The organism is uncultured Roseibium sp., from assembly GCF_963675095.2.
Classification (GTDB): domain Bacteria; phylum Pseudomonadota; class Alphaproteobacteria; order Rhizobiales; family Stappiaceae; genus Roseibium.
The window spans coordinates 1-57671 of the sequence record NZ_CAXXSJ010000041.1 but is presented as its reverse complement, the minus strand read 5'-3'; the positions used below and the strand labels follow the sequence as shown (position 1 = coordinate 57671).

Below are 57671 nucleotides of genomic sequence, written 5' to 3'. Positions count from 1 at the left end.
TCGGTGCGGCGGTGGTTTGGACCATTTGGTCAGTTTCTGAGATTGCAACTGATCAACTTCCGCAGGAATATGCGGTCAAGGCGAAATACATCCGCCTGTTCCTGATCGGCCTGATGTTGCAGCTTGTGCTGCGCTTCCGGCCAGAGGGGCTGCTGCCGGAGCCGTTGCGCGGCGGCCAGCAATCGGATGATGCTTCGTCTAAGTCTTGAAGTCGTAAAGGACGCCGACATGGTGTGCGTTTACGACCTATGCGACAAACAGGGTTCACGCGGGCAATCGCCCGAAAACAAGTGGAGGTAGTACCCATGAAGTCCAAAGTTCTCGCAATTGCCGGCGGTCTGCTTGCAGCAACCGCTCTGGCCAGCGCTCCGGCCAAGGCCGCCGACGTCAAGATCGGCCTGATCGGCGGCGTTTCCGGCCCGATTGCGGCCATGGCCCCGGCCATGATCGACGCAGCCCAGCTCGCGTTCCAGCAGGTCAACGAACAAGGCGGCATCCTCGGCGGCGACAAGCTGGTCGGTGTTGTCGGCGACAGTGCCTGTAGTCCGCAAGGCGGCACCGATGCGGCCACCAAGGCCGTGAACATCGAAGGCGTTGTCGCCATTGTCGGCCCGCATTGCTCGGGCGCCGTACTGGCAGCCGCCGGTTCGGTGACCATTCCGGCCGGCATCACCATCGTCACCCCGTCGGGCACGTCTCCGGAAATCACCGGTCTGAAGGACAATGACACCGTGTTCCGCACCGTGCCGTCCGACGACTATCAGGGTCGTGCACTGGCCCGTACCCTGAAGGGCATGGACTACAACAAGGTCGCTGTTTCCTACATCAACAACGACTACGGCACCGGCCTTGCCAATGCGTTCAAGTCCGAGTTTGAAGCCCAGGGTGGCGAGATCGCCGGCTATGCGGCTCATGAAGACGGCAAGGCGTCCTACCGGTCCGACCTGGCCGAACTGGCCAAGGGCGGCGCTGACACGCTGGTCATCTTCGACTACGGCGACGGCACCGGCCTGACCATCCTGCGTCAGGCTCTGGAAAACGGCTTCTTCGAGAAGTTCGTCGGTGGTGACGGCATGAAGTCGGATGCTCCGATCAAGGAACTGGGCGCGGATAACCTTACCACCTTCGTAGCGTCTTCGCCGGTTGGCGAGAAGTCCAAGTCGCTCGACATGTTCAACGAAGCCTTCAAGGCATCCGGCGGTGATCCGAGCGCGATCTTTGTGACCACCTCCTACGACGCAGCCTTCCTTCTGGCCCTGGCCGTCGAAAAGGCCGGTGGCGACAAGGCCGGCGTTTCGGCCGCTCTTCGCGAAATCTCCAACGGCGAAGGCGAGCCGATCATGCCGGGCGAATGGAAGAAGGCCAAGGAGCTGATCGCAGCCGGCACGGCCATCGACTATAAGGGTGCTGCAGGCGACGAGAACTTCGACGCAAACGGCGACGTTCCGGGCACCTATGCCCTGTTCAAGGTCGCCGGCGACGGTTTCGAAACCATCACCGAAATGAAGTAAGCTTCGCGTTTTTCAATGACGTGAAACAAGGCTGGCGGCTCCCCTGGGAAGCCGCCGGTTTCTTTTTGCCGGGAATGTCAAAGAAATCGATTAGAATCGGCCGGTCACCTTGAACAGGAGACGCAGATTGTCCGTGCCAAGGTTCTTGAAGTTTAATTTGCGGTTTTGGCCTTCAGTTGCAATGTTGCGCTGCAAGCTCCTGCGCCCGGAGGAGGCCAATCGTAATTTTCCGGTGCCAGCGAGCCGTTCAGGAGGCAACAGATGTTTCGTTCCATTTTAAAAGCACTTTCGGCAACTACGGCGGCGGCCTGCCTCATGTTTTTGTCATTGACGCAGTCTTTCGCGGCGGAAGATGCGGACACGCCCTCTCAAACGACGGCGACCTTCGGTGACTGGACGGTTCAGTGCCAGGTCCTCGCCGACAAGGCGACGACACTCTGCGAGATGCTGCAGGCTGTCCAGGCTAAGGAGAACAAGGGCCTCCTTGCGAAGGTCGCCGTTGGACGGCTTCCGGGCCAGGAAGCTATGCGCGTGGTCGTGCAGCTGCCGTTGGCCGTGAACCTGAGCGGTCCGGTCGAATTGCGGGTCGGCGACAAGGTGGTCGTCAATGCGACATACGAAACCTGCTATCCCAATTTCTGTCTTGCCGGTGCTGCCTTCAACGACGACGCGGCGCAGATGTTCAAGAAGGCCGAGGCGATGACCATCGTCTTCAAGACCCGGACCGGCGCGGACAATGGGGTTCCGGTGTCTCTCAAGGGCTTTACCGCCGCTTTCAAGAAGACATTCGAAACGCCGTCGTGACGGCACTTTGACCCTGCCTGACGTGACGCCCGGCTGATAAGAACATCAGTCACGAAAGGCGGCGGCGAAGGGCTCGGGAAGGCCGAATTCCGCGAGGGCGCGGATACGGCCTTCCGCCGACATCTTTCGGGCGGTTCTGGTGACGATCCTCAGCAGGGCATCCGGGTCCTTGCCCTTTGCGAAGGGGGTGAAGTACCAGCGCAGGAAGACGAAGCAGATCACGTCTTCCAGGCGTTGGACATCCGGGTTCCGCTTCAGATCTTCCTTGCGCAGCATGCGTTCGGCATGGGCAATGTCATCGGCGCCATAGCCGGCATCTGCCATGATCGCGGCCACGCGGGCGGCGTGGCGTTTGCCCTGTTCTCGCCGCCAGGCGTAATAACCCTCCCGACCTTCCGGATAGTCGCTGCGCGGCAGAAGCCAGCGCTCCACATGCTGTCCCCGCGCTGCAATCTTCAGGGCGTCGCAGGCATCCGGGAACAGCCGGTCCAGCTCCTCGGACATCCGCTCGCCATAGAGGAGGGAAGCCGGGCGGCCGTCTTCGTGGGTCGGATCGGCCGTATTGGCCGCGTCGATAGCGGTGATGACGGCGTCCAGGCGATTGTCGTCAGAGGGCATGGGCGTTCGTTCCGGATCGGGCTTCTTTCGTACCCAGCATAGCAATATAGCCACATAGGCTAAAACCCGATGTTGCGGTCTAGCACCCTCCGGCGCTGATCAGGGCGGCGCTTTCGATGGTTTCGGCCGTTCGGCGGTCCACAACACCGGTCATCGGAATGTTGTACTGGGCCTGGAAGGACTTCACCGCCTTCGTGGTGGTCTCGTCGAACACCATGTTCGGAAACTCCAGAAAGTGTCCGAGGCTGTTAAGCTTGGTTTCCAGGATTTTCACCCGTGGTGACAGGTCGCCCGCCTGAAGCGCTACGAAGGTCTGCTGCGGGGAGACTTCGCACGCCTCTCCGGGCTTGCCGATGGGGGTCAACGCGAAAATGCTGCTGAGTGTCAGACCGTCGGCGTCCATGACCGGGGGCAGCAGCGAATCCGGTCCGTTTGTCAGGTCATTGCGCAGACCGACGGCCTCAGCGAAGAGACGGCCGTCCTCCGCCATCTGAATGCGGAGGCGGCCACCATCGCATTCGATGCCGCAGACGATCTCGCCGCCGGTAGCGGTACAATTGGCCGTAAAGCCGTAAGTGTCGTTCGGGACGTCCCATTGGCTGAAATGGAAATCGACGAAGCTGTTGGAGTTGTTGTCGTCGGCAACTGAGCGGCGGAAGGAAAGGCGTATGTCTTTGACCGTCCCATCCTTGCGGGCATAGGAGGCGCCGTAACATTGCCCGGCCCTGGACATGATATCGGATTCGTCGCCGGCAAGGGCCGTTGCGGAACAGGCAATACTGCCGGCGATGACCGCCGCGAAACAGGACGCCAGGGTGGATTTCATCTTGGATCTACGCGTCATCGCCAGTTTCCGGTCAATACGAAGGGTGCCCAGTAGGCGGGGTGGGAAAAGCCGGGGTCCAGGCCGTCAGGCGTCTCCCGGAAATTCTCATTGAACCGTTGCGCGGTCTCGTAGATCACGCTCCGTCTCGTGAGGTTTACCGGACTGCCGACGTCGCCATGGATGAATTCCCGCTGCACCATGGCAAGCGCCTGGGCCTTGGACATGTCGCCGAGCTCCCGCAATTCATAGAAACGCTGCATCAGGAGGGCCGTGGAGCTGTCGGCCACGGGCCAGAGACTTGCGATCGTCGATTTGGCGCCACGGTCTCCGGTGATCTTGGCAAGGCTTTCGATTTCGCGGCCGTCCCGGTCCGGGTTGGCCCGTCCGGTTTCGCAGGCGGAAAGCGTCAGCAGTTCAACATGGTCGAAATTGAAATCCTTCGGATCGTTCTTGATGTCGGCGAGGCTCAGGTGCTCGCCGGTTCCAAGAAGCAGAAAAGACTCCTTGTCGCTGTCGCCGAGACTGAAGTGCGATGAAATATGGACGACGCCCAATCCGGACCGGGCCTTCTCGCCGATCCGGAGCGACCGGACCAGCGCCGGCTTGTCGAAGGCCTTGTCCATGTAGACCTCGCCGTCGAACAGGCCGAAATTGTTGTCGCCCTTGATGATCCCGTCCAGCTCCACCGCAACGCCCGGCAAGGCGAGGAAGTTCTCCGTCTCCTGGGTCATGCCGAGGCCGGCGAAGGGGACATCGATGGTCTTCTGTCCGGATATCTCGCTTTCGCTGCTGGTCAGAAGCGAGACGGCGTAGCGTTCGATCAGGTATTCGCCGCCGTCGTAAAGGCTCTGGTAGGGCAGGTACCTTAGCCGCTTGTCCAGCGAGACCAGCAGCATGTCCGGGCCAGCTGCCTTCAGGTCCTGTTCCAGTGGCGCGACGAGCAGGTCATAGAGTTGCCGGCTGCGCTTCTTCGGATCGTAGCCGGGATCGCTGACCACAGCGTGGTATTCTTCCAGCTTCTCGTTCAGCGCGGCTTCGGTGAACGGGGCACCGTTCCAGGTCTTGACCGTGATGCTCTTGCGATCGGTGGGCGTGGTCAGGATGATGTTGAGGCGGTCCGGCATCACCAGGTAATGGATCGCGACGGCCTTTTCCGTCAGCTTGCCCAGCAGGGTTTTCTGGATCGATTCCCTTTCGGCGAGCTCCGCGACGGGATCGGAATTGCCTTTCAGGTTTGCGGCAGCCTCGAAGATCCGTTTCAGGCCGCTTTGATACGCAGTTTCGGCCGCCTGGAGGCGGGCCTGGATATCGGCAAGCTGGGCGGCTTCAGCCTGGGTGAGGCCCTGGAGCTGCTGCTTGGCAAGCAGCTCTTCCCTTTGGCGGACGTCCGTCACCGTCGGCACTTGCAGGGCGTCGAGGGCGTCCTTCAGTTCCTGCTCCGCTGCAGAGTAAGGCAATTGGCGGAACGAATCCCCGGTGAAGTCGTCGTCGCGGCCGGCGAACTGGAAGGCTTCGAAGTCCTTCAGAAGCGACAGCACGAGTTCGGCTTCGCTCAGCCGGTTCTGACGCACCAGAAGATCGGCGAGCCAGCGGTAGTTATCGGCGACGAGGTCGCGGAAACAACCCTGCAGGCGTTCCGGGATTGCCGAAAGGTCTCTGCGGATCTCCTGAAGTTCGTTGATCGCGTCCTTTGCGAGAACCAGCGCGATGGCATCGCTGCCGAGCCCGAAGGCACTCTCGCTGGCCCTGGACAGATGGCACATGGTGGTCAGCTTGCCCTGTAGCGGACCGGCTCCAAGGCCGACGATCTGATCGAGCTGCCGTTCGGCTGCCAGTGCGGTCAGTTCCAGTTCGAGGGATTGGTCCGTGTCGCCGGACGTCTGTAGTGCGGAAGAATAAACCCGGGCCGCGTTGACCAGCGACATGCTGAGGCCGCCGCGCGCCTTCACCGTTTCGAAGGTTGCTTTTGTGGCGGCAAGGTCCGGTTCAACGGCAACCGGCGCCGCGGGCGGTGCTGAAATGAGGCGCAGATAGTCGCGCGCCTGGGTGTCGCCGTTTCGCGCCAGCATGCTCAGGTATTCGATGAAGCCTTTCGGCAGGGTCGTCATGTCGGCCGGATCGCGCCGGGCGATGAGGCGGCGCAGCGTCGGTGCGCGCAGATCGTCCGGATTGAGACGCAAGCCTTCCTGTCCGGTCGATGCACGGGAAATGACGGTGGACGTTTGCAGCCGCAGGTTCCTCTCCGCCCGCAAGCCGCGTTCCAGCGCGCCCTTGAAGTCGCCATAGGCTGCCAGTGCATCGGTGAGCGCAACGGAATCCATGTCCTCCAGACGCTCCAGGCCGATCGCGACCAGGTTGGTTCCGAAGGCACCGGACGCCAGGAACTGCGCCGCTTCCTCGCAATAGGCCGGACCATTGTCCTGCGGTTGGCACAGGCGGCCGAGCACGGATTTCATGAATTCAGGCAGTTGCTCCGGCTGGAGCTTGGCCTTGCCGGTTTCCACCGCCAGGGCAAGATAGGCGGCGACATCTGCGTCCCATCCAAGGGTGACCTTGCCGTTCTCATCCGCATTGGCGCGGACAAGGCCGCCGATCGCTTCGTTCTTGCTTGTCGCCAGGTCCGGGAATTGATGCAGCAGGCGATAAAGCACGACGCTCGTCTGCTTCACCTTGGCGTCGCGCATCAGGCGCAGCCACTTTGCCGCCTCGGCATAGTCGATAGCGCCGCCGCAATCGGCACACAGGTAAAGGCTTGCCAGAAGTCCGGCGAAGTCTGACTTCCGTTTTGCCAGGCCTTCGATCAGCTTGTTGCCCTCGGGGGTCGCCAGCGCGAGGCTGCCGGCCATGATCCGGTTGGCAACCAGTTCGCTCCCTGCGAAGGGAACATAGTCTCCTGCGTCCTGGGCAAAGAGGCGTTCGTACCATTTCAACGCTTCGTCCGGTGCTTCCGGCCGGTCCCGTTCCGCCTGCCGGGCCAACTGGTAGAGCGCAAACGGATCTTTCCTGTCGGCGGCGGACAGGAGGAGATCCTGAACATGGGACGGATCGGCGGTCCCGCCGTTGCCGTAGCTTAGCATGAAGGCCAGATGCGAGGCGGCATAGGGCAGCTTTGGTGCGGCGGCTTCAAGCAGGACCTGGGCCTCGCTGGTTCCCTTGCCCAACACGCTTGCACCGTCGAGCAGGCGCTCCGCGAGCATGTATTGAACTTCGGCCGGGGCGGTTTCGGCCACGATCCGCAGGGCTTCCGGATATTTCATCACCAGATGGGCAAACCGCGCCAGGCCGGTTCTGCGATCCAGGGTCAGGGTAAGTGTGCTGTCGATGAGCATCGGACCGGAGACCGTTTTCGACTGGTAGGTTTCCGTCGATGTATGGGCCTGGATCAGATCCTCGGTCAGTTGTTCGACGCCGTCGCCGGTTTCGATCACCGTTGCATAACGCTGATACGGCGTCGGATCACCTGCCGCGACACCGGCCCAGAATTCGGCGGCCTGCCTGTTTTCGGCAACGCCGATCCCTTGGGCAAAGATCCGGGTTAGCTTGCCCGCGACCTCGCTGTCGGTCTGTCCGTAGCTCTTGCCGACGGCGTCCCGGGCAAGCTGTTGCTGGAATGGTGTCCACTGGCCGGCAACCGCCATTTCGTTCATTGCCGCTTCGAGCGAAGGGGTGCGTTTTGCCAGCCAACCGCCGTAATCGAAACCACCACTGAAGAGGAACGGCAGAACGGCAATTCGGCTTCCGGATGTCCCTGCGCCGCCGGATCCGCAGGCCGCGTCCGCAACCGGAACGGCGGCAGCGTTGATCAGGTCGCTCATGGTCGGGGTAAATGCCCCGCTCATCGGCGCCTTTCCGAGGGCTGTCAGCAATCTGTTCCAGTCGGACCGGCTGGACGGACCGAAGGCCCCATCCGGTTCGCCGTTCGCGCACTGGTTCATCACGACCAGTTTTTGCGCTGCCTTCAGATAACCGTGGTAGACGGAATTGAAAGATTTCTGCTGATCGTGAAGCGTGTCGACCCGGTCGTCGAGCGCGAAGGACAGGACCCCGCACAGGCTTGCCCCATGGGTCTCGATGTCGTTTTCCAGCCTGGTGACGGCTCTTTCGTTGGCCGAAAGCACGGCCTCGACCAGATCGATATTTCCCGGATCGCCGGACGGAAAATCATAATTGATGTGTGAGCTCAATTGCGGGATGCCTGCACCCTGAGCCAGGTCGTCGATTTTACGGCCGGTCCATGCCGACAGGAGCAGCAAGGCGCGGGAGGCCTCTTCGTTCGTGTCCTCGGCAACGGGCAGACAGGAGAGGGAGGACAGCGCCGACGTGATCCTGGCGATGCCGCCTCGTGTCGAATCCCGGAAGCCGTTCTGCTGGGAGACCGTCTTGGGCACCAGGTCTCCGGAGTTTGAGGCGCTCGCCGTCGCTGCAACCGCCGGCCCGGCCGGTCCGATGTTGTTCTGACGGACGCTTGCGACAATCGACGGCGCCGCGGCTGTAAAATCCGGCCGGTCGGTTTCCTGGAAGCGGAAATGCAGGGCCGAGTAACAATCACAGGAGTCGATGCGGATGTAGAAGGAACTGACCGTCTCGCCACTTGCCGGATTATGGATCGTAATCGAGCACTCGTTGGAGCTTACATACTGGTCGTAGGCGTCGCTGAAGCCGTATTTGACCCAGTTTCGCTGTCGCTCTTCAACGAGAGCCGCACAATTGCCGTAGCTGTCCTGGATCAGCCGGAGATTGCCGCTGACACCGCCAATCTCGAACTTCCGGTCAACGCCGTCCTCATTGAACGAGGCTCCGGCGGGCAGGCTTGCGGAAATGTCATAGGGGCGGCCATTGCGATAGATTTCAAGCGCCTCGGCGGAGAGGCCGAAATAAAACAATGCGCACGCGGCAAGGAGTGTTTTGATCAACACGGTCAGTTCTTTCTTCTGCCTGTCCGTTCTGACTAAAACCAGTAGGGCACAGTACCGTTCACCCTCAGATCCTGTTGAGCCGGGGCGGGTTTTGTTCAGAGTGGACCATTTGGTGGCGAAAAAGGCCAGCTATTTGAAAATGTTAAAATTTTGCAGGGCAACCCCTGCTCGAAAAGCGTCGCAATAAAACAGGTCTATAGGAGCAAAGCACCGGCCGGAGCGCAAGCGGAAAAATACCGCGGTATTTTCCGTTCTTTGGCTACCCCGGGCTGGCCGCATATTCAGAGTCACCCCCGACCTGATGTTTAAACCGGGGACATGGCTGACAGGTGTTCGGGGACATGGTTGACACATTTGGCATGACTTACGTCGAAGGAGGCGGGCATGCCGTGGCAGGAGATGTCGATCATGGAACAGCGAGAAGAGTTCGTCCGGCTCGCGAGGCTTGAAGGCGTGAACCGGCGTGAGCTTTGCCGCCGGTTCGGGATCAGCCCTCAGACCGGCTACAAGTGGCTGCGCCGGTTTGAAGCGGGAGATGTGCTTGAGGACCGCAGCCGCCGGCCGCGATCGAGTCCGCAGCAGCTTTGCCCCGCGTTGGAAGAAGCAATCCTTTCGGTGCGCACGGCCCATCCGGCTTGGGGTGCGCGCAAGATCGCGGCGGTGCTTTCACGCACCGACGACAACACTCCAGCGGTATCGACCATCCATGCGGTCTTGCGTCGCCATGATTGTATCCGGCCCCGGGACAGGAGCGGGACAGACTGGCAGCGTTTTGAAGAAGAGGAGGCCAACCGTATGTGGCAGATGGACTTCAAGGGTCGGGTCCGTCTGGGCAATGCACAGGAGTGCCATCCGCTAACGGTTGTCGACGACCATTCCCGCTTCGCGGTGTGCCTGGCGGCTTGTCCGGATCAGCGCACACATACCGTCCAGACCCATCTGGAGCGCAGCTTTAGCCTCTATGGCCTGCCGGATGCATTTCTGGTCGACAATGGCGCCCCCTGGGGTTCCAGTTATCGGGACAGTCATTGGACACCGTTACGGGTCTGGCTGGCCAGGTTGGGCGTGAATGTGATCTACGCCCGGCCATTCCATCCGCAAACCAAGGGCAAGAATGAACGCTTCAACCGAACCTTGAACGAAGAGGTGCTGGCCTTGCGCTGCTACCGTAGCCAGGAGCAGCTCCAGCAGGCCTTCGACCGCTGGCGGCTGGTTTACAACCATCATCGCCCGCATGAAGCCCTGTCTGACAAGGTTCCCGCGAGCCGCTACCGTCCGTCGCTGCGCAGTTGGTCAAAGACCTTGCCGGAGATGATCTATGAAAACAGCACCATCACCCGCAAGGTTCCCAGAACCAAGGCCCAAATCAGCTACAAAGGACGCCTCTGGTCTGTGCCGAAAGCATTCAGGGGACACAGCCTGGCTATTCGCCCAACTTCTCACCCGGGAAAATACGGCATCTATTTCGGCGCCAACAAGGTCGCACAAATCGACCTCAACGCGATATAAATGTGTCAACCATGTCCCCGAACACCTGTCAGCCATGTCCCCGGTCTGTACATCACGTCGGGGGTGACGGCAGAAAGTGTGGCGAAGCAGTGGATACCTGCCTGCTCTTGTCATCCCTAGACCGGGTGACCCGAAAGCCACCCGGTCTTGCGTTTCACTCATTCCACCGAAGCTTACTTCGCTGCGACGATAATGATTTCGACCTTGTAGTCCGGCGTTGCCAGTTTGGATTCGCCACAGGCGCGGGTCGGCGGGTTGGCCGGGTCAACCCAGGCGTCCCAGACCGCGTTCATTTCGGCGAAATCGGCCATGGAATCGAGCCAGATCGTGGTCTGGAGGATCTTGGACTTGTCGGTTCCGCAACGGGCGAGGAGATCCTCGATGCTCTTCAGGATGGCCTGCGTCTGGGCGGTTACGCTTTCGCCCGGCGCGCCGACCTGGCCGGCGAGGTAGACGGTATTGCCGTGAACGACGGCCTGGCTCATGCGCGGGCCGGAGTCGAGGCGGGTGATGTCGTACATAATGTGTTCCTTGTTGGGAATCGATGTCGGGAGAGGATCAGGCAAAGCGGTTCGGATCAAGGGCCTTGATGACGTCTTCTTCAAGAGGTGAGGAGCGGCCCAGGCACAGGTCCGCGGTGAGCTGCGACAGGGCTGGTGCGGTCTGCACTCCGTAGCCGCCCTGACCTGCCAGCCAGAAGAAGCCTTCAGTTCCCTGTGCAAAGCCCACGACCGGGGTCCGGTCGGCCACGAAACTGCGCAGGCCCGCCCAGCTTCGTTCCACTCGGGTGACCGGCATGGTGACGGCCTGTTCGAAACGGTAGAGGCCTTCCGCGAGCACCATGTCGTCCGGCCAGGCATCGTGCGGCTCGACCGGATCCTCGTCGGCGGGTGAGACCATCAGCTTTCCGGCATCCGGCTTGGCGTACCAGCTTTCAGAGGCACTCGCGACCAGCGGCCAACGGGTCACGTCGACGCCATCGGGCACAGGCAGGATCGCGGCGGAGCGGCGCATGGGCACAAGATCGACCTTTGGCACGCCGGCGAGCCCGGCGACCGCATCGGCCCAGGCGCCGGCGGCGTTGATGATGACGGGGGCCTCAAAAGATCCGGCCGGTGTCTCGGCGGTCCAGGTGGATTCGGAACGGGCGAGAGCGGTAACCTTTGCATCGGTCACGATCTTTGCGCCGTTGTGCCGGGCAATGCGGGCGAAGCCCTGCAGCAGCCGGTCGACATCGATGTCCTGCGCATCCCGTTCGATGGCGGCTGCCGCGATCGGTTCGGGGCGCAGCAGCGGGAAGAGGTCTACGGCTTCCTGCGCGGAAATGCGCTCCATGCCGTCGGCGCCATCCAGGTAACCGTCGAAACTCGCCAGTTCGTCCTCGGTGGCGATCAGGAGCTCGCCGCGCGGGGTCAGCAGGCTTTCGTCTGATATGCCTTCCGGCTCCTTCAGCACCGGTTCGGAGGCGGCGTTCAGGGCGCGCAGGGTCCGGTTGCCGTAGTTGCGGATGAAGATCGCCGCGGAGCGGCCGGTGGAATGACGGCCGGGCGCGTCTTCCATTTCCAGCAGGATCACCGAGGCATGGGGCGCGAGCCGGGCGGCGGCGCCCATGCCGGCAATGCCACCGCCAATGATGATGAAATCCGCCCGTTCGCTCATGCGCTTTTATATCCGTTCAGAACGCTGGTGAGATTGTGCCCGAGTTCATCCGACAGATAGCCGCCTTCCTGGACGAAGAGAACCGGGAGGCCGAGGCTGGCGATGGCCGCGCCGATCCGGGCGAAGCCGGGGATGGTGATTGCCAGTCCCTTGAACGGATCGTGTTCGGAGGCATCGAGGCCGAGGGCCACGACAACCACATCGGCGCCGAAGGCGCGGATATGGGAAAAGGCCGTGTCGAGGGTTTTCAGATAGTCGTCATCGCCGGTGCCGCGCGGCAGGGGCAGGTTGAGATTGTAGCCACGGCCGGGACCTTCGCCACGCTCATGGGCATGACCCCAGTAGAAGGGATAGAAGCGGATCGGGTCGGCATGGATGGAGACGGTCAAAACATCGTCGCGCTCGTAGAAGATGCCCTGTGTGCCGTTGCCGTGGTGAACGTCCACATCGAGGATCGCCGGACGGTGGCCGAGCTTGCGCAGATGTTCGGCCGCGATGCCGGAATTGTTCAGGAAGCAGAAGCCACCGGCCAGATCGCCGAAGGCATGATGGCCGGGCGGGCGGCTCAGCACATAGACGGCCCGTTCGCCGCCATGGACGAGATCCGCGCCCGACAGCGCGCTCTGCGCCGACCAGTAGGCGGCCTGCCAGGTTCCGGCTGCGATCGGGCAGGAGGTGTCGGCCTGGTGGAAACCGGCCTGGCCGACGGCGGAACGGGGATAGCTGGCCGTGCGCCGGTCGGGATGGACATTGGGGATCACCTCGTCGGAGGCACCTTCTATCCGGCTCCAGCGGGTGTGGATCGTCTCGAGGAAAACGAGGTACTCGGCGGAGTGCAGGGCGGCGATCGGACCGAGGCCGTGATCGTCCGGCGCCTGGAAGGAACAGCCGGCCTTTCCCGCGCCGTCCTGCAGCACCTCAATCCGGCGCGGCTGTTCCGGGTTCGGGTAAAGCGTGCCGTTAGCCATGAAATGCTTGGGATCGTGGACCCATTGCCGTTCGTCGAAAATGGCTTTCATGGTGTTTCCTTCAGGGTGTCCAGCGCGGAACCGGCCAGCGTCAGATAGGTCTCGTTCGGATCATGGGAGAAACCGAGCCGGTCGTAAAAGGCGCGCGCGGACGGGTTGTCGTCATAAACGGCGAGCTTCAGGAAGCCGACGGTCCAGTCCTTTGGTGCGGCTGCAAGGGCGGCAGACAACAACCGTTTACCGAGGCCGCTGCCACGGGTTTCGCCGGAGACCCAAAGATCGGAGACATAAAGACCGGCCGAGGCCCGGACCGTGGAGAAGACCGGCGAATAGACAATGACACCCAGAACCTCTCCGCCGGGGTCCCGTTCGGCGAGCAGAGCATGGAACGCAGGCGACGGGCCGAAACCATGCCGGATCAGGTCTTGTGCGGACGCACCGTGATCGTCGCCGATGTCTTCGGACAGGCGCATCAGAGCCGCGTTCAGTTTTTCCGCATCCGCCTTTTCGGCGCGCCGGATTGAAATTGCGTACATGCCTTAAAAAGCCGTCCTGTCGGCACCTTTCAGACCGAGCAGATCGCGCGCGTCAACCGGTGTCGCGACCTCGCGCCCGAGCCGTTCCACGATTTCCCGGATCTTGACCACCTGTTCCGCATTGGACCGGGCCAGTTCGCCCTTGCCGATAAAGACGCTGTCTTCCAGCCCGACACGGACATGACCGCCCATGGCGGCGGCCATGGTTGCGAAGGGGATCTGCTGCCGGCCGGCGGCGAGCACGGAGAACATGTAATCGTCGCCGAACAGCTTGTCGGCAATCCGCTTCATGTGCTGCAGGTTTTCCGGATCCGCGCCGATGCCGCCGAGCACGCCGAAAACGAACTGGATGAAGAACGGCGCCTTGACCAGGCCCCGGTCGGCGAAATGGCGCAGCATGTAGAGATGGCTGACGTCATAGCATTCGAATTCGAACCGGGCGCCGCGTTCCTGGCCGAGGCGGCTCAGGATCGTCGCGATGTCGCGCGGGGTGTTCTTGAAGACGAGATCGTCGGAACCTTCCAGAAACGGCTTTTCCCAGTCGTGTTTCCAGTCGTCGTAGCGGGCCGCCATGGGATAGAGCGCGAAGTTCATCGAGCCCATGTTCAGGGAACACATTTCCGGTTCGGCCAGCGTGGGGGCTGCGAGGCGCTCGTCGAGGGTCATGACGGCGCTGCCGCCGGTGCTGATGTTCAGCACCGCGTCGGAGCCCTGCTTGATCACCGGCAGAAAGGCCATGAAATGTTCCGGCTTTGCCGAGGGCCGGCCGGTCTCCGGATCGCGGGCATGAAGGTGCAGGATTGCAGCACCCGCTTCCGCCGCGCCCATTGCCTGGCCGGCGATTTCCGGTCCCGTCACCGGCAGATAGGGCGACATGGTGGGCGTGTGGATGGAGCCCGTGATGGCACAGGTGATGATGATCTTGTTGGTCATTTTCTATTCCGGTCAGCCGGCCTGCAGCCGGCGGTCGACAACCGTCTCAAGGAATTCGGCGATCGATGCGTCGAGGGTTTCGATGATCTCTCCCACATGGGCGCTGGTGGCGATCATGGGCGGGCAGACCAGGAAGTGGTCGCCTTCATAGCCGCCGCGAGTCCGGCGCGAATAGATGATCAGCCCCTTGTCGTAGGCGATATCCACCAGGGTGTTATAGGCGTTCAGCTCGCGCGGCAGCGGTTTCAGGGTTTCGGGATCGCTGACCAGTTCGAAGGCCAGCAGCAGCCCCTTGCCGCGGACGTCGCCGATGACGGGATATTTCGCCATCAGGCCTTCCAGCCCGGTCTTGAGCTCGTCCCCGATGCGGGCGGCATTTTCCACCATGCCCTCGCGTTCGATTTCCTCCAGCACGGCAAAGCCGGCGGCGCAGGCGAGCGGATTGCCGGCATAGGTGAAGCCATGCAGGAAGCCGCCGTCGTTGAGGACGTTTTCCACGATGCTGTCGCTTGCCACCATGGCGCCGAGCGGGGCGTAGCCGGCGGCAAAGCCTTTCGAGATGACCAGAATATCGGGGGCGACATCCCAGTGCTCGGCGGCAAAGAACTTGCCGGTCCGGCCGCCGCCGGACATGACCTCGTCATGGATCAGGATCACGCCGTATTGGGTGCAGATCTCGCGGATGCGTTTCATGTAGCCGGCCGGCGGCACCAGCGCACCGGTTGAAGCACCGCCCACCGGCTCGACGATGAAGGCGAGCACCGTCTCCGGGCCTTCGGCCAGGATGCGCTCCTCCAGCATGTCGGCATAGTGGCGGCCGGTCGCCTCGTCGTCCGGGTCCAGCCGGTGGAGATAGGCGCGGGGTGCGGGGATCTTCGGCATCGGCTGCATCATCGGATCGAAGGGGGCGGCGAGCGGCGCGTAACCGGTGAGCGCAAGCGCGCCCAGGGTGCAGCCGTGGTAGCTCGGATAGCGGGAAATAATCTTGTAGCGCTGGCTCTCGCCGGTCGCGATCGCATTCTGCCGGGCGAGCTTGATCGCGCTCTCCACCGCTTCCGATCCGCCGGAGACGAAGAACACCTTTTCCATGCCTTCGGGCGCAAGTACGGCGGTCTTTTCGGCCAGCCGTTCCGCCGGCTCGGTCTCGAAATGCAGCCGGTAGCCGAAGGTGGACTTCTCCATCTGGCGGCGCATGGCTTCCAGCACATTGGCATTGGAATGACCGATGTTGCAGACCATCGCGCCGGACGAGCCGTCGAGATAGCGCTTGCCGTCCACGTCCCACATGTAGACGCCGCGGGCCTGGTCCAGCGTGGGCCGTCTCAGGCGGCTCTGGTAGAAGAGATGGGATTTGCCAGTCTTGGTCATTTTCAGGTTTCCGGAAGGGCTGCGCAGTCGCGCGGCCTGAAGCGAAGGCTGACGGTCTCCCCTTCGGAGAAGGGGCGGTCGTCGATCATGTTGATGGCCTGGAGCCGGTGGTCGCCGATGCGCAGGAAATAGCGCGCGGCCTGTCCCTGATAATCGACGGCTTCAACGGTGCCGGACAAATCTATTCGATCATCTTTGGGCGCATTGGAAGGGGCGACGATCAGTTTTTCCGCCCTGAGCACCAGTTTTGCAGAGCCTTCGGCGGAAAGATGCGGTGCACGGTCCCGTGGCACCTGGACCGGTCCGATCCCGTTGACGTCGAGCGCGACGGTCGATCCGTCGAGACCGGTGCAGCGTCCGTCGAGGATGTTCGAGGTGCCGAGGAACTTCGCGACGAATTCGCTGGCGGGCGTATTGTAGACTTCTTCCGGCGCGCCGACCTGCTCGACGACGCCGTTCGACATGACGACGAGCTTGTCGGACATGGCGAGCGCCTCGGACTGGTCGTGGGTGACGAAGACGGTGGTCACGCCGATCTGGTGCTGGATGCGCTTCAGTTCCACGCGCATGTCCTCGCGCAGGTTGGCATCGAGAGCCGACAGCGGCTCGTCGAGCAGGAGCACGTCCGGCTCGATCACGACCGCCCGGGCGAGAGCGATGCGCTGCTGTTGGCCGCCGGAGAGTTCCTTCGGGTAGCGACCGCCCACATGGGGCAGCTGCACCAGCTCCAGCGCGTCGCGCACCTTCTTCTGTGCGTCGGCCTTGGAGACGGAGCGGTATTTCAGACCGAAGGCGACGTTCTCCGCCACGGTCTTGTGCGGAAACAGGGCGTAGTTCTGGAACACCAGCCCGAGATTGCGCTTGTGGATCGGAACGTCGTTGATCCGATTGCCCTTGATGGTGATGTCGCCCTCGGTCGGATCGAGCAGGCCGGCGATCATGCGCAAGGTGGTGGTCTTGCCGCAGCCGGACGGTCCGAGCAGGGTGACGAAACTGCCGTCGGGAATGTCCATGGACATCCGGTGCACCGCGGTCACCTTGCCGAAGCGTTTCACGATATTGGTCAGGGATACAGCACTCACAAGCGTTCTCCGCATTGTGGGGAAAATGACCTCCCGCTTCTGGCGGGTAAACGGGAGGTCAAGTTTTCAGGCAAGAGGGGGCCTTAGTAGCCCTTCTGGATACGGCCGAACATCTTCGACCATTCCTGCTCGTGACCGTTCCAGTAATCCGGCTTGGCGAAGGTGAGCCCTTCCAGGGTGCCTTTCGGATCGAAGGCGGGCAGGGTCGGGATTTTCTTGCCGAGATCGACCTTGGTCGGGTCGAGTGCCGGCGGATAGTTCTGGCCTTCCGCCACGGCGATGGAGGTTTCCGGTGCCAGCATGAAGTTCAGAAGCTCTTCGCAGGCTTCCATCGGCGAGCCCTTGATGACGAACAGGCATTCCTGCCAGCCGAAGCCGTTGGGCGGGTCCATGTAGCCGATGTCGTTGCCCTGTTCCTGCAGCGCGTAGATGCGGCCGGACCAGCCTTCGGTGACGTAGATTTCCTCTTCGGCGAGAAGGCTCATCAGTTCCGCGCCGGAGGTCCAGTATTTCAGGGACAGATCCCGGTGGGTGCGGATGGCATCCCAGATCGCGTCCATGTCGGTCGCGCCGTTCGGGTCCTGGCCGGTCTGCAGGGAGGCGTACCAGATACGGGTGCGCCAGTCGCTCCAGCCGGCGATCTTGCCCTTGTACTTTTCGTCGAGCAGGATCTTGGCGCCCTTTTCCTTCATCTCGTCGTCGGAGATGTACTTGCGGTTATAGGCAAGGCCCGTGGTGCCGTAGTCATAAGGAACGCAGGAGAGCGATCCGTCGGTCACTTCGCGGAACACGTCGACCAGTTTCGGGATGACGTATTTCAGGTTCGGGATGTTGTCTTCGTTGAGTTTCGAAGACAGTCCGAGATTGTGATAGCGCGCATAGTCGAAGACGCCGGAGAGGTGCGCGATGTTGTATTCGCCCGGCTGGCTGGCCTTGACGCGGGAGAGATATTCGTCGCCACCGCCGAAGGTGCCGTCGACGACGTTGATGCCCGTCTTCTTGGTGTAGGGGTCGAAGGCGTGTTTGCGGAAGGCTTCCGAGACGACGCCGCCCCAGCCGTCGAAACGGACCTGTTCGGTTGCCGCCAGCGCCTGGCGGGCGAAGGGCGTGTGTACGCCATAGGCGAGGCCGGCGGCACCGATGAGCCCCAAGAACTTGCGGCGGTCCAGGTCCCCGTTCAGATAGCGTTCGCGGAGGCGTTCGTAACGTTTCGTGTTGTCCATTTTAGTCCCCAATTCCGGTTGGTTTTCTGGATGTTCGTTGTGTGCGTTGCGCGCGGTTCTAGCTGCCGCGCTGAAGGGCCATGCGCCGGGCGACGGCCATGCCGAGAAGCGGCAGCCCGACGGTCAGGAAAATCATCACGGTGCCGAGCGCGTTGATCTCCGGAGAGATGGAATTGCGCAGCATGGCGAAGATCTGGGTCGGCACGGTTTCGACGCCGCCGGGCTTCCAGAACAGGGTGCCGGTGATGTCGTCGAAGCTGATGGTGAAGGCGAAGAGCATGCCGGCGAAGACGGCCGGCGCCAGCAGAGGCAGCGTGATCTGGAAGAAGGCCTGTACCGGATGGGCGCCCAGGCTGATCGCCGCTTCCTCGTAATCGCGGCGGATGCCGACAAGACGCGCCTGAACCACAAGGATCACGAAGGGCATGGTGAAGATCACATGGCCCATGAGCAGCAGCAGGAAGCTCTTGTTGAGCGACAGGGCGTTGAGGAACAGCAGCAGGGCGACCGCCAGAACCACCTCCGGCACCAGGATTGGTGCGATCAGGATGGTGGAGATCAGATTGGAGCCCGGGACCCGGTAGCGCACGAGGGCGAGGCTGGCGAGCACGCCGAGGGTCGTCGACACCAAAGCGGTGAGCGCGCCCAGGAGGAGGGATGTCTGGAACGCTCTCAGGATCGCATCATTATTGGCGAGTTCGACGAACCAGCGGAGGGAAAAGCCGGTCATCGGGAAGCTGCCGAACTGGCTGGCGTTGAAGCTCAACAGCACGACCACCGCCACCGGCAGGAACATGAAGATATAGACGAGCAGAGCCCATCCGCGGATCAGAAGCCAACCCATCAGCCGAGCCCCTTCATCAGTTGCCCCATGCCGAGGAAGTGGTTGTAGATCAGGACCAGCCCGCCCAGGATCGCCAGCAGCATGAGCGAGAGCGCGGAGCCGAGCGGCCAGTTGAGCTGGGTGATGATCGCCTCGAACACCAGGTTGGCGAACATGGCGTCACGCGGCCCGCCGAGCACCAGCGGCGTGATGTAGGTGCCGGCACTGAGGACGAAACACAAAAGGCCACCGGCTGCGAGACCCGGCAGGGAGAGCGGCAGGGTAACTTCCAGAAAGCTCTGCCAGCGGGTGGACCCGAGCGAGCAGGCCGCGTCTTCCAGGGAAATGTCGATCCCTTCCAGCGCCACGTAGACGTTCAGGATCATGAAAGGCAGCAGGAAATGCACGAGACCGAGAATGACCGTGGTCTCGTTGTAGAGCATCTGGACCGGTTCGCTGGTGAGGCCAAGCGTCTGCAACAGCCAGTTCAAGGCACCGGAGACACCGAGGATGTTGATCCAGGACATGGTGCGGATGATGTAGCTGATCCAGAACGGCAGCATGAGCATCAGCAGAAGGATCGCCTTGTTGCCCCTCGAGCGGGCAATGAAATAGGCGGCCGGATAGCCCATGACCGCGCAGACGACCGTGGTGATGGCGGCGATCCGGAGTGTACTGAACAGGATGTCCCGGTAGAACGGGTCGCCGAGCGCTTCCTGCCAGTTGTTGAGATAGAAGCCGACCTGATCGGCGCCGGTCGCGGTTCTGAGCCAGAATGAATAGACCACGATGAAGGCGAGCGGCACGAACAGAAGCAGCGTGACTGCTGTCAGCGCAGGCGCCAACAGGATCCATGGCTGGCGTCTTTCGCGCGCCTCGATACCCATCGCCGCCTCCCTTGTCAGAATTATCTTGACGGGACCGTGACAAGAGACGCTTCATAGAACAAATAGATAATAGAAATTCTAACTATAGATCTGATCTATGGCTTCGCTTCCAAAACCCCTCCATCCGGAACGGCTTGCCCGCGACCTGGACTGGAACCTGTTGAGAACCTTTATCGTCCTGGCGCGGTCGAGCAGCGTGACGGAAGCCGCCGACCGGCTTCGGCTCAAGCAGCCGACCGTCTCCAGCGCGCTCAAGCGGCTCGAAGAACGGATCGGCAAGCGCCTGATCAACCGGTCTCCGGGCCATTTCGAACTGACGGAGGCCGGCCGGCTGTTGCACAAGGAGGCGGTCGATATCCAGGGCGCGATCCTGCGTCTGGGAACCTTGATGCGGGATGTTTCAGACGAGGTTCGCGGCCATGTGGAAATCGCCGTGGCGAGCCACGTGGTCAGTCCGCTGTTCGACGAGACGCTCAGGCAATTCCACCAGATGCATCCGGCGGCGACCATCTCCATCAATGTTTCCGCCAGCAAGGACGCGCTGGAAGCGGTGATGGGGCGGCGGGTATCATTGGCCGTCTGCCTCGTCAGGACCCGGAACCCGAAGCTGGAATATACCCGTCTGTTTCGCGAGTTCTTTGCCCTGTTCTGCGGTCCGTCCCATCCCCTGTTCGGGCGCTCCAACCTGACCAAGGCCGACCTTGCGGGCCAATCCTCGGTCAGTTTCGTCACCGATCGTCTGGAGGATGCGCTCAGGCCGGTGACGCTGATGCGCGCGGAAGCCGATCTGGACGACAGGGTGGTAGGCACCTCCGCCAATCTGGAGGAAGTCCGGCGCATGATTCTGGCTGGCCTCGGCATTGGTCCGCTGCCGGTGCATGTGGTCCGCCGCGACGTGGAGGACGGCATGCTGTGGCAATTGCCGCCTTACGACAACCTGCCGGAGATCGACGTTCATGTGGTGTGGAACCCGAAGGCAAAGATGAACCGGGCCGAAACGGCGATGTTGGATCTGCTTCTGGAGCAGATCCAGAATACGTCGATCGATGAGCGGACGTATCTGTGATGACTGGTGACTATAAACCGCGATGCTTTACGTGACGCATCACGCGTTAGGAATGCGGTATGCTTTTTTGGCAATCAGCCAATTGCCACTTAATTTTGCCGCCCCTTTCGTCGATGAGTCTTTCAGTTATCGCCCGGCGCTCTAACGTTCATATGTGATCCAATTGCCATCGCCTGCCAAGTGCTACACCGCGTTCCAGGATCTGAATTGTCCCGACTAACCGAGGTCAATTCGCAGCATCGTAAGGCTTGCGGCCGTGAAGCATTCAGCAACCCAGCCGCTCCTGTATCGCACTCTGCATTCCCGGGTTGCATCTATCGATACATATATGCGCGGCGATAAACGCGGCGCCGGGCGCCGGCATAGGAAAGCGGTGTGAGTGGCATTCCGATGACATCGATGAAGACGGAGACATTTTCGCCCGTACCAGGCAACCCGCCTTCAATCGTCTTCACGGTGTAGACCAGATCATTGCCGTCGAGGCGCGGATCCATCAGGACCACCACCGATTGACGAAGCGTTTCCCCTTCAAGAACCGAAATATCGGCATTCGGCGGATCCGAGAGAAAGCTGTCAGTGCCGTCGCTCCAAAACGGAAGGAATGCAGCGGTGGTCATGTTGCCGGCGATCCGTTCCGGTCTGTCGGAAAAGAACAACGTCGTCGGACTGACATCCTTCAGAGTCAGCGTCATGGTTGCCGGATCGAACGCCATGCTTTTTGAGGTCTGGACAAAGAGGAAGTCGGCGTTTTCTTCCGCTGCTTGTGCGGCCGAGTGAGGGGCTGCCGCGGCGATCGCCGCAGTTGCGGCCAGGCTCGTTACCAGTGTTCGCCTGTTTACTGCAAGTTCCAGCTGTTTCATCGGAATTCTCCCAACAGATTGAAAGTGGAGCCACACCCGTGAACTGGAAGTGGCTCAGGAACAGAATTTGTTTGGCTTTTCTAATCGTCTGGGAGGACCCTGGGTCCTCCAGCGCTACGCATTTCGGCTTGTGAAGCTGCATCCGAGATGGCTCGGACAGTCTAGCGGCCGGGCCGTTTTCCGGTCACTTCTTCCGTGGCGTCGGCGGACCCGGGAACGTCCATGTACCGTCCTGAATCGCTTCGCTCGGCTCATACAGGCGCACTGCGTAGTTCCAGCCGTCCATGATCGGCAGGCAATTCTCGACACCCTCGCCGCATCCGCCAAAGCGAATGGTGTAGGACCCATCACTGTTCGGCTTCGCGGTCAGATCGTTGAGGCTGTAGGCATGAAGGTCATTTTCCTGAAAATAGCCCTTGGCGTTGTAAAGGCTGATCGACCAGAAACCCTTGACCGGCACATCCTTGACCTTGAGTTCGTATTCGCCCACCGGCAGGTCAGGCTGAACATTCACGTAAACCGCGGCCTTGTCCGGCAACCCGCCCCAGGCGGACGCGGTGCCGATCAGGAAATGGACGGGGTTGACTTCCTCCTTGGAGCCGAAGGTGTTGATGTACCGCTTCAGCCCCTTGGCAAGATCGAGAACCGGCGCGAGTGTCGCCTCGTAGCTTGCCTTGTCGTAGTCCGGCATCACGAACGGTGCATCCGAACCGGCCGAAATCTCGATCATGTCCTGAAGCTTGTGAGCTTCCTCGAGATCCGCCTTGTCTTCCGGGTCTGCGAGCGTTCTGATGACAAGGCCGACGACAGGCGTATCGAACTTGTCCACTGTCAGTTCGTGGGCACCAGCACCATAGAAGACCTCATTGACGTAGCCGTCATTGTTGATGACCATCAGCGACATGTATCGCTTTCCGGCATCCGGCATGGTCACGGTCGCTCCCTTTGAAATATCGACGACGCCGAGGCTGTACAGCGTGTCGCGGTTCATCCGGATGACATTCTGCTTGTCGATCGGCGTCGGTGTCCGGTTATGGTGCAGCTTGTTGATGCCGTCCGCCAGCTTGATGATGCCGACAAACTCGAAGTCGGTCTGCGCCCTGTCGAAATTGTCGACATTGACGATGACAGGTTCGGCCGCGTGTGCCGCCAGGGGAAGCGGGGTCATGGCAAGCGCGCATATCAGAGATAGAGAAGAAAAGCTTTTCATTCTAAAACCGAGCTCCATTTGAATTGTGATGTTCGAAGGTGAATTGATCGGGATTTCAGGTTTCAGCAGCCTTACTTGACCAATTCGATTTCGCCCGGCCGCCAGGTCTTGTTGATCCAGGGCTCCAGCGGACCGTACATGCGCAGGATGGTAAACCAGCTCTTGCCCGGAATGGTCTGGAGCCAGTTGCCCTCCTTGCCCACTGGCGCCTCTGGCGCGAAATAAACGTCGTAGGAGCCGTCGGCGTTCTTGTGAACCCCCTCGCTCTGACTGCCCATTGTCGGGAATTTCTGCCCAGTTTGCAGCAAGGAGCGCGTTTGCGTGTCGTAGAGCGTTACCGCCCAGAAATTGTTGACCGGAACGTCCGGCGGCAGACGCAGCTTGTACGTTTTTGACCCATCCAGCGGTTTCTTGTCGGCATCAAGATAAGCCAGGGCATAGTCGGAACCTTGCCCGACAGTCGTGGCCGCCATCGCCTGTGTCACACCGGTCGCATTGAAATAGAACAAGACACGCGCATCGAGACCCATCGCGCCATTGGTCTCAAAGGTCGTGTTCTTGTTCGCATAGGCGGTTGTCCAGGCACTATTCGTGTCAGGATATATGAACACACCATCAATGCGCGGCTGATAGGTGATGGCCCGCGCCGTCGCGTTTCCGATTGTCGCCGCTTCGCCGAGCAGCTTCTTCATGCGCGCATCTGGGTTGAAGGGTTGGCCCTTCACGATGCCGATCGCGGCCAGAAGCCCCCGTGCCTCGGAGTCGATCGCGCCGATCGGCTCTTCCTGAACCACCTGGTTGATGCCCTCAAAAAAACTGAAGTCATTTGGCGCAATCGTGTTGTAGCTCTTGCCAGAGAAGTTGACGAACTCGGTTTCAGGCGGGTTGTCCGCCTGCGCCAGCGGATACACCTTGAGATTGGACTTGATGTTCTCGATCGCAGGCTCAAGACCCTTCGCGATGGAGCCGCGCAGGAACACGAGGTTGCTGTACGTGTCGGTTCTGATCACGAAATACCCTGCCGGCACCGCCCCCTGATAGTCGGGCGGCAGCATCAGGTATTTGCCGCCTTTCCCCTTGTCCGGGCCAATCGCGCCCAGATTCTCGACAAATCTGAACCAGGCATCATCGACAAAGCCTAGCATGCCGGGCGGCAGTTCGATGACCAATGGGCCATCTTTTTTCAGATCCATGTAGCCAAGCGCATAAAGCGTCGATGTGTTCCCGGTCAGATAGAGGGATTCCGGCTGGAGCAGTTGCTCGGTGATCGTGAACTTGTTGGACGCATCGGCGCCGATGCCCGCATTTCCCATCCGCATGGCGTGGAGCGAGGCCGCGCCCTGATTGTCCAAGAAGGCTGCCAGCCCCCGCATAAGATCGAGATTGTCATAGACCTTGTCGACAGTGTCGCCGATCGGTACGCCATCGAAGAATTCGAGGGTGCCAATCGACGTCTCGACCTTGTCGGGAATGGAGATCGACTCCAGTTCGGCCTTGTTGACCTCGGATGAGGCCGGCAATCCGGCGAAACACGCCAAGACGGTTGTGGACAGAAGTAACCGCTTAATCATGTCACTGTCTCCTCGGTGCGGTCTGCAGATCGAGGGCACCCGTCCGGGTACCCATGGTTGATCATTCGGATCATTCGACCTTGATCACCTTCGGCATGTTGTAAGTGCCGTCTACCAGCGGAGCATAAGGCCCATAGAAGCGCGAGGTGAAGCGAAACCCTTTGGCCGGCGCCGGAAGCCAGTTTCTCGCCTGATCCGGATCAGAGGGCTTTTCGTTCTGGATATAGATCACCAGCTTGCCGTCCTTGGCCACCAGCTCACCAGATTTCAGCATGAAGCTGTTGATGGTGTAGCGGTTGATCTCATTGGCCACGAAGTAGCCTTCGGCGCTGTAGATCGGGATGGACCAGAATTGGGTAACCGGCGGCAGATCGTTCATCTCGAAGGTCAGGGTGTAGTTGTTCTTGCCATCGAGCGGCTTGCCTTCGGAATCGGTGAACAGGAACGCACCACCATGCGAGATGTTCTTGTCCGGTGCGGCCCAGGCTGCATCGGCGATGATCGCGCGGTCCATCCAACGGGTTTCGAATCCGCCGTCATTGCGCACGACGCCCCAGCCATTCATGTTTATCATGTTGGTCTTCAGCGTCTTGCGCACGTTGTCAAACCCGGCCTTGAACCCGGTCTCGAGTGCCGTTTTTTGCTCTGCCGTCAGTTTGGCCCAGTCAAAGCTCAGACCCTTGCCGATGTTGAACGCCTCAAGCTGCTTGAGCATGTCGGCCTCCATGATCGAATCCTTGAGCGTTGGCATGGTCGGATCGTTCAGGATTATGCTGAGCAGGGTGAAATATTGCTCGGCAGTCTGTTTGTCGACCTGACCGAACTGATATTCGGGCAGACCATCGGGGATGAGGAATTCGCCCTTCACTTTCTTTTTGTCGGCTTGGGCGATGCCCTTGTGGCCCTTGGCCAGCCAGTCGGCCAAGGGCGTGATGGTCACTTGATCCTGATAGCCGTTGATCGTTTTGATCTCGGCAGCGGACCCGGTTTCAACAGCCATACGGACCACGCCGTAAGCGGTCAGGGCCGGCCATTGTACGATGTCAGTGGTCGGGAAATCGGCCGGAACATTGCCGGTGAATCCCGGCGGAACCAGAATATATTTTCGCGCCTTTGTGCCATTGAAGGGCGACCCGACGATCATCCGAAATATGCCGTACTGATCCATGACTTGGACGCTGAAGTAACGGTCGGTGATCTCTGGCACTTCGATGACGACTGGTCCTGCGCGCAGGTCAAGAAAGCCTGCGCCATAAAGCGTGGTCGCGTTCGGCGTGACCACGGGATAATCGGGGGTAATCTGCTTGCGCACCCATGCAAACTGGTTCAGGCCTGCATAGACGATGTTATCCTTGGCGTCATTCTGGGTGTAAGTCCAACGCTGGCCATAATAAATCGCCTGTTGCAGGCCGTAGATATAGGCCTGCTCTGCGATGGCCTCTAGTTTCTGCTCGGTCTGGGCCTGTGCACTGGCGGTCATACCGACAAGGGCGATGGCGGCTAAGGCTTGGGTCGCGTGCCGCTTTGTGGAGCGCAGTGCCCCATTCGAACGGGCAAGCACCGCGCCGACCCACGTCGAGGCAGACGGCGTTCCGAGAAATCCGTTTATCTGTGTCATCTTCTCTTATCCTATGTGTCAGTGCCAGGACGCGCTTGTACGACAGGCCATTTAGGGCAAATCGGCGGGGCATCTGCTCCGCCGATCAAATCACTCAACCAAATCGATTTCGCCCGGCCGCCAGGTCTTGTTGATCCAGGGCTCCAGCGGGCCGTACATGCGTAGAATGGTGAACCAGCTCTTGCCCGGAACGGTCTGCAGCCAGTTTCCTTCCTTGCCTGCGGGTGCTTCGGGGGCGAAATAGACGTCATAGGAGCCGTCGGCGTTCTTGGTCATGCCATCGGTCTGGCTGCCGATAGTGGGGAACGGCTGGCTTGTCTGGAGCTGCGACCGGGTCTGGGTATCGTAAATGGTGACCGCCCAGAAATCATTCACCGGAACATCCTTGGGCAGGTGAAGCCTGTAGGTCTTCGACCCGTCGAACGGTTGTTTGTTGGAATCGAGAACCGCCAGACCATAGTCCGAACCCTGTCCCGGATGGGTAGCGGCCATGGCGGGTGTCACGCCGCCTGCATTGAAATAGTACAGCACCCGCGCGTCGAGGCCCATCGTGCCGTCTGCCTCAAAACTGGTGTTCTTGTTGGCAAAGGCCGTGGACCAGACGCTATTCGGGTCATCGGGATAGATCCTCACGCCATCGATGCGGGGATGATAAGTGATAACGCGCGCTGTCGCGTCCGCCAGTGTTGCCGCCTCGCTCAGTAGCTTCTTCATTCGCTCGTCCGGCGCGAAAGGCTTGCCCTTGACGATGCCGATCGCAGCAATCGCGCCCCGCACTTCCGGGCTGATGGCGTCAATCGGCTCCTCCTGGATAACCTTGTCCAAGCTCTCGAAATAGCTGAAATCACTGGCGAAGACGGTGTTGAACGGCTTGTTCGACATGTTGACGAATTCGGTTTCCACCGGATTGGCCGCATCCTTCAGCGGATAGACCCTCAGCTTCGACGTGATGTTTTCCACCGCGGGCTTCAGCCCGTTCTTGATGGAGCCACGCAGAAACATGAAATTCCTGTTGGTCGATGGCTTCAGCAGGAAATAGCCTTCGGGAATAGCGCCGTCATAGCCCGGCGGCACCACCAGATACTTGCCGCCCTTGCCCTTGTCGGGTCCGGTGACGCCCATATTGCCGGCAAAGCGCTGCCAGGCATCGTTGAGGAAGCCGAGCATGCCGGGCGGCACCTCGATCACCGTGGGACCGTCATTGGCGAGATCCGTGTAGGTATAGGCGTAAAGCGTGGACGTGTTGGCCGTTACCACGAGGGTCTGCGAATCCATCAACTGCTCGAAGAGCGCGATCTTGTTCGCTCCCTTGGCTCCGGCATCCGCAAGGCCGGTGCGCACGCTGTACATGGACACGGCGCCGACATTGTCCAGAAACACCTCCATCCCACGCATGCGGTCAAGATTGTCGTAGACTGTCGAAATCGTCGCGTCCTTGGGAACGCCATCGAAAAACTCCAGCGTACCGATGGGGGTTTCGACCTTGTCGGGGATGGAGATCGCCTCGAGTTCTGCTGGCGAGACCTGCCCCAGCGCAGACCCAAGGGTGAAGGCTAACGCGAAAGCGCTCACGGCAGTCAGTCGGATCATCCGTTGTTACTCCTCGAACAGGTCTTAATGGCTGTCCGAGATTACGTATCGTCATGTATCGCTTCTGCCCATTTCGCGCCATTATTCGCCTACGGGGAACCGATTTGCGTGCGCTGTCCTGTAGGCATTGGGCGAATGTCCCGACCACCTGGTGAATGCCCGGGCAAAGGTGCTTGGCGTACCGTAGCCAAGCCTTGCGGCAATCTCCTGAACCTTCAAGTCGGTCTCGCGAAGTAAAGCGCTGGCGATCTCGAACCGATTATGCTCGACGAGTGCCCAGAAGTTTATGCCATGGTTGCTCAATCTGCGCTGAAGCGTTCGCGGAGTGGTCGCAAGATGTGTTGCTGCGGATTCAAGCGATATCGTGCCGGCCAGAACAAGCCCGGCGATCGCCGACCTGATTCTGGCAAGTTCCTTTACGGAATCCTTCGTTCGGCGGGGCATCCGTGTTACCCTTGGTTGATGGATGTGGAATGACCACATTGACCGGTTGGAGAAACGAACTCCAACCAATGCGCGCCAAAATTCAAGCGGGCGACCCAAGGGGGATTGTGTTTGGAAAGCAGGCTTGCGCTCGTCCGAGCGACCCATCTGAACAACTATATCTCGGCACTGCGCGAGATAGGTGCTCCGGTCGACCGTGATCTTGCACATTCGAATTTGCCGAAAAACATTGAATCGACCCCCGATCTCTACGTCAGCATCCCCGTTGCCTTGGAATGGATCGCGCGAACCGGTCACGACTTTCACCCCATGGAACTGGGACTGATTGGCGCACAGGCTGCCTCATTGTCGTCTCTGCGTCCTATCCAACAGGCTGCCATCATGACGGCGCAAACCGGCCTGAAACGCCTCGAGGCCCTGGCCGCCTTGTCGCAGTTCGAGGACAGCGCCCTTGAAATGAGCGTCCGGCAGGAGGCTGACGATGTTCGCGTCATCTGCAATACGGCGGGTTTGGAGCGCCACCCTTACATTTGCCTCGCAGAATGGCTGAACCTCCAGGCGGTTATTTCGGTTGTGCGCAGTGTTGTGGGTCCAATGTGGTCCCCAAGCGAGATGTGCTTCGTATCACCCCACCGTCTGACCGATGCCATCCACACGGCGTTTCCCACTACGCGCATACTGGTTGGCCAACCTCAAACATCCGTCGTCGTCGGCCGCGTTTATCTTGCACAGTCAACAGGCCAGTCGGCCCCAAGCGGTTCGGCCCTGGTGGCGTCAGGAGATGACCATCAGGGTCAACCGGAGGGCTGGGAGTTTGTCAGCCTTCTTCGAAAGATGGTTCAGCCCTACCTTACCGATGGACGCACCGATGTCGCCTTCGCCGCAGAAATGGCAGGGATCAGCACAAGAACACTTCAGCGACGGCTCAAGCTTTGCGGAAGTTCCTACTCCCAGATTCTTCAGGAAGCCCGCTTCGAGCTTGCGCGCAGGAGCCTCGGTGATCCTGCGCTTAAGGTCATTGATGTCGCAATGATGGCCGGCTATGAGAGCCCTCAACACTTTACACGCGCCTTCCGCCGGTTCACGGGCATCACGCCAACAGACTATCGCCACCAAAACTTCAGTCGAGGCTCTGAAGCCTTGTGATCGTTCCGTTCGTTTGGCGACGAACCGCCCGCTGTGGTCTATTGACAGCCCATCGAACAAAACCAACCCGGTCAGCAGGTGCAAAGAGCAGCTTAGAGAGTCGGGCGATAATTTACGCCGAAACCTGTCCAGTGAATCGGGAATAGCCCAAGGTTCCACTCTGTCGTGAATTTAAGCTTGTCGTGTCGTAGACTCATACGCTCAAGGTCGCCTCGACGGCCCGTTTCCAGGCGGCGTAGGCGCGTTCACGATCTTCCGCCTTCATCTCCGGTTCGAAAGTCCGTTCCAGACGCCAGTTGTGGGCAAATTCGTCCTGTCCCGGATAGACGCCCGCCTGCTGGCCGGCCAGCCAGGCGGCCCCCAGGGCGGTCGTTTCGGTAATGACAGGCCGGTCGACCGGAACGCCAAGGATATCGGCGAGAAACTGCATCGCCCAGTCCGAGCCGGTCATGCCGCCGTCGACGCGCAGGGTCTGTTCCACGTCCGATGAACTGTCCCAGTCCGCACTCATCGCCTCCAGGAGATCGCGGGTCTGGAAGCCGACGCTTTGAAGGGCGGCGCGGGCGAATTCGGCAGGTCCCGTGTTGCGGGTCAGGCCGAACATGGCGCCCCGGCAGGTCGGGTTCCAATAAGGCGCGCCAAGGCCGACAAAGGCGGGAACGAGGATCACGTTCTGGCTCGGGTCGGCCGCATCGGCAAGGCTGTGGGTGTCGGCGGCGTTCTGGATGATTTTCAGCGCGTCGCGTAGCCATTGCACGACGGCGCCAGCCACGAAGATCGAGCCTTCGAGCGCGTAGGTCGGCTTGCCGTCTAGTTGGTAGGCGATGGTGGTCAGGAGCCGGTTCTGCGAGGTGACCGCCGTCTCCCCGGTGTTGAGCAGCGCAAAGCATCCGGTGCCGTAGGTCGACTTGAGCATGCCCGGCTTGAAGCAGGCCTGGCCGACGGTCGCCGCCTGCTGGTCTCCGGCAACACCCATGATCGGGATCGGATGACCGAAGAGGCCGGGATCGGTCACGCCATAGTCTGCGCCGCTGTCCTTCACCTCCGGCAACATGGCCATCGGGATGTCGAAGAGGTCGCAGATCGTTTCGCTCCAGCGGCCCTTGTGAATGTCGTAGAGCATGGTACGGGCGGCGTTGGTGGCGTCGGTCGCATGCACCTTGCCGCCGGTGAGCTGCCAGATCAGCCAGCTGTCCACGGTGCCGAACAGAAGCTCGCCGCGGGCGGCCTTTTCACGGGCGCCGTCGACATTGTCGAGGATCCATTTCAGCTTTGTGCCGGAAAAATACGGGTCCGCCAGAAGTCCGGTCCTGGCGGTGATGGTTGCTTCGTGACCGTCTTCCTTCAGGGTACGGCAGAAATCGGCGGTGCGGCGGTCCTGCCAGACGATGGCGTTATAGACCGACCGGCCGGAAGCCTTGTCCCAGACCACGGTGGTTTCGCGCTGGTTGGTGATGCCGATGGCAGCGATGGACGATGGGGCGACGCCGGCGGTTTGCAGCGCATCGCTGCAGGTGATGATCGTGGTCTTCCAGAGATCGGCGGGGTCGTGCTCGACCCAGCCGGAGGAGGGAAAGTGCTGTGCGAATTCTTCCTGCGCCGCCGCGACCGGCCGCATGTCCTGATTGAAGAGGATGGCCCGGCTGGAGGTCGTGCCCTGGTCGATCGCGAGAATGTAGGTCATCTGCAGGTCGTGTCTTAAGCCCGGTAGGGTGGGGTGGCCGAGGCCCGTAGGCCCCGGCCTGGGAGGTCACTTCTGCCAGCTGGCGATCAGCGTGTCGTAGTCGACCGTGACCGGCTGCGGCTTTTCGTTGGCGAGCTTCGGCTTCGGAGCGCCGGGCTGGCTGAGCCAGACTTCGGGATCCTGCTCGTCGTTCAGTTTCGGTCCGAGGTCACCCTGGACGCCGGCGCGTTCCAGACGCTGCAGGACGCGTTCCTGCTGCTGGCACAGGCTGTCGAGCGCTTCCTGGGCGGACTTCGCACCGGACGACGCGTCGCCGATGTTCTGCCACCACAGCTGGGCGAGCTTCGGATAGTCCGGAACGTTGGTGCCGGTGGGCGACCAGCGGACACGGGCCGGCGAACGGTAGAACTCGACCAGACCGCCGAGCTTCGGTGCGCGTTCGGTGAAGCTCTTGTCCTGGATGGTGCTCTCGCGGATGAAGGTGAGGCCCACGTGGGACTTCTTCACGTCCACCGTCTTGGAGACGACGAACTGGGCGTAGAGCCATGCTGCCTTGGCCCGGTCGACCGGGGTCGATTCCATCAGCGTCCAGGAACCGGCGTCCTGGTAGCCGACCTTCATGCCTTCTTCCCAGTAAGCGCCGTGCGGGCTCGGAGCCATGCGCCACTTCGGCGTGCCGTCGTCGTTGAGAACGGCCTTGGCGCCATCCCCCACCATGTCGGCGGTAAAGGCGGTGTACCAGAACATCTGCTGGGCGACCGCACCCTGCGACGGGATCGGGCCGGCTTCGGAGAAGGTCATGCCTGCAGCTGCCGGCGGCGAGTACTTGTCCAGCCACTGGGTGTATTTCTCGATAGCATAGACAGCGGCCGGAGAGTTGGTCGCGCCGCCGCGGGCCACGCAGGAGCCGGTCGGCTGGGACTTGTCGTTGACGCGGATACCCCATTCGTCGACCGGAAGGCCGTTCGGCTCGCCCTTGTCGCCCATGCCGGCCATGGACATCCAGGCATCGGTGAAGCGCCAGCCAAGCGACGGGTCCTTCTTGCCGTAGTCCATGTTGCCGTAGACGGTCTGGCCGTCGATGGTCTTGCCGGTGAAGAACTCGGCGATGTCCTCATAGGCCGACCAGTTGACCGGAACGCCCAACTCGTAGCCGTACTTGTCCTTGAACTCGGCCTTGATCTTCGGGTCGGTGAACCAGTCGTAGCGGAACCAGTAGAGGTTGGCGAACTGCTGGTCGGGCAACTGGTAGAGCTTGCCGTCCGGGCCGGTGGTGAAACTGGTGCCGACGAAATCGGCTACGTCCAGACCCGGGTTGGTGACGTCCTTGCCTTCGCCGGCCATCCAGTCGGTCAGGTTGCGGGCCTGCTGGTAGCGCCAGTGGGTGCCGATCAGGTCGCTGTCGTTGATGTAGGCGTCGTAGATGTTTTCGCCCGACTGCATCTGGGTCTGCAGCTTTTCGACCACGTCGCCTTCGCCGATCAGGTCGTGGGTGATCTTGATGCCGGTGATCGCCGTGAAGGCGGGCACGAGCACCTTGGATTCGTATTCATGGGTGGTGATGGTTTCCGACACCACCTTGATTTCCATGCCGGCGAACGGCTTGGCGGCATCCACGAACCACTGCATTTCCTTTTCCTGGTCGGCGCGCGAGAGCGTCGACAGATCGCCGATCTCGGCGTCCAGGAACTGTTTGGCCTCGTCCATTCCGGCGAAGGCCGGTGCGGTGAGTACCCCGAGGCTCAACGCGAGCGCCGTTGTCGATTTCAGTAGCAAGTTCATAGTTTCCTCCCACGTGTAAACTGTGGTTTTGATGCGGCCGCCCGGGGTTTTTCTGTCCAGGGCTGCCGGTTTATCCCCTCAACTACACCCAGCGGAAAACCGCCGCGGCATAGATCAGGCAAACGATCAGCGCATAGGGTTGCGATACGCCGACAAGTGCGAGCCAGGCCAGGTTGATGAAGGCCGAGCCGAGCAAGGTGATGAAGAGACGATCTCCCCGGGTCGTCTCTATGCGGAGCACGCCGACCCGCGGCGTTTCCGGAAACCGGATCGCCAGCACCGTGAAGGTGACGAGCAGCAATGCGATGACTGCGAAGAAGATCGCGGTCGGATATGTCCAGGCCATCCATTCCATGGGTCGGTCTCCTCCCGGGTCCGGCTACACGCGCCCCAGGGCGAAGCCCTTGGCGATGTAGTTGCGGACGAAATAGATGACGAGCGCGCCGGGCACGATGGTGAGCACGCCGGCCGCCGCCAGAACGCCCCAGTCGAGGCCGGATGCGGAAACCGTGCGGGTCATGGTGGCGGCGATCGGCTTGGCGTTGACGCTGGTCAGCGTCCGGCTCAACAGCAGCTCCACCCAGCTGAACATGAAGCAAAAGAAGGCGGCGACGCCGATGCCCGACGCGATCAGCGGCATGAAGATCTTCACGAAGAAGCGGCCGAAGCTGTAGCCGTCGATATAGGCCGTCTCGTCGATCTCCTTCGGCACGCCGCGCATGAAGCCTTCCAGGATCCAGACCGCCAGCGGCACGTTGAACAGGCAGTGGGCCAGCGCCACGGCGATGTGGGTGTCGAACAGGTCGATGGAGCTGTAGAGCTGGAAGAAGGGCAGGGCGAACACCGCCGGCGGGGCCATGCGGTTGGTCAGCAGCCAGAAGAACAGGTGCTTGTCGCCCATGAAGCTGTAGCGCGAAAAGGCGTAGGCCGCCGGCAGGGCCACGGTCACGGAAATCACCATGTTCATGACCACGTAGATCAACGAGTTGACATAGCCCATGTACCAGCTTGGATCGGTCAGGATCGTCGCGTAATTGGCGAAGGTCAGGTTCTGCGGCCAGAGCGAGAAGGTCGACAGGATCTCCGAATTGGTCTTGAGGCTCATGTTCAGGAGCCAGTAGATCGGCAGCATCAGGAACAGCAGGTAGAGCGTCATCACGACCGCCTTGCTGTTGATCCCGGGCAGGGCGAGGCCGCGCGAGGCGGCGGGGGGGACGGCAACGTCGGTCATTGGACGCGCTCCGCTTTGTCGAGATTGGTCATGACGGTGTAGAACACCCAGGAAATCAGCAGGATCACCAGGAAGTACATGATCGAGAACGCAGCGGCCGGACCGAGGTCGAACTGGCCGAGCGCCATCTTGACGAGGTCGATCGACAGGAAGGTGGTCGAGTTGCCGGGCCCGCCGCCGGTGACGACGAAGGGCTCGGTGTAGATCATGAAGCTGTCCATGAAACGCAGCAGGATGGCGATCATCAGGACGCCGCGCATCTTCGGCAATTCGATGTACCAGAAGATCTTCCAGCGGCTCGCCTGATCGATCTTGGCGGCCTGGTAATAGGCGTCCGGAATGGACTGCAGGCCGGCATAGGCAAGCAGCGCGATCAACGAGGTCCAGTGCCAGACGTCCATGACGACCACGGTCGCCCATGCGGCAAAGAAGCCTTGCGTGTAGTTATAGGGAATGCCGAGCGCTTCCAGCGTGTAGCCCAGAAGCCCGATGTCGACGCGGCCGAAGATCTGCCAGATGGTGCCGACCACGTTCCACGGAATGAGCAGCGGCAGGGACATGACGACGAGGCAGAACGAGGCCCAGAAGCCGCGCTTGGGCATGTTCAGCGCCACGAGGATGCCGAGCGGCACCTCGATGGCGAGGATGATCGCCGAGAAGGCCGCCTGACGCCCGAGTGCATCCCACATGCGGTCGCTTTCAAGCAGCTCCCGGAACCATTCGATTCCGGCCCAGAAAAACTTGTTGTTGCCGAAGGTGTCCTGGACGGAATAGTTCACCACGGTCATCAGCGGGATCACCGCGGAGAAGGCGACGAGCGCCAGAACCGGCAGGACAAGGAACCAGGCACGCTGGTTGACGGTCTTTTCCATCACGCTGCCTCCCCTTCCACGCGCCAGCCGTCGGCGTAGACGTTCACCCGTTCGGGTACGAAGCTGATGCGGTTCATGTCCGCGCTGATCTGTTCGTCTTCCTCGGCAATGATGTTGATGTCGTTGCCGAAGAACTCGGCGCGGACGATCTTGTGGCGGCCGACGTCCTCGACCCGGCGGATCTTCACCGGCAGGCCTTCGTTCTGGGAGAGCCGCGCGAATTCCGGACGCACGCCGATTTCCACCTTGCCTTCGAGCTTGCCGTAGCCCTTGCCGAGCGGCAGATACGAGCCGTTGATATAGGCCTTGTCGCCCTCGATCTGCGCGGGCATGACGTTCATGCCGGGCGAGCCGATGAAGTAGCCCACAAACGTGTGCTCGGGCGTCATGAACAGTTCTTCCGGCGTTCCGATCTGCACCACGCGGCCGTCGTACATGACCACGACCTTGTCGGCGAAGGTGAGCGCCTCGGTCTGGTCGTGGGTGACGTAGATCATGGTGTGGCCGAACTCGCGGTGGAGCGACTTCAGCTGGGTGCGCAGCTCCCATTTCATATGCGGATCGATCACCGTCAGCGGTTCGTCGAACAGGAGCGCATTGACGTCCTCACGGACCATGCCGCGGCCGAGACTGATCTTCTGTTTGGCATCGGCGGTCAGGCCGCGCGCCTTGTGGTCGAGCTCGGCTTCCATGCCGATCATCTCAGCGATCTGTTGCACTCGGCTGGCGACATAGGAGGCATCGGCGCCGCGGTTCTTCAGCGGGAAGGCCAGGTTCTGGCGCACGGTCATGGTGTCGTAGACGACCGGGAACTGGAACACCTGGGCAATGTTGCGTGCCACCGTCGGCGCGCCGGTCACATCCCTGTCGTTGAACAGGATGCGTCCCTGGCTCGGCTTCAACAGGCCGGAAATGATGTTGAGCAGCGTGGTCTTGCCGCAGCCGGAGGAGCCGAGCAGGGCATAGGCCTCGCCGTCGCCCCAGACGTGGTTCAGTTCCTTCAGGGCGTAGTCGTCCTCGCCGGTGGGATGCGGCAGATAGGAATGTGCCAGATTTTCAAGAGTGATCTTTGCCATGGTCCCGTCCTCCTCAAGCCGCCAGCGCGTAGGCGGCGGGTGCGACCAGATGGCCATCCTCGCCGAAAATGTAGACATGAGCCGGGTTTAGCCAGACCTTAAGCGGTTCGCCCAGGGCCAGGTCGTGAACGCCCAACAGGAGGCCCACCCAGCGTTCGCCGTGATGGTCCAGATGGACGAAGGTTTCCGAGCCGGTCAGTTCGGTCACCGCAAGGCGCGCGGTGAACTCCATGGCGTCCGGCGTGTGCTGGAAAATCTCCAGGTGGTTGGGACGGAAGCCGGCGGTGTAGCGGCCGTCGGCAAGTTCGGCGAGCTTGCCTGTGGCAGGGGCCGACTGGCCGTCGCCGAACATCAGCTTGCGGCCGGTCTTGGAGATCTGCAGGAAGTTCATCGGCGGATCGGAGAAGACCCGCGCGGTGGTGGCGTCGACCGGCCGGCGGTAGACGTCCGGTGTCGGGCCGAACTGGGTGACCCGGCCTTCCCAGAGCGTCGCCGTATTGCCGCCGAGCAGCAGGGCCTCTTCCGGTTCGGTCGTCGCATAGACGAAGATCGAGCCGGCCTCCTCGAAGATCTTCGGGATCTCGACGCGCAGTTCTTCGCGCAGCTTGTAGTCGAGGTTGGCCAGCGGTTCGTCCAGGAGAACAAGGCCTGCGTTCTTCACCAGAGCGCGGGCAAGCGCGCAGCGTTGCTGCTGGCCGCCGGACAGTTCCAGCGGCTTGCGCTCCAGCATGGGGGTCAGCTTCATCAGGTCGGCCGTCTTGCGGACTGCGGCGTCTATGTCCGCTTTGGATTTGCCCGCAAGACGGAGAGGACTGGCGATGTTCTCGTAGACCGTGATCGATGGGTAATTGATGAATTGCTGATAGACCATGGCGACGTTGCGCTTCTGGACGCGGACGCCGGTGACGTCTTCATCGTTCCAGAAGACACGTCCGGTATTCGGCACATCGAGACCGGCCATGAGGCGCATGAGCGTCGTCTTTCCCGACAGCGTCGGGCCGAGCAGGACGTTCATAGTGCCGTTTTTCAGTTCGAGGTCGGTGGGGTGGATGTGGGTCTGGCGACCCGCCACCTTTGACACCCCCTCCAGTCTCAAAGTCATTGTCGTCCTCCCAGACTATTCCGCCGCCGCTCTGCTCCGTTGCGCGGTCTCGTTCTTCATCCACGCCTCCAGCGTGGCGATCTCGTTTTCGGTCATTCGCAAACCGAGCTTGCTGCGCCTCCACACAACATCCTCGGCCGTCCGAGCGAATTCCTTTTCCATCAGCCATTCGACTTCGCGCGCCGACAGCGTCGCGCCGAAGTCCTGTCCCAGGTCCGTTTTCGCCGTTGCCGATCCGAGCACCTGCCAGGCCTCGGTGCCGTAGGCCTTTACCAGCCGCCGTGCCCAGAAGTCGTTCAGGAACGGGTAACGGGCCTGAAGGCGGGCGATCAGCGCGCCGACATCGCCGACGGGGAAATCACCGCCGGGCAGGGGAACGCCTGCGGTCCAGGCGCCCGTCCGGTCGGGGAAGTAGCGCAGGATTTTCTCCAGGGAGCCTTCGGCCAGCCGGCGATAGGTGGTGATCTTGCCGCCGAAGACATTCAGAAGCGGTGCGCCGCCTTCGTCGTCGATCTTCAGCGTGTAGTCGCGGGTCGCGGCCGTGGCGGACGAGGCGCCGTCGTCGTAAAGCGGCCGGACGCCGGAATAGGTCCAGACGATGTCGTCGACGGAGATATTCCGTTTGAAGTACTGGTTGGCGAAGTCGACCAGATATTGCTGTTCCTCGGAGGTGCAGACCGGCTTTACCGACGGATCCGGATGTTCGGAATCGGTCGTCCCGATCAGGGTGAAGTCGGTCTCGTAGGGGATCGCGAAAATGATCCGCCCATCGGTTCCCTGGAAGAAGTAGCACTTGTCGTGGTCGTAGAGACGCCGGGTGACGATGTGCGAGCCGCGCACGAGGCGAACGCCTTCGCGGCTGTCGACATGGATGGTGTTGTGGATGATGTCGCCGACCCAGGGGCCGCCGGCATTCACCAGCATCTTCGCGTGGACCTGGCTGCGCTTACCGGTTTCGGTGTCTTCGAGTTCGATCTCCCAGCTGTCTTCGACGCGCTGCGCCTTGAGAACCCTGGTCCGCACCAGAACCTTCGCGCCGCGGGCAACCGCGTCGCGGGCGTTCAGGACGACGAGCCGGGAATCCTCGATCCAGCAGTCGGAATATTCGTAGGCCCGTTCGAACCTGTCCTGCAGCGGCGCGCCTTCCGGCGTGCCCTTGAGGCTGAGCGAGGCCGTGCCGGGCAGGATCTTGCGGCCGCCGAGGTTGTCATAGAGGAACAGCCCGAGGCGGATCAGCCAGGCCGGGCGCCGGCCCTTCATCCAGGGCATGACGATGTTCAGAATGCGCGAGGTCGGCGTCGAGCCCTCAAAGCGCATGTCCGCGTAGAGGGGAAGGACGAAGCGCATAGGCCAGCTGATGTGCGGCATCGCCTTGAGAAGCGTTTCCCGCTCGATCAGTGCCTCGCGGACCAGACGGATTTCGAAATATTCGAGATAACGCAGGCCGCCGTGAAACAGTTTGGTCGATGACGAAGACGTGGCGGAGGCAAGGTCGTTCATTTCCGCCAGAACGACGGACAGGCCTCGTCCGGCCGCATCGCGTGCGATTCCGCACCCGTTGATACCGCCGCCGATAATGAACAGATCGCAGGTCTGGCTTTTGCCTTTTGACTGCGCCACATGGGCCTCCCACCCGAAAGTTGATGGGCGGATCGAACCACAGGGGGTTGCAGGGAGTCAATCGAATTTATTCGGAATTTTTCGTTTTGTTTCTTTATTGAAGGCGAAAGCGCGGTTCTTGTTGCGTCAATTCGAAAAAAGAGAACTTTCGCGGTTGTGCGGACTTATGGTGTATTGGTTTGGCGTCAATGGCTGCACTCAACGCGATAATCGGGTTCGATTGGCCTGAATATCTCGCAAAACAGATCGATTCTTGCCTTGAATGGAAAAAATTCGCATAGTCTTCGCGAAAAAGGGAACATTGCATGTCTCAGGCATTCAGGCTGCCGGAAATTCTCGAAATCGCGCGTGCCGAAGGAAAGGTGACGGTCGAGGGACTGGCGGACCGTCTGGGTGTCACGGTGCAAACGATCCGCCGGGATCTTTCGGAACTGGCCGATAGCGGACGGCTGGAGCGGGTGCACGGCGGGGCCGTGCTGCCCTCAAGCGTTTCCAATATCGGCTACGAGGAACGGCGGAACCTGAACGATGCCGGCAAGGCGGCCATCGCCCGGGCCTGTGCCCGCGAGATCCCCGAAGGCGCGTCCGTGTTTCTCAACATCGGCACTTCGACCGAAGCGGTCGCCCGGGAGCTGTTGCGCCATCGCAGCCTGATGGTCATCACCAACAACATGAACATCGCGAACATCCTCGTTGCGAACAAGGATTGCGAGATCATCGTGGCGGGCGGCGTGCTGCGGCGGTTCGACGGCGGCCTGATCGGCAACCTGACCATCAGCACGATCGAGCAGTTCAAATTCGACCTGGCCGTGATCGGCTGTTCGGCGCTGGACGAGGACGGCGATCTTCTCGATTTCGATATTCAGGAAGTGGGTGTCAGCCAGACGATCATCGCCCGTTCGCGCAAGACCTTTCTCGTCGCCGATCATTCCAAGCTGAAGCGCAGCGCTCCGGCCCGGATCGCCTCGCTTGCCGATGTGGACGCTTTCTTCACCGATCAGCCGCTGCCAAGCCGCCTTGAGGCCCGCTGCCGGGAGTGGGGCGTCGACGTGCATATCGCCGATTGACCGGGCCTGTCCTCAAGCACCGTCGGCCGGCCCGCCGTCAGGTCAAATGCCGATGCGGTCGCGGAGGCGGTAGACCAGGACCGAGGGGGCGAGGAACCACGGATTGCCGGAATAAAGCGGCCGGGTCGGGAAGGAGATGCGCTCCAGTGCCGACGGCGCGGTTTCCGTTCCGGCTGCCTTCCTCCCCATGCGCATTCCCAGATAACTCGCCATGCCGACACCCGAGCCGCAATAGCCCATGGCGTGATAGAGGCCCTTGTCCTCGCCGCAATGGGCAAGCGTGTTGAAGGTATAGCCGACGAAGCCCATCCAGGAATGGCTGATCTGGATGTCGCGCAGCTCCGGAAACAGGGCGACCATGTCGCGGTGCAGCTTGACCGCACTCTTTCTCGGATCGGTCTCGCTTAAGGAGACGCGTCCGCCGAACAGAACCCGCTTCCGGTCCGGCGACAGGCGGTAGTAGTAGACCAGCTTGCGGGTGTCGGAGAGCATCCGGTCGGTCGGGAAAAGCCGGTCGACAAGGTTCTGCGGGATGACCTCTGTAGCGATGACATAGGACCCGATCGGAATGATCCGCCGCTGGTGATAGGGCGAGATCGGGCCGGTGTAGCCGCTGGTCGCGAGAATGACCTTGCCGGCTTTCACCTTGCCTTCGGCCGTCTCGACCATGAAGCCGGTTCCGAGGCGTTCCAGGGAGACGACCGGGCAGTGGCTTTTCACCTTCGCGCCGGCCGCCAGAACACGGGCGAGCAGAGCCGGGTGGTACTTGCCGACATCGATGCTGCAGTGATGGGGAAAGACCATGCCGCCGTGATAGGCCTCGGTGTCGAGTTCTCTCGCCATCTCGGACTTGGGGACCATGAAGGCGTCGTTCTTCCAGACCTTGTGACCGGCCGCGCATTCCTTCGCGAGCTTGTCGTAAAGATGCGGCTTGTGCGCGCCGTGGAAGCGGCCGACCGAGCGGAAGTCGCAGTCGAGCGCTTCGTCGCGGACGAGCTGGTGCATATAGTCCAGCGAGGCCTGGCCTTCTTCAAGGATACCGATGGCGATCTCGGCTCCATAGCGGCGCGCGAGGGTGGCGTAATCCGGCTTGATGCTGGTGGAAACCTGACCTCCGTTGCGGGTGCTGCAGCCCCATCCGGCTTCTTCGGCGTCGATAATCAGGGTCGACAGGCCTTCGCGCGCGGTCTGCAGGGCCGCGTTGAGCCCAGTGTATCCGGCACCGATGATGACGACATCCGCTTCGGCCGGCAATTCCGCCGACCGGAAGTCCGTCGCTCGGCCGGTCTGCCACCAATAGGGTTCGGCCTTGAAGGTTTCCGAGAAGAGGTCTGCGGCCTGCATGTGCTTGGTTCCTGAGAAACCCGGTGATCTTCAGCCTACCTGATGATCTGCCAGGATGAGATCGGCACCCTTTTCGCCGACCATGATCGTCGGGGCGTTGGTGTTGCCGGACGTTACCGTCGGAAAGATGGAGGCATCAACGACCCGGAGGTTGTCCACGCCGTAGACCCGCAGCCGGGCGTCGACCACATCGACCTCCGGGTTTGGACCCATCCGGCAGGTGCTGACCGGATGGAAGACGGTGGAGCAGCGCTCGCGAATATCCGCCACCATGTCCTCGTCGGTTTGAACCTGCGGACCGGGTGCGATTTCGCTTTCGATCACGGCCTGCATGGCGGGCGCGGAAGCGATCTTGCGCATCAGCTTGCAGCCTTCCACCATCTCGGTGACATCCTGCTCCGTGCTCAGCGAGTTCGGATGGATTTCGGGCAGATCCATCGGGTCGGCGGATCGGAGCGTGATGCGTCCTCGGCTGGTGGGCCGTGTCGGCTGGAAACCGAGGAGGAAGCCCGCAAAGGGATCCGGATTCATCAGCGGGCGCTTGCCCTTTGGGGCCTTGGTGTAGCTCACGGGTGAAAAGTAAAGCTGCATGTTCGGCCGCTTCGTGTCCGGGTTGGACTTCACGAAGCCGCCGGCCTGGTTGACGCTGAGCGACAGGGGGCCGCGGCGGGTGAGCACATAGCGCATGCCCTGCAGAAGCTTGCCCCACCACGGGTAAAGCAGGTTGTTCAGGGTCGGTACCCTGGACCGGTAGAGATAGTCCATGCCGAGATGATCCTGCAGGTTCCAGCCGACGCCGTTGCGGGCGACCGCGACGTCGATACCCTTCGCCTTGAGATCGTCGGGACGACCAATGCCGGAGAGCATCAGCAGCCGGGGCGAGGTGACCGCACCGGCGCTCAGGATGACCTCGCGCCGGGCTGTGACCGTCTCTTCCCGTCCGCCGCGGCGATAGGCGACGCCTGTCGCGCGGGTTCCGTCCAGAAGGACACGGGTCGCATGGGCGTGGGTCACGATCGTGACGTTGGAACGCCGTTTCGCCTTGGACAGATAGGCCCGGGCCGTCGACATCCGGAACCCATCCTTCGCGGTGATCTGGTAAAGGCCGACACCCTCCTGATCCGCGCCGTTGAAATCGGCGTTGCGCCGGAAGCCGGCCTGTTCGCTCGCCTCGATGAAGGTGTCGCAGAGCGGATGCACGTCACGGCGCTGGCGAGAGACGTAAACCGGGCCGTTGCCGCCGCGATAGGCGTCGGCGCCGGCCTCATAGGTCTCGAACCGCTTGAAGACGGGCAGGACGTCGTTCCAACCCCAGCCCGGATTTCCGAGCGCTTCCCAGTCGTTGAAGTCTTCGTGCTGGCCGCGGATGAAGACCATGGCGTTGATCGAACTCGACCCGCCCAGCACCTTGCCTCTCGGCCAGTAGCCCTCCCGCCCGTTCAGCGCCGGCTCGGGCTCGGTGCGGTACATCCAGTTGAGCTTCGGATTGTAGAAGGCCTTGCCGTAGCCGATCGGCATCCAGATCCACAGGTTCTTGTCCGTCCCGCCGGCCTCCAGCAGGCAGACGCTGAACTTGCCGCTTTCCGACAGGCGGTCGGCCAGAACCGCGCCGGCCGAGCCGGCACCGACAACGACGAAATCGAACTCACGCATTTGGTGCCCACCGGACGCTCTTGTCGCGCTGAACGAGAATGGAAATGAGGGCGAGGAGTCCCGAGCCGATGATCAGGACGAAGGAGACCGCATTCAGGACGGGGGTGGAGCCGACCTTGGCCACCCGGTCATACATGGTGATGGTCAGCGGCGCTTCCGATCCCACCAGGAACAGGGTGGTGTTGAAGTTCTCAAACGAGACGAGGAAGGCGACGATGCCGGCCGCGATCATCGCAGGCCGCAGGTACGGCAGGGTGATGGTCCTGAGCACCCGGGCGCGGGAGGCGCCGAGGTTGAGTGCAGCTTCTTCCATGCTCTCATCGAATTTCTTCAGCCGTGCGGTGATGACGAGAGACGTAATCGTGGTGATGAAGGAGAACTGGCCCATGACCACAAGGAAGATGCCGGGTCTGAGGAGTTCCAGCTCGAAGTCGTACCGGTTTTCCATGAAGTTGGCCGTGTTGCTGGCCAGCACCAGGATCGAAATGCCGAGGATGACGCCCGGGATGACGAGCGGCACGACCATCACGATGTAGAAGAAGTTCTTGGCCGGGAACTGTCCGCGCACGAACAGGAAGGCATTTGTCGTTCCGACAGTCACGGAGAGCGTGGCGACAAGGGCGGCGATCACGAAGGAATAGTAGATGCCGCGCAGAAGACGCCGGTCATGAAACATGCCGAGTTTGGGTTCGCTGTCGTTGAAGAACCAGTCGAGGGTGAAGCCCTGCCAGGGCAGGGCGGGAAACACGCTGTCGTTGAAGGCGAACACGCTTGCCGCGACGAGCGGCGCGGCCAGGAAGACGAAAAACGCGATCACATAAAGCCGGTAGCCCCAAAGGAACGGTGTGGCCTTGTTTGTTGCAAGCATCAGCCGTCCTCCTCAGCTCTTCGCAACGGTGTTGGCGAGTGTCTGGCCGCTCAGCTTCAGACCGAGCCAGATGACGACCGATGTGAACAGAAGTAGCAGCATGCCGAAGGCCGCGCCTGCCTCCCAGTTAAACCGGGTAATGAACTGGTTGTAGATCTGTTCGGTGAACCAGCTGGAATTCTTGCCGCCGAGCAGGATGGGCGTAAGGTAGGAGCCGGCGGTCAGCATGAAGACAACGATGCAGCCGGAGACGATGCCGGGCATGGCATAGGGAATGATGATCCGGCGCAAAACGGTAAATCCGTTGCCGCCGAGATTGTAGCCGGCCTCGATCATGGAATTGTCCATGCCGTCGAGGGTGGAGACCAGCGGTACGATCATGAACAGGATCACCGTGTAGACGAGGCCCATGATGACGGTGGCATCGTTGTAGAGGAACTCGATCGGCTGATCGACGAGGCCTGCCCATTGCAGAAACGATGAGAAGACGCCGGTTTCCCGCAAGAGCAGGATCCAGCCGTAGGCGCGGATCAGGTCGCTCACCCAAAGCGGGATCAGGCAGAGCAGGAACAGGGCGCCGCGGGTGCGATTGCCGGCGAGCTTGGCAATGTAATAGGCGATCGGAAAGCCGATCAGCAGAGCCAGTGCGGTCACCAGCAACGACATGGAGCCGGTGCGCAGAAGGGTGTTCCAGTAGATCGGCTCGTGCAGGAAATCCAGGTAGTTGCCGAAGCCGAACTCATAGACCCTGGGCGCGACCTTCTCGCGAAGAGACAGAGCAATGATGCCGATATGGGGCAGGACGATCAGCAGGATGATCCAGAGCGCGAACGGGGCGAACAGCAGGATCAGCGCGAGGCGCCTGAAATCTTTCTGCTGCATCAGGCCGGCCTTTCAGATGCAAAGCACATGGCCTGCCGGGACGACCAGTAGAGGCAGACCTCTTCGCCCGGCTTCAGATCGTCGTGGCCGGTCAGGGTGACATCGGCCTCGATCAGTTCGCCCCTGGAACTGCGGACGAGAACCCGGCTGTTGGCGCCGTTGAACAGCAGACTGTCGACGGTGCCGTCCATGCGGTTGTCGGCGTCGCCCGGAACACCGTCGGCCGCGGACCGGCGGACGGTATGGATAAATTCCGGGCGGATGAAGACGTCGACGGCTGTGCCTTCGGGAATCTTAACGCCACCCGCTGCGGTGAAGGTCATCTGGAGACCCTGTTCGGTCTCGACCGTTCCGCCACTGCCGTCGCTTGCCTTGACCTTTCCGGACCAGCGGTTGCTGTCGCCGACGAAGCCGGCGACGAAGGCGGTTTCGGGTTTGTGATAGAGCTCCTGGGGCGTGCCGATCTGCTCGAATATCCCCTGGTTCATGATCGCCACATGGTCGGACATGACGAGGGCTTCCGACTGGTCGTGGGTGATGTAGATGAAGGTCGTGTTGAACTGGTGCTGAAGCTGCTTGAGCTCGATCTTCATGGCTTCGCGCAGCTTCAGGTCAAGCGCGCCGAGCGGTTCGTCGAGCAGCAGCACGTCCGGATCGAGCACCATGCAGCGCGCAATCGCGATGCGCTGCTTTTGGCCGCCGGAAAGCTGATGGATCTCGCGCTCCGCCACATCGGGCAGGGCGATGCGTTCCAGGACGTCCTGCACCTTGGCCTTGATCTCGGCGTTCTTCACGCCGTTGCAGCGCAGTCCGTAGGCGATGTTCTCAAAGACGTTCATCATCGGAAACAGCGCGAGATGCTGGAACACCATCTTGACGTTGCGCTTGTTGGGTGGGGTACCGAGCACGGATCGGCCCTTGATCCTGATGTCGCCGCTGCCCGGCTCCTCGAAGCCTGCGATCATGCGCATCAACGTGGTCTTGCCGCAGCCGGACGGGCCGAGAATGGAGAAAAAGGAACCGCTTGGAATATTGAAGGAGACGCCTTTGACGGCGCGAATGGGCCCGAAGGATTTGGTGATGTCAATGCACTCAAGATCGTAAGTCGGGGTATTCGTCATGGGGTCTCGCCGGCCTGAAAGCAGAATTTTATAAGTCCGTACCCTTAGGGTCAGGACCCTTAGGCGGACCGGGGGATGCCACCTGCGGGCGGCATCCCCCATTTCGGGAGGTCATCCGGACTGTTACCGGAACCCGGTCTTATCCGCCGGTTGCCGCCTTGATCTTCTCAAGGGTACGGCCTTCCATGTCCTCGACACCGGGAGGAATGTTGGCGAAGAACTTCAGGTTGTCGATATCCGCATCGGTGAAGGCAGCGTTCACGGCAGCCTTCTTGTCGTCAGGCAGCAGATCCTTGGCGCCCTTGACGGAAGCCATCGAGCCGGTGCTGGCGGACATGATCTTCACGTTTTCCGGGCGCAGCACGAAGTTGATCCACTTGTAGGCTGCGTCGTCGGCCTTGCCCTTGCGGGGAAGAGCGAAGGTGTCGATCCAGGCAAGCGCGCCGGTTGCCGGCGGAACGAAGACGATGTTGCTGTTCTGGGCGTAGAGCTTGTAGGCGGTGGAGTCCCAGGTCTCAGAAGCAACGATCTCACCCGACAGCATCATGGCGGACAGGTCGTCGCCGCTGTTCCAGTAGGCCTTGATGTTGTCCTTGCAGGCGATCAGCTTGTCCGCGACCTTGTCGAGGATGGTCTGATACTTGTCGAGATCCGCATAGGCCGCAAACGGGTCATCGCCCATGGCGAAGGCCGTGCCGAGCAGGATCGTGCGCTTCAGGCGCATCGAGGTCTTGCCCTTGTATTTCGGATCGCACAGGTCGCCCCAGCCCTTGACTTCGGGGGCCGCGGACTTGTCGGCCATCAGGCCCGAGGTGCCCCACTGATGCGGCACGGCGTAGACTTCGCCGTCGATCGTCGTGTTGGCTTTCACGCCTTCCAGAAGGCTGGGCTGCATGACACTGGTGTCGATCTTGGACAGATCCATCGGTTTGTAGATGTCGTATTCCAGCTGGGCCGCGTAGATGCGGTCGTGGCTCGGCTGGGCAAGGTCGAAACCTGCACCGCCGGTTGCCCGAAGCTTGGCGATCATTTCCTCGTTGTTGGAAAAGGTCACCTCGACATCGATATCCGGATACTCGGTTTCGAATTTCTGGATCAGTTCTTCCGGCGCATATGACCCCCAGGTCAGAAGCCGCAGGGTTTCAGCGTGTGCGGAACCTGCTCCCGCCAGCATAGTTGCAGCCAGAAGCCCGGCTACGGTCGTCTTGATCGACATTGTCTGCTCCCTTCAATGCAATCGACACCGATATTTGCGTCTAACCAATATTTACGACAATGAGAAAAGCTTAGGTGGCAATTGGACTGTGAAATATATCCATTGCAGATATTTTTTCAGACCAATTCAGCAAATTGATGCAGGATATCAGCCAAGGATCTTTCGAAGCGTTTCAACCCCCTTGCGGATGTCGTCGGGCGGCGTGCTGCCGAAACCGAGAACGACACCCTGTTGCGGGATAGGCGTCAGGGCATAGCGGCCAAGACCGGCGGTGACGACGCCGGCATCACCGGATTTGCGGACGACCTCTTCCTCCGACAGACCGTTTTTCAGAAATCCGACGGCATGAAACCCGCTCCTTGTGGGCTGCACATCGATCCGGTCTTTCAGCTGGCGGGCGGCGTCGAGCAGGGTGTCGTGGCGCTCCTTGTAGATCTGGCGCATGGTGCGGATGTGGGTGGCGAACATGCCTTCGTCCATGAAGTCGGCGACGATCGCCTGTGTCGCCGTCGGGACGCCGCTCTGCCAGGCGCTGTAGACCCTTCTCAGGCTTTCCACCAGACCCGCCGGCGACAGGATGAAGCCGAGCCGCAGGGACGGGAACAGCGATTTGGAGAAGGTGCCGACGTAGATGACGCGTTCCTGGGTGTCGATGCTCTTCAGGGTCGGCGGCGGCTGGTCGCCGTAATAGAATTCGCCGTCATAGTCGTCCTCGACGATCATGGCGTCCGCGTCCTTGGCCGCCTGCAGCAGGGCCAGCCGGCGGCTGAGACTCATGACATGCCCGAGCGGTTGCTGATGGGACGGGGTGACGAAGGCCAGCCGGAAGTAAGGCGCTTTTTCGAGGCCCTCGTGAACACAGATGCCGTCCGCGTCGATGGGAACCGGAACGAGTTTCGCGCCGTTTGCGATAAAAGCATTGCGGGCACCGATCGCGCCGGGGTTTTCAAACCACACCGCTTCGCCCGGGTTCACCAGCATCGCACTGATCAGCGAGAAGGCATGCTGGGCACCGTTGACGATGAAGATCTGGTCCGGGTCGCATTTGATGCCGCGCGACGCGTTGAGCTGCTGGGCGATCGCTGTTCGCAGGCGGCCGTAGCCGAAGGCTTCTCCGTATCCGGTGACATGATCCCGGTCCTTGCGCCAGTGGCGGGCGGACAACCTGGCCCACTGGGCCATGGGAAAGGCGTCGAGGGCCGGAAGGGCGGTGATGAAGGGCGCGGACTTGTGCGGCAGGCGGCTGCGCGGAGAAAAGACCGGCACGGCGTGGATCGCCGCATGGGAGAGGCGGGGCTCGGCGATCTGGCCCTTCGAACCGCTCGGGAGCGAGGCCAGTTTCTGCTGGGCCGCGAGGGCTTCGCTGACATAGGTGCCGGCGCCGACGCGCGATTCCAGCAGACCTTCCGAGACGAGCCGGTCGATGGCGTCGATCACCGTCGTGCGCGACACGCCGAGCTCCTGCGCCAGCGTTCGTGTGGCGGGCATCCGGTCGCCGGGGCTGAGGCCGCCGGACAGCAGGAGTTCCCTGAGCCCCATATAGAGCTGGACCGACTTCCGCCGGTCTGAGGCGTCATCGATCCGGATCGACGAGAGAACAGCACCGGCATGTCGTTTCATGGCAGGCTCGCAAATTGGTATGACAGTTTCCCCAAAACGGATCTACTAACAGGGCCAATTCTGACTAGTTTTGCAAGCCCGAGTTGCCGAGCCGCATAATTTTGCGGGCCAGAAACGTGGACCGATCATGAAAATTCGTTCGATAGAAACCTTCACCGACCCGTTCGTCTGCTTTGTCCGTGTGACCACGGATACGGGGGCTCAAGGGTGGGGACAGGTGGCGCCTTACTACGCCGATATCACGGCGCAGGTGATCCACCGGCAGGTCGCGCCCTATGCGCTCGGACAGGACGCCTTCGATATCGCCTCCCTGATGGAGAGCATTCCGGAAAAGGAGCACAAGTTCCCCGGATCCTATCTGCGCAGGGCCATGGGCGGGCTGGATACGGCACTTTATGACCTGCGCGGCAAGCTGGAAGGCAAGCCGGTGTGCGAACTGCTCGGTGGCACGCCGGGCAAAGTTCGGGCCTATGGGTCTTCCATGAAGCGGGACATCACGCCGGAAGACGAGGTGGCCCGGCTGAAAAGGCATCAGGACCAATTCGGATTCACGGCCTTCAAGTTCCGCATCGGTGCCGAATGCGGCCATGACCAGGACGAGTGGCCCGGCCGGACCGAGGCCATCGTTCCGGGCATGCGCAAGGCGTTTTCGGACGAGACCCAGCTCCTGGTCGATGCCAATTCTTGTTATTCGCCGGCCAAGGCGATCGAGATCGGCCGGTTCCTTGAGGCCAACGGCATCTCCCATTACGAAGAGCCGTGCCCTTACTGGCATTACGACCAGACCAAGCAGGTGACCGATGCGCTCGACATCGACGTGACCGGCGGCGAACAGGACTGTTCCCTGGTTGACTGGAAACGGATGATCGACGGCTATGTGGTGGATATCATCCAGCCGGACGTGTGTTATCTCGGCGGCATGCTGCGCACTATGAAGGTGGCGCAGATGGCCCATGAGGCGGGCATTCCCTGCACGCCGCATGCGGCCAACCTGTCGCTGGTGACGATGTTCACCATGCACCTGCTGCGGGCCATTCCGAACCCGGGCAAATATCTCGAATTTTCCATCGAGGAAGGGGACTACTATCCCTGGCAATACGGCCTCTTCGCATCCGATCCCTATGAGGTCGTCGACGGCCATGTCACTGTCACCGATGCGCCCGGCTGGGGTGTGGAGATCCATCCGGAATGGCTGGCGAAGTCCGCCTATCAGATCAGCGAGGTCGAAGCGTGACCATGTCGACAGCAGAAAAGCTCGCCGCCGAAGTTCTCAAGACCGGTACGCTTGCCGGACTTCCCGACGGTCACTTCATTGATGGCGGGTTTAGCCGTCCGTCCCACAACCAGAGCATGGAAAGCTTCGACCCCGGTAGGGGCGAAGCCTTCGCCGCCTTTGCCGCCGGGACGAAGGCGGATGTGGATCAGGCGGTGGAAAGTGCGCGCCGGGCTTTTGAAAGCGTGTGGCGGGATACGGCGCCGGTCGAGCGTGCCCGTATCCTGCTGCGGGCGTCCGCGCTTATCCTGGAGAACCTGGACCGGCTCGCCGTCGCCGAAAGCCTTGACAGCGGCAAGCCGCTCAACGAGGCGTTGGGCGATGTGCGCGGGGCGGCGCGCTGCTTCGAGTATTACGCCGGGGCCTGCGACAAGCTTCAGGGCGACAGCTTTCCGCTCGCGCCTGACTATCTGGGCTATTCGATCCATGAGCCGGTGGGTGTGACGGCCCATATCATTCCATGGAACTTTCCGATTTCGACAACGGCACGCGGACTTGCACCGGCGCTCGCCGCCGGCTGCACGGTCGTGGCGAAGCCTGCGGAACAGACGCCGTTTACCGCCCTTATGCTGGCGGAGATCCTGGTTCAGGCCGGCCTGCCGCACGGGGTGTGCAATGTGGTGACCGGAACGGGTGCGGAGGTCGGCGCCCCACTGACGAGCCACCCGGATGTGAACCACATCACCTTCACCGGCTCGGTAACGACTGGCCAGGCTGTGATGACCGCGGCTGCGCGCGAGGTTACGCGGGTCGTTCTGGAACTGGGCGGAAAATCGCCCGTGGTCATTCTGGATGACTGCGACCGGGAGAAGGCCCTGGACGGGGTGATGGGCGCAATTTTCGAGAATGCCGGCCAGATCTGTTCCGCAGGCTCACGGCTTGTGATTGAACGCGGCATTCATGACGGGTTCGTCGAGGAGCTGGTCAGGCGGACCAGGACACTGAAACTGGGGCATGGCCTGCGAAATCCGGATATGGGGCCGGTGAACTCGGCCGCCCATCTTGAGAAGATCGCCGGCTTTGTCGATCGCGCCCGTGCCAACGGTGCCGACATTGCCGTGGGCGGTGCCGTGGCCACGGATCCGGAAACGGGCAAGGGCTGGTTCTATGAGCCGACCATCATCGACAAGGCCGGGCAAACCGATGAAGTGGTCCAGGAAGAAATCTTCGGTCCGGTTCTGACCGTACAGGTGGCCGATGATGCGGATCATGCGCTCGCACTTGCCAACGATTGCCAGTACGGGCTGGTCGCCGGCATCTACACAAGTGATTTCGCCAAGGCACACCAGCTTGCCCGCAAGATCGATGCGGGTCAGATCTTCATCAACGAATATTTTGCCGGTGGTATCGAGGTGCCTTTCGGTGGGAACAAGAAGTCCGGTTTCGGCCGGGAAAAAGGGATCGAGGGCATCAAGTCCTATTGCAAGACCAAGAGCATAGCGGCACGGATCGGATAACCCGGGCCGATGGCCGCTCCGGCTGACTTTGCGGCTAGGTGGGGAAATCCGGGAAACTCGTGCCCGAAAATTGCCACAACAGTCTGTTTCTAACCCGCCTTTAGATAAGATGGATCAGTTACCCGGCTTAAGAGGGCATAGGACATGTGGGCTCGGACTTTCCTTTGGTTGGTACCCTTCCTTTTCGTTGGCGGCTTCAGCCCGCTTTCTGCGAAGGCTCTCGACCTGAATCCGACCAAGACCGAAATCAGTGCCTTTATGAAGGCTGATACGAACAAGGACCGGGTCCTGACGCCGCAGGAATTCAAGACCTTCATCCAGGCCATGGCCAGTTCCGGTTCGAAAACGGCAAAGAAGATCCGTTTCCTGAGCCTTTACAGCTATGCCTTTTCCATTGCGGACGCCAATCGGGATGGCGTTGCCACGCCCCATGAAATGCGGGCGGCCGACAATTCCCACGGCGTCGGCAGCAAGTGAACTGACCCGACCACAAAACACTCAGGCCTGATCGGTCAGCGCTAGATCAACCTGCTTTCATGTAGGAATACATGAAAGCAGAAAAGTTGATCGATCTTAAAACGTTAGAGCATCTGGTCTGCGTTCACTTGAACGCAGGATGCTCTAGCCTCTGGTGCGACCGTGCCGATATCCAGTGCCAGCCGAGATAGAGTGCCGCGATGGCCAGGGCCGGCAGCGCGATCATCGGGTCGCGCATCAGGACGAGCACGGCCAGCCCGAAGCGCAGGACCACCTCCGCTCCTCCCATCTTCCGGGCGTCGAAGCGGGCCAGGGCGCTTGAGAGGAAGTAAAGCGCCACCGCCAGCCGGGCGAGCACGTAGATCAAGCCGCCCCAATCGATTCCGGATGTGTAGCCGGCAATGAAGTCCGCGCTGCCTGCCGTTGCGCCCGGGTCGAGCTTGGCGGCATCGATCAGAAGCAGCTCCGGATAAAAGGCGAATACGAACGGCAGCACGAACATCACGATGCCGGAGCGTACCGCCGAAAAGCCTGTCGCCATGGGATCCGCCCGCGTGATCGACGCGGCGGCGAAGGCCGCCACTGCCACTGGTGGCGTGATCGCCGACGCCACGGCGAAGAAGAAGATGAACATGTGCGCGGTGAAGGTGGCGATCCCCAGGCCGATGATCATCGGTCCCATCAGCAGCGCCACGTTGATATAGGCGGGAACCGTGGGCATGCCCATGCCGAGCAGGATTGCGAGCACCATGGTCACGGCCAGCGCCATGAACAGGAAGACGCCGCCGGACTGGAGTTCGGTTCCAAAGCTGCGCAGCACGTTGAGCATGTCGCGGGCGATGAAACCGGACAGGCCGGTGAAGTTCAGGCAGAAGTCGATCACCGAGACGGCGAGGAACATCAGGTAGAGCGTGCTGATCAGGATACCGGCGTCGGAAAAGGCCTTCAGCAGCTTGGACGGCTGCTTGCGGATGTCCTTGTCGAGGAAGAACAGCACGGCGAGCAGGGCGGTCGCCCACCAGCCCGCGGAGCCTGCGTCGCCTGCCGAATTCTGGACGAGCAGGAACAGCCAGGGCAGATGTTCTGCCCGGCAGGTGCCGTTCTCCACGATGGTCTCGATCCCGATCAGCGAGGCGATGGGGCCGCAGCCGATCGCTTCCTTCGGTGTGACCAGAAGGAACAGGATCAGCAGGATCGGCGCCACGATCATGATCAGGTGCAGCCAGTCCTCGCGGGTCAGCTTCATGTCGGCGGTCAGTTCGCCGACCGCCTGAATCCCCTGCTTGCGCGCCTGGAAGACGACGGAGAGGAACAGGCAGCCGAAATAGGCAAGCGCGGGGATGACCGCGGCGATGATCACCTCGCGGTAAGGCACGACCGTCATTGCCGAAAGCACGAAGGCCGCGACCCCCATCACCGGCGGCATGATCTGCCCGCCGCTGGAGGCGGCTGCCTCGACGCCGCCGGCGAATATCTTGGAAAAGCCGCGCTTCAGCATCATCGGAATGGTCAGGACGCCGGTCGACAACACGTTGACCACAGGTCCGCCGGAGATGGTGCCGAACATGGCGGACGAGACGATGGCCGCATGGGCTGGGCCGCCGCGCAGTCGCCGAGTCCACAGGAAGGCGATCTTGATCAGGGACTGGCCGCCGGCGGAAATGCCGAACAGGGAGCCGAGCACGATATAGGGAAAGACGGTGTTCAGGAGAATGCCCATGAACCGGCCGAGCAGGCCTTGGGCATTGTTGACCAGGATGTCCTCGACATTGGGCCGGCCGTCCATCAGCAGCCTGGGCTCGCCGCCCAGTTTGGTGATCAGGTACTTGTTCATGTCGTCGGCGCCGAACACGTACCAGATCAGGATCGTGATCATGGTATAGGCGGCAATCGCGATCGCGACGGCGACCAGCGGGAAGCCCCAGACACGGACGTTATAGGCCAGGAACACCGTGATCGCGCCGCCGACGACCGCAAAGATCCAGATGCCGAGGTTGTTGATGCAGGCCGGGTCATCGACGCTGGTCGGGACGGGCAAGCCGTAGAGTTCGGCGAATTCCTTTTCTTCCTGCAATGCTTTGGCGATCAGCCGGGCGCGCTCGCCGGTGATCTGGTCGACCAGGCAGACGGAATCGATTTCGATCAGGTAGGACAGGGCGATGATGATGGCGGTGGCCACCAGGGCGATGTCCATCGCCAGAGACAGGGTCTTATAAAGCGGGCTGCGGTTGATGGCGCTGCGATAGAAGGAATGCTTCAGCGCGACCACCGTCATCATGATGACGAAGGCGAGCGGATAGAGGAACTCGTAAGGGTACTTGCGGATCGCGAAATTCGGATTGTCCGTCATGTTCTGAAAGAACGCATCCAGCCCGGGAATGGACGGGATCGTGTTCAACAGGCCGATGACCACCAGCACGAGGCCGAGGATGGCCGCCCACCGGTCCGGTCTGCCAAACTTTGGTTGCGATTGTTCCGTTTCAGCGTTCATGTCCGGGCCCTGCCGCCATCCGTCTGCGTTTGAAGACGCGACGCGTACCGGGTGGGGCCACCAGTTATCCGGCGGCCCTCACCCGTGAAAGTCAATTGTGAAACAGGCGGGGGCAGCCCCCGCCGCCGTATATCGTCGTGGTTATTTCGCGCAGTCGGGAATCGTGTACCCGGCTTCTTCCCAGGCCTCCACGGCTCCGGGATGGTACTTCAGCGACAGAGCACCACAGAAACCGGAGTCCCTCTCGTCCAGGACGCCGACATTGATGTTCCTGGCATAGGGCGCCTTGACCTTCAGCTCTTCCATCGACTTGATGTACGATGCGGTGATCGCCTTGGCCATCTCGTTGCTCATGTCCTTGTTGACGACATCGGCAAAGGCGGTGCCCATGCCGCGGAAGGTGCCGTCCTCCGAAATCAGGGTCACGCCCTGATCGTCACCGTAGCCCATGTTCTCCCACTTCACGACGATCGGCACGTTTCCGGGCGCCTTGAGTAGTCTCTGGAAGGCTTCGCCTTCAAAAATCTCTTTCGGCGTGGATACGATGTTCAAGTTGCCAGCGGACAGGGCAACGGTGACGCGTTCCGACGGGAAGGTCAGCGGCACGACGAAGGCGTCCGCCGATCCGTCAACCAGGATGTTGGCGAGCTGTCCCCAGTTGGCCTGCATTCCCTTGTAGTCCTCGCCGTCCTTGTAGCCGGCGGCCATCTGGATCGCCTGGCGGGCGTTGACAAGTGCTGCGCCGCGCGGCGGGCCGTTGAACACGGTCTTGTTCTTCAGATCGGACCATTCGTCGATATTCGAACTGGAATGGGCGAACAGGCCGTAGGCGCCGGCGTTATAGGGATAGAGTGCGCGAAGATTGGCGGCGAGCTTGGCACCGTTTTCGCCCTGCTTCGAGTACGGGCCTCGGCCTTTTTCAAGCAGGAAATGGAGCACGATCGGCATGGCTGCGATGTCGGTCTTGCCTTCAGCCACGTTCTGGACCGAGTTGGTAAGCGTCTGGCCTTCCTGAACCTGCAGGTTGGCGATGCCGTCACGTCCGAGGATGTCGGCCAGATGCAAGACCGACAGATGCGGCGAATTCCCCGGGCTCGAGGTTTCGGCCGTCAGGTTCGCCTGGGCAAAGGCCGATCCGGAACCGAACGCGATCATGGCGGCGCAGGACAATGCGCCGAATGTCCGTCTCTTCAATGTCATCATGTTTTCCTCCCAATGATGAACTGTAGTCGTTTTCTTCGTTCTGCCGGCGTTTATTCGCCGGCTTGTTCGTGTCGCTCCCTGCGGTCTTCCGCTTTCCGCCCCACGTAATTGGCGGATATGGGCGGCGGGACGTCTCCTTCGTCGACGATGCCGATGAGAACGCCCTTCGCGGAGCCCTTGCCGCGGGCGCCGATGAACTCGCTTCTGGACATGGTGGTGCGCTGGGACGGCCGCCGCGCCCAGGCAAACAGCTTTTCGTAAAGCTCGTCGATCACCGGCTGGAGTTGTTCGCTCTCTCCAAGGTCGACCAGTTCGCCGGGATCGTTCTTCAGGTCGAACAGCATGGGCCGGAAACCACCGTCGAAATGGATCAGCTTCCAGTTCTCATTCGCAATCATGAACATGCGCGCTTCCGCCGGGTCGAGGCCGAGCTTGCCGGCGAGCGGGCTTGCGGAATAATCGTATTCACAGATGACATGGTCCCGGAGCGGCCCCTCCTGCGTGCCATGCAGGACCGGTATCAGCGACTTGCCTTCCAGGATGTGATCGACGGCGGCGACGTCGCCGCCCGCGGCCTCAAGAAAGGTCGGCAGCAGGTCGATGCATTCGACCAGGTCATCGCACACGGTTCCGCGGGTGACGTCGGCCTCGGTGGACGGATCGTATATGATCAGCGGCACCTTCGTGGAAGCGTCCTGGAAGAAGGTCTTTTCGCCGAGCCAGTGATCGCCGAGGAAGTCGCCGTGATCGGAGGTCACCACGATCATGGTGTCGTCCATCCGCCCGGTTCTCTCCAGCCAGTCGAACAGAACGCCCATCTGATCGTCGCACTGCTTGATCAGGCCCATATAGGCCTTCAGCACCTTGTCTCGAATGTCGTCGCGCGAGAACGCCCGTCCGACCGGCGCCATCATGAAGCCCTTGAACACCGGATGGGCGTTGTCGAATTCCTCCTGGCTCCGGACGGCGGGAAGGAAGTCTTCCGGCCCGTACATGTCGTGATAAGGCGCCGGCACGATATAGGGCCAGTGCGGCTTGATATAGGACAGGTGGCAGCACCAGGGCTGATCGCCCTTTTCTTCGATGAATTCCATGGCGCGCCGGGTCAGGTAGGGCGTTTCGCTGTCCTGTTCGGCGATGTTGGCCGGTTCGTCGGAATTCTTCAGGAACCATCCCGACAGGACATTACCGTCGTCGTCGATCCCGGAATTGGCATAGTCGTGCCAGGGATTGTCACTGTCATAGCCTTTGGAGCGGAGATATTCGTTGTATTTGAGCGCACCGCCCGGGTCGTAAAGACCGTCCGGGCCTTCCGGACGCATGCCGTCATCGCGCTCGTAGATGTCGAAACCGCATTCGGCGACGCGGGCGCCGATGGCGCTGTCGGGTTCCAGGCCGAGACGGCGCATGCCTTCGGCATCTGCTGCCATGTGGGTCTTGCCGACCAGCCAGCAGCCCATGCCGTTGTCGCGCAGATAGTCGCCCATGGTCCGTTCACCGACCTTCAGCGGCACCATGTTCCAGGATGCGCCATGGCTGTGCACATAACGGCCGGTATAGGTGGACATGCGCGACGGGCCGCACAGCGGCGACTGGATATAGGCCCGGTCGAACCGCACACCCTTTTGCGCCAGCCGGTCGATATTCGGTGTCTTCAGATGGGGGTGACCATAACAACTCAGATAATCCCAGCGCAACTGGTCGAACATGATGAACAAAATGTTCTTGGTCTTCCGCATGACCTCTCCTGGTTTCAAAGCATGCACCGGCGGCGATGCCACAGTCTGAAAAGGGAAGAAAGTCAGCCGGAACAAAACAATCCGGACACGAGTGTGCCGGATGGGCCTGTTATACCGCTTGTCCTCCCGCAGGCTTCTGTGAGCCTTTCGGATCAACCTATCCGCTGATGATCGCGCACGATAATAGAGTTCTCGTCAGTAATATAACAAATATGTTATGCCTTGATCTCAAGCTCAGACGTAGGCGCGGGCTTCCTCGCGCAGGATCTCGACCAGTTGGGCGGCGGCGGGCGAGAGGTCTCGCCCGGTCATGTAGGACAGGCCAACGGAGCCGATCAGTTCCTCGCCGTGAATGTCGAGGATGACGAACTGGCCGGTGGCAAGCTCCTGGCGGACAGCTCCCAGCGGCATGCAGGCGACGGCATCCTGGGCGGCGAGGAAGGCCCGGGTGAATTCGAAGGAGACCGTCTCGATCTTGTTGGAGAACTCGGCCATGCCCCGGCCGATGGTGAACTTGCTGAGTTCCCGCCGGATGATCGTGTTCGGCTGGGGCACGATCACCAGTTCCCGGTCGATGTCGTTGAGCGTGAGATTGGGAACATCGGCAAGCGGATGTCCTCTTCTGGCGACAAAGACCAGAGCTTCTGAGTAGAGGTGCTCGAAACTGACGCCGGCCATGTGTTCCAGCGAGGGCAGGCGGCCGACCATGCAGTCGATGTCGCCCT

The 57671-nt window shown here is 61.2% G+C and carries 47 protein-coding genes and 1 pseudogene (1 of these 48 running past the window's edge); 10 read left to right on the top strand and 38 right to left on the bottom strand.

The window, feature by feature from the left end:
* The 3 genes from ABIN98_RS15515 to ABIN98_RS15505 form a co-directional block, all read left to right on the top strand.
* Positions 1-209 carry the end of a branched-chain amino acid ABC transporter permease gene (locus ABIN98_RS15515; RefSeq protein WP_346911399.1) on the top strand. 754 nt of this gene lie to the left of the window's left edge, so 209 of the gene's 963 nt are visible here — the last part of the coding sequence; its start codon lies beyond the left edge, outside the window; it ends in the stop codon at positions 207-209.
* Between the two features lie 96 nt (positions 210-305).
* A complete protein-coding gene (locus tag ABIN98_RS15510; protein ID WP_346911397.1) occupies positions 306-1511 on the top strand; it encodes an ABC transporter substrate-binding protein in 1206 nt (401 codons plus the stop codon).
* 315 nt (positions 1512-1826) lie between these two features.
* Positions 1827-2315, top strand: coding sequence for an invasion associated locus B family protein (locus ABIN98_RS15505; RefSeq protein WP_346911395.1), 489 nt, complete (start codon positions 1827-1829; stop codon positions 2313-2315).
* A 45-nt stretch (positions 2316-2360) separates the two neighbouring features.
* Here ABIN98_RS15505 and ABIN98_RS15500 read toward each other — a convergent pair whose 3' ends face one another.
* From ABIN98_RS15500 to ABIN98_RS15490, 3 genes are all read right to left on the bottom strand, one after another.
* Complete coding sequence (locus tag ABIN98_RS15500) at positions 2361-2933, bottom strand: DUF4202 domain-containing protein (RefSeq protein ID WP_346911393.1); 573 nt, start codon at positions 2931-2933, stop codon at positions 2361-2363.
* A gap of 79 nt (positions 2934-3012) precedes the next feature.
* Complete coding sequence (locus ABIN98_RS15495) at positions 3013-3777, bottom strand: peptidoglycan-binding domain-containing protein (RefSeq protein WP_346911391.1); 765 nt, start codon at positions 3775-3777, stop codon at positions 3013-3015.
* On the bottom strand, positions 3774-8675 hold the full coding sequence (locus ABIN98_RS15490) for a CHAT domain-containing protein (protein WP_346911389.1): 4902 nt from the start codon (positions 8673-8675) through the stop codon (positions 3774-3776). Before ABIN98_RS15490 ends, ABIN98_RS15495 begins: the two co-directional genes overlap by 4 nt.
* A gap of 384 nt (positions 8676-9059) precedes the next feature.
* Between ABIN98_RS15490 and ABIN98_RS15485 the strand changes: the two are divergent.
* Positions 9060-10251 (top strand): annotated as a pseudogene (locus ABIN98_RS15485) (IS481 family transposase).
* 106 nt (positions 10252-10357) lie between these two features.
* Here ABIN98_RS15485 and ABIN98_RS15480 read toward each other — a convergent pair.
* From ABIN98_RS15480 to ABIN98_RS15435, 10 genes are all read right to left on the bottom strand, one after another.
* Positions 10358-10705, bottom strand: a complete 348-nt coding sequence (locus tag ABIN98_RS15480; protein WP_346911388.1) for a RidA family protein — start codon at positions 10703-10705, stop codon at positions 10358-10360.
* A 37-nt stretch (positions 10706-10742) separates the two neighbouring features.
* Positions 10743-11843, bottom strand: a complete 1101-nt coding sequence (locus ABIN98_RS15475) for an FAD-binding oxidoreductase (RefSeq protein ID WP_346911387.1) — start codon at positions 11841-11843, stop codon at positions 10743-10745.
* Positions 11840-12862 carry a histone deacetylase family protein gene (locus ABIN98_RS15470; RefSeq protein ID WP_346911385.1) on the bottom strand — a complete coding sequence of 341 codons (1023 nt, stop codon included), beginning with the start codon at positions 12860-12862 and terminating at the stop codon, positions 11840-11842. Before ABIN98_RS15470 ends, ABIN98_RS15475 begins: the two co-directional genes overlap by 4 nt.
* On the bottom strand, positions 12859-13347 hold the full coding sequence (locus tag ABIN98_RS15465; protein ID WP_346911383.1) for a GNAT family N-acetyltransferase: 489 nt from the start codon (positions 13345-13347) through the stop codon (positions 12859-12861). The genes ABIN98_RS15470 and ABIN98_RS15465 overlap by 4 nt, the downstream gene beginning before the upstream one ends.
* Before the next feature lie 3 nt (positions 13348-13350).
* The gene (locus ABIN98_RS15460) at positions 13351-14280 is read right to left on the bottom strand and encodes a 3-keto-5-aminohexanoate cleavage protein (protein WP_346911382.1); all 930 of its coding nucleotides are present in this window, start codon (positions 14278-14280) and stop codon (positions 13351-13353) included.
* 12 nt (positions 14281-14292) lie between these two features.
* Positions 14293-15648 (bottom strand): aspartate aminotransferase family protein, encoded by a 1356-nt coding sequence (locus ABIN98_RS15455; RefSeq protein ID WP_346911380.1) that lies wholly within the window; start codon positions 15646-15648, stop codon positions 14293-14295.
* Positions 15649-15650: 2 nt separating this feature from the next.
* Positions 15651-16730 (bottom strand): ABC transporter ATP-binding protein, encoded by a 1080-nt coding sequence (locus tag ABIN98_RS15450; protein ID WP_346911378.1) that lies wholly within the window; start codon positions 16728-16730, stop codon positions 15651-15653.
* Positions 16731-16813: 83 nt separating this feature from the next.
* Positions 16814-17953, bottom strand: coding sequence for an extracellular solute-binding protein (locus ABIN98_RS15445; RefSeq protein ID WP_346911376.1), 1140 nt, complete (start codon positions 17951-17953; stop codon positions 16814-16816).
* A 58-nt stretch (positions 17954-18011) separates the two neighbouring features.
* Entirely contained in the window at positions 18012-18797 is a 786-nt protein-coding gene (locus ABIN98_RS15440) for an ABC transporter permease (RefSeq protein ID WP_346911374.1), read from the bottom strand.
* A complete protein-coding gene (locus tag ABIN98_RS15435; protein ID WP_346911372.1) occupies positions 18797-19663 on the bottom strand; it encodes an ABC transporter permease in 867 nt (288 codons plus the stop codon). Before ABIN98_RS15435 ends, ABIN98_RS15440 begins: the two co-directional genes overlap by 1 nt.
* A 97-nt stretch (positions 19664-19760) precedes the next feature.
* On the opposite strand from ABIN98_RS15435, the gene ABIN98_RS15430 reads away from it, so the two are divergent.
* Entirely contained in the window at positions 19761-20729 is a 969-nt protein-coding gene (locus ABIN98_RS15430) for a LysR family transcriptional regulator (protein WP_346911371.1), read from the top strand.
* A gap of 314 nt (positions 20730-21043) precedes the next feature.
* Here ABIN98_RS15430 and ABIN98_RS15425 read toward each other — a convergent pair whose 3' ends face one another.
* The 6 genes from ABIN98_RS15425 to ABIN98_RS15400 all read right to left on the bottom strand — a co-directional run bounded on the left by ABIN98_RS15425 (position 21044) and on the right by ABIN98_RS15400 (position 28022).
* Complete coding sequence (locus ABIN98_RS15425; RefSeq protein ID WP_394701519.1) at positions 21044-21625, bottom strand: hypothetical protein; 582 nt, start codon at positions 21623-21625, stop codon at positions 21044-21046.
* A 148-nt stretch (positions 21626-21773) separates the two neighbouring features.
* Complete coding sequence (locus ABIN98_RS15420) at positions 21774-22757, bottom strand: DUF1214 domain-containing protein (protein ID WP_346911368.1); 984 nt, start codon at positions 22755-22757, stop codon at positions 21774-21776.
* Positions 22758-22870: 113 nt separating this feature from the next.
* Entirely contained in the window at positions 22871-24370 is a 1500-nt protein-coding gene (locus ABIN98_RS15415) for a DUF1254 domain-containing protein (protein ID WP_346911366.1), read from the bottom strand.
* A 70-nt stretch (positions 24371-24440) separates the two neighbouring features.
* Positions 24441-25988, bottom strand: a complete 1548-nt coding sequence (locus ABIN98_RS15410; protein ID WP_346911364.1) for a DUF1254 domain-containing protein — start codon at positions 25986-25988, stop codon at positions 24441-24443.
* A 90-nt stretch (positions 25989-26078) separates the two neighbouring features.
* The gene (locus ABIN98_RS15405) at positions 26079-27578 is read right to left on the bottom strand and encodes a DUF1254 domain-containing protein (protein WP_346911363.1); all 1500 of its coding nucleotides are present in this window, start codon (positions 27576-27578) and stop codon (positions 26079-26081) included.
* An 81-nt stretch (positions 27579-27659) separates the two neighbouring features.
* Positions 27660-28022, bottom strand: coding sequence for a helix-turn-helix transcriptional regulator (locus ABIN98_RS15400; protein ID WP_394701518.1), 363 nt, complete (start codon positions 28020-28022; stop codon positions 27660-27662).
* 111 nt (positions 28023-28133) lie between these two features.
* Between ABIN98_RS15400 and ABIN98_RS15395 the strand changes: the two genes are divergently transcribed.
* Positions 28134-29168, top strand: coding sequence for a helix-turn-helix domain-containing protein (locus ABIN98_RS15395; protein ID WP_346911361.1), 1035 nt, complete (start codon positions 28134-28136; stop codon positions 29166-29168).
* Positions 29169-29361: 193 nt separating this feature from the next.
* On the opposite strand, the gene glpK is transcribed toward ABIN98_RS15395, so the two are convergent.
* The 8 genes from glpK to glpD all read right to left on the bottom strand — a co-directional run bounded on the left by glpK (position 29362) and on the right by glpD (position 38535).
* The gene (glpK, locus tag ABIN98_RS15390; protein WP_346911359.1) at positions 29362-30852 is read right to left on the bottom strand and encodes a glycerol kinase GlpK; all 1491 of its coding nucleotides are present in this window, start codon (positions 30850-30852) and stop codon (positions 29362-29364) included.
* A gap of 66 nt (positions 30853-30918) precedes the next feature.
* Positions 30919-32634 carry an ABC transporter substrate-binding protein gene (locus ABIN98_RS15385; RefSeq protein WP_346911357.1) on the bottom strand — a complete coding sequence of 572 codons (1716 nt, stop codon included), beginning with the start codon at positions 32632-32634 and terminating at the stop codon, positions 30919-30921.
* Positions 32635-32716: 82 nt separating this feature from the next.
* Positions 32717-32989, bottom strand: a complete 273-nt coding sequence (locus tag ABIN98_RS15380; protein WP_346911355.1) for a DUF2160 domain-containing protein — start codon at positions 32987-32989, stop codon at positions 32717-32719.
* Between the two features lie 24 nt (positions 32990-33013).
* The gene (locus tag ABIN98_RS15375) at positions 33014-33790 is read right to left on the bottom strand and encodes a carbohydrate ABC transporter permease (protein WP_346911498.1); all 777 of its coding nucleotides are present in this window, start codon (positions 33788-33790) and stop codon (positions 33014-33016) included.
* Positions 33791-33861: 71 nt separating this feature from the next.
* Entirely contained in the window at positions 33862-34737 is an 876-nt protein-coding gene (locus ABIN98_RS15370) for a sugar ABC transporter permease (protein WP_346911353.1), read from the bottom strand.
* Entirely contained in the window at positions 34737-35813 is a 1077-nt protein-coding gene (locus tag ABIN98_RS15365; protein ID WP_346911351.1) for an ABC transporter ATP-binding protein, read from the bottom strand. The genes ABIN98_RS15370 and ABIN98_RS15365 overlap by 1 nt, the downstream gene beginning before the upstream one ends.
* A 13-nt stretch (positions 35814-35826) precedes the next feature.
* On the bottom strand, positions 35827-36915 hold the full coding sequence (locus tag ABIN98_RS15360; RefSeq protein ID WP_346911349.1) for an ABC transporter ATP-binding protein: 1089 nt from the start codon (positions 36913-36915) through the stop codon (positions 35827-35829).
* Positions 36916-36930: 15 nt separating this feature from the next.
* The gene (gene glpD, locus ABIN98_RS15355) at positions 36931-38535 is read right to left on the bottom strand and encodes a glycerol-3-phosphate dehydrogenase (protein ID WP_346911347.1); all 1605 of its coding nucleotides are present in this window, start codon (positions 38533-38535) and stop codon (positions 36931-36933) included.
* A 305-nt stretch (positions 38536-38840) separates the two neighbouring features.
* Here glpD and ABIN98_RS15350 point away from each other — a divergent pair, with 305 nt between their 5' ends.
* Positions 38841-39602, top strand: coding sequence for a DeoR/GlpR family DNA-binding transcription regulator (locus ABIN98_RS15350; protein WP_346911345.1), 762 nt, complete (start codon positions 38841-38843; stop codon positions 39600-39602).
* A gap of 42 nt (positions 39603-39644) precedes the next feature.
* Here ABIN98_RS15350 and ABIN98_RS15345 read toward each other — a convergent pair whose 3' ends face one another.
* The 7 genes from ABIN98_RS15345 to ABIN98_RS15315 form a co-directional block, all read right to left on the bottom strand.
* Positions 39645-40946, bottom strand: coding sequence for an FAD-binding oxidoreductase (locus ABIN98_RS15345; protein WP_346911343.1), 1302 nt, complete (start codon positions 40944-40946; stop codon positions 39645-39647).
* Positions 40947-40976: 30 nt separating this feature from the next.
* A complete protein-coding gene (locus ABIN98_RS15340) occupies positions 40977-42599 on the bottom strand; it encodes a choline dehydrogenase (RefSeq protein WP_346911341.1) in 1623 nt (540 codons plus the stop codon).
* Positions 42592-43467, bottom strand: a complete 876-nt coding sequence (locus ABIN98_RS15335) for an ABC transporter permease (RefSeq protein ID WP_346911339.1) — start codon at positions 43465-43467, stop codon at positions 42592-42594. The genes ABIN98_RS15340 and ABIN98_RS15335 overlap by 8 nt, the downstream gene beginning before the upstream one ends.
* A 12-nt stretch (positions 43468-43479) precedes the next feature.
* Positions 43480-44349, bottom strand: coding sequence for an ABC transporter permease (locus ABIN98_RS15330; protein WP_346911337.1), 870 nt, complete (start codon positions 44347-44349; stop codon positions 43480-43482).
* On the bottom strand, positions 44349-45470 hold the full coding sequence (locus tag ABIN98_RS15325; RefSeq protein ID WP_346911335.1) for an ABC transporter ATP-binding protein: 1122 nt from the start codon (positions 45468-45470) through the stop codon (positions 44349-44351). The genes ABIN98_RS15330 and ABIN98_RS15325 overlap by 1 nt, the downstream gene beginning before the upstream one ends.
* A 139-nt stretch (positions 45471-45609) precedes the next feature.
* Entirely contained in the window at positions 45610-46686 is a 1077-nt protein-coding gene (locus ABIN98_RS15320) for an extracellular solute-binding protein (protein ID WP_346911333.1), read from the bottom strand.
* A gap of 147 nt (positions 46687-46833) precedes the next feature.
* A complete protein-coding gene (locus ABIN98_RS15315) occupies positions 46834-48306 on the bottom strand; it encodes a PLP-dependent aminotransferase family protein (protein ID WP_346911331.1) in 1473 nt (490 codons plus the stop codon).
* A gap of 127 nt (positions 48307-48433) precedes the next feature.
* Between ABIN98_RS15315 and ABIN98_RS15310 the strand changes: the two genes are divergently transcribed.
* The 3 genes from ABIN98_RS15310 to ABIN98_RS15300 all read left to right on the top strand — a co-directional run bounded on the left by ABIN98_RS15310 (position 48434) and on the right by ABIN98_RS15300 (position 51513).
* A complete protein-coding gene (locus ABIN98_RS15310; protein WP_346911330.1) occupies positions 48434-49540 on the top strand; it encodes a mandelate racemase/muconate lactonizing enzyme family protein in 1107 nt (368 codons plus the stop codon).
* 2 nt (positions 49541-49542) lie between these two features.
* Entirely contained in the window at positions 49543-51036 is a 1494-nt protein-coding gene (locus ABIN98_RS15305) for an aldehyde dehydrogenase family protein (RefSeq protein ID WP_346911328.1), read from the top strand.
* A gap of 168 nt (positions 51037-51204) precedes the next feature.
* Positions 51205-51513, top strand: a complete 309-nt coding sequence (locus ABIN98_RS15300; protein WP_346911326.1) for a hypothetical protein — start codon at positions 51205-51207, stop codon at positions 51511-51513.
* Between the two features lie 124 nt (positions 51514-51637).
* On the opposite strand, the gene ABIN98_RS15295 is transcribed toward ABIN98_RS15300, so the two are convergent.
* From ABIN98_RS15295 to ABIN98_RS15280, 4 genes are all read right to left on the bottom strand, one after another.
* Positions 51638-54004 carry a TRAP transporter fused permease subunit gene (locus ABIN98_RS15295; protein WP_346911324.1) on the bottom strand — a complete coding sequence of 789 codons (2367 nt, stop codon included), beginning with the start codon at positions 54002-54004 and terminating at the stop codon, positions 51638-51640.
* 141 nt (positions 54005-54145) lie between these two features.
* Entirely contained in the window at positions 54146-55207 is a 1062-nt protein-coding gene (locus tag ABIN98_RS15290) for a TAXI family TRAP transporter solute-binding subunit (RefSeq protein ID WP_346911322.1), read from the bottom strand.
* Positions 55208-55257: 50 nt separating this feature from the next.
* A complete protein-coding gene (locus tag ABIN98_RS15285; protein ID WP_346911320.1) occupies positions 55258-56946 on the bottom strand; it encodes an alkaline phosphatase family protein in 1689 nt (562 codons plus the stop codon).
* A 234-nt stretch (positions 56947-57180) separates the two neighbouring features.
* Positions 57181-57671 (bottom strand): LysR substrate-binding domain-containing protein (locus ABIN98_RS15280; protein ID WP_346911318.1); only part of this gene is annotated, 491 nt, incomplete at its 5' end.

Excerpts from the sequence above, each read along its gene's own strand:
- ABIN98_RS15325 (WP_346911335.1), bottom strand. The coding sequence starts at position 45,470 with ATGACGAATACCCCGACTTACGATCTTGAGTGCATTGACATCACCAAA.
- ABIN98_RS15330 (WP_346911337.1), bottom strand. The coding sequence starts at position 44,349 with ATGCAGCAGAAAGATTTCAGGCGCCTCGCGCTGATCCTGCTGTTCGCC.
- ABIN98_RS15385 (WP_346911357.1), bottom strand. The coding sequence starts at position 32,634 with ATGAACTTGCTACTGAAATCGACAACGGCGCTCGCGTTGAGCCTCGGG.
- ABIN98_RS15465 (WP_346911383.1), bottom strand. The coding sequence starts at position 13,347 with ATGTACGCAATTTCAATCCGGCGCGCCGAAAAGGCGGATGCGGAAAAA.
- ABIN98_RS15305 (WP_346911328.1), top strand. The coding sequence starts at position 49,543 with ATGTCGACAGCAGAAAAGCTCGCCGCCGAAGTTCTCAAGACCGGTACG.
- ABIN98_RS15370 (WP_346911353.1), bottom strand. The coding sequence starts at position 34,737 with ATGGAAAAGACCGTCAACCAGCGTGCCTGGTTCCTTGTCCTGCCGGTT.
- glpK (WP_346911359.1), bottom strand. The coding sequence starts at position 30,852 with ATGACCTACATTCTCGCGATCGACCAGGGCACGACCTCCAGCCGGGCC.
- ABIN98_RS15510 (WP_346911397.1), top strand. The coding sequence starts at position 306 with ATGAAGTCCAAAGTTCTCGCAATTGCCGGCGGTCTGCTTGCAGCAACC.
- ABIN98_RS15480 (WP_346911388.1), bottom strand. The coding sequence starts at position 10,705 with ATGTACGACATCACCCGCCTCGACTCCGGCCCGCGCATGAGCCAGGCC.
- ABIN98_RS15460 (WP_346911382.1), bottom strand. The coding sequence starts at position 14,280 with ATGACCAACAAGATCATCATCACCTGTGCCATCACGGGCTCCATCCAC.
- ABIN98_RS15430 (WP_346911371.1), top strand. The coding sequence starts at position 19,761 with ATGGCTTCGCTTCCAAAACCCCTCCATCCGGAACGGCTTGCCCGCGAC.
- ABIN98_RS15470 (WP_346911385.1), bottom strand. The coding sequence starts at position 12,862 with ATGAAAGCCATTTTCGACGAACGGCAATGGGTCCACGATCCCAAGCAT.
- ABIN98_RS15365 (WP_346911351.1), bottom strand. The coding sequence starts at position 35,813 with ATGGCAAAGATCACTCTTGAAAATCTGGCACATTCCTATCTGCCGCAT.
- ABIN98_RS15350 (WP_346911345.1), top strand. The coding sequence starts at position 38,841 with ATGTCTCAGGCATTCAGGCTGCCGGAAATTCTCGAAATCGCGCGTGCC.
- ABIN98_RS15345 (WP_346911343.1), bottom strand. The coding sequence starts at position 40,946 with ATGCAGGCCGCAGACCTCTTCTCGGAAACCTTCAAGGCCGAACCCTAT.
- ABIN98_RS15505 (WP_346911395.1), top strand. The coding sequence starts at position 1,827 with ATGTTTTTGTCATTGACGCAGTCTTTCGCGGCGGAAGATGCGGACACG.
- ABIN98_RS15455 (WP_346911380.1), bottom strand. The coding sequence starts at position 15,648 with ATGACCAAGACTGGCAAATCCCATCTCTTCTACCAGAGCCGCCTGAGA.
- ABIN98_RS15380 (WP_346911355.1), bottom strand. The coding sequence starts at position 32,989 with ATGGAATGGATGGCCTGGACATATCCGACCGCGATCTTCTTCGCAGTC.
- ABIN98_RS15410 (WP_346911364.1), bottom strand. The coding sequence starts at position 25,988 with ATGACACAGATAAACGGATTTCTCGGAACGCCGTCTGCCTCGACGTGG.
- ABIN98_RS15340 (WP_346911341.1), bottom strand. The coding sequence starts at position 42,599 with ATGCGTGAGTTCGATTTCGTCGTTGTCGGTGCCGGCTCGGCCGGCGCG.
- ABIN98_RS15295 (WP_346911324.1), bottom strand. The coding sequence starts at position 54,004 with ATGAACGCTGAAACGGAACAATCGCAACCAAAGTTTGGCAGACCGGAC.
- ABIN98_RS15495 (WP_346911391.1), bottom strand. The coding sequence starts at position 3,777 with ATGACGCGTAGATCCAAGATGAAATCCACCCTGGCGTCCTGTTTCGCG.
- ABIN98_RS15335 (WP_346911339.1), bottom strand. The coding sequence starts at position 43,467 with ATGCTTGCAACAAACAAGGCCACACCGTTCCTTTGGGGCTACCGGCTT.
- ABIN98_RS15475 (WP_346911387.1), bottom strand. The coding sequence starts at position 11,843 with ATGAGCGAACGGGCGGATTTCATCATCATTGGCGGTGGCATTGCCGGC.
- ABIN98_RS15310 (WP_346911330.1), top strand. The coding sequence starts at position 48,434 with ATGAAAATTCGTTCGATAGAAACCTTCACCGACCCGTTCGTCTGCTTT.
- ABIN98_RS15445 (WP_346911376.1), bottom strand. The coding sequence starts at position 17,953 with ATGGACAACACGAAACGTTACGAACGCCTCCGCGAACGCTATCTGAAC.
- ABIN98_RS15435 (WP_346911372.1), bottom strand. The coding sequence starts at position 19,663 with ATGGGTATCGAGGCGCGCGAAAGACGCCAGCCATGGATCCTGTTGGCG.
- ABIN98_RS15315 (WP_346911331.1), bottom strand. The coding sequence starts at position 48,306 with ATGAAACGACATGCCGGTGCTGTTCTCTCGTCGATCCGGATCGATGAC.
- ABIN98_RS15400 (WP_394701518.1), bottom strand. The coding sequence starts at position 28,022 with ATGCCCCGCCGAACGAAGGATTCCGTAAAGGAACTTGCCAGAATCAGG.
- ABIN98_RS15415 (WP_346911366.1), bottom strand. The coding sequence starts at position 24,370 with ATGATTAAGCGGTTACTTCTGTCCACAACCGTCTTGGCGTGTTTCGCC.
- ABIN98_RS15440 (WP_346911374.1), bottom strand. The coding sequence starts at position 18,797 with ATGGGTTGGCTTCTGATCCGCGGATGGGCTCTGCTCGTCTATATCTTC.
- ABIN98_RS15375 (WP_346911498.1), bottom strand. The coding sequence starts at position 33,790 with ATGACGCTCTACCTGCTGTTCCTGATGCTGCCGATCTACTGGCTCCTG.
- ABIN98_RS15285 (WP_346911320.1), bottom strand. The coding sequence starts at position 56,946 with ATGCGGAAGACCAAGAACATTTTGTTCATCATGTTCGACCAGTTGCGC.
- ABIN98_RS15420 (WP_346911368.1), bottom strand. The coding sequence starts at position 22,757 with ATGACCCCGCTTCCCCTGGCGGCACACGCGGCCGAACCTGTCATCGTC.
- ABIN98_RS15405 (WP_346911363.1), bottom strand. The coding sequence starts at position 27,578 with ATGATCCGACTGACTGCCGTGAGCGCTTTCGCGTTAGCCTTCACCCTT.
- ABIN98_RS15500 (WP_346911393.1), bottom strand. The coding sequence starts at position 2,933 with ATGCCCTCTGACGACAATCGCCTGGACGCCGTCATCACCGCTATCGAC.
- ABIN98_RS15290 (WP_346911322.1), bottom strand. The coding sequence starts at position 55,207 with ATGATGACATTGAAGAGACGGACATTCGGCGCATTGTCCTGCGCCGCC.
- ABIN98_RS15360 (WP_346911349.1), bottom strand. The coding sequence starts at position 36,915 with ATGACTTTGAGACTGGAGGGGGTGTCAAAGGTGGCGGGTCGCCAGACC.
- ABIN98_RS15320 (WP_346911333.1), bottom strand. The coding sequence starts at position 46,686 with ATGTCGATCAAGACGACCGTAGCCGGGCTTCTGGCTGCAACTATGCTG.